A 57,671-nucleotide genomic window follows, 5' to 3' on the forward strand; every position below is an offset into this window, starting at 1 on the left:
AAGGCAAACCCGTCGAAAGGCGGGGACGCAAAGCCACGGGTCTAAAGCCAGGAGGGGTTCTGGCCATGATAGCCGGGTTGCCGAAGAGAAGGGACTTTTGGAGCCTGCTCGTTTGGCAACGCCGACGTGCAGGCTTCGTCTTTCTGAAGAGTCTCTTCGGCAGGCCGCGAAAGGGGCCTGCGGGTCAGCCGGGTTGCACGAGCCCAGCGGTTTTGCCCTGACCTGATCTGACCCAGTTTTCGAGAGCGGTTGACCACAAAGACCTCTTCACGCGGTCGTCGGGCATACTTGCACGAAAGGAGGTGTGAGTCATGTTGGCGCTGCTGAAGAGGCTCTTCTATGAGGAAGACGGACAAGGCATGGTCGAGTACGGGCTTATCATCGCCCTCGTTGCGGTAGTGCTGATCGGTGCGCTTGTGGCACTGAGAGGTGGCCTTGAGGGCATATTCTCGCGTGCGCAGAGTGCTCTTGAGGATCCAGAGTCGGCTCAATAATCTTTCGGGACGTTGATATCTAGGACGCAGCGTGTGGGCTGTCGGTTGCGCTGCGCTTGCTGTCGAGCTCTGTCGACCCCTCCGGCAGGGCTCCGTCCCCATGTATTGTCGGGGCAGGTGTGATCCGAGCACGTGGTCGCCCGACAGACCGTTCCGGGAAGACCGCTGGAAAGGGGGCACCAATGGTGGATAGGGTGAGGTTGGCCCGTTTGGCGCGCGACGAAAGCGGTCAGGGAATGGCCGAGTACGCGCTGATAATCACCCTGGTAGCTGTCGTGTTAGCCGGGGTCGTCGCACTGGTCGTCGCGAGATCGGCGGACCTGCTCGGACGAGCGATCGAAGCCATTGAATGAGTGGATGGTTGAGGCTGCGGAGGGTGGTCGATGTGGCACGGATCGTTGCGGCCCTGGCAGTCGCCGCAGCGGGAACGTGGTGGGACGTAAGAGAGCGGCGAGTGCCAAATGAGGTTGTGATCGGCGGGCTTGGCGCTGGCCTTGTGCTTGGCCTCGTTACAGGTGGTTTTCGCGGCCTCGGCCAGTCCGTGCTGGGTATACTCACCGGTACCGCCATCCTCTTCGTGCCGTTCGCCCTCGGGTGGATGGGCGCTGGCGACGTCAAGCTTCTCGCCGCCGTCGGAGCGATCCTGGGGCCTAAAGGTGCGGCGTACTCGATCTTATACGGCGCCGTGGCCGGAGGCGTCATATCTGCCGTGGTGCTCGCCAGGCGGCGCCGGCTGGGGGTTACCCTTACGGCTATCCTCGTAGGCTTCTTAGGTTTTGCTTCATATATCATCCCGGGTCTCGTCTGCCGTACCGTAAGGGTTGTGCATCCCCTCAGAGAGACCGTGCCGTTGCCCCGCTCGGGCGTGGCGATCCCTTATTCGGCCGCCATTGGAATCGGTCTCGTGATAGCGATCGTTACGCGTTTTCCGTCAGCGTTCATCTAGGGGAATCCGGCCTCGTACGGGTCTCCCTGGGTGGCTCCTAGGTGTGGCGTCGTGCCCCGTGTCGCGATTGTCGTTCGGGGGGTCGAGAGGTGGCACAGCTAAGCGTGCGCCGGGCCGCATGCAGCGCAAAGATGCAGATGAAACAGCGCAACGCGCGCCCTGCAGGACGGGCGAGCAAGGAGGAGGGAGGCGGAGCATGTCCCGCAATGAATGCTTTTCTCTTCCAAGAAGCAGCCGCGGCCAGGCCCTGGTGGAGATGGCCATCGTTCTCACCGTTCTCCTCCTCCTGCTCACCGGCATCATCGAGTTCGGGAGGGTCCTGAGCGCCCAGCTTGTCGTCTCTCATGCCTCGCGCGAGGGAGCGAGGATCGGGGTTCTCGGCAAGACCGACGCGGAGATAATAGAGCGTGTGCTTGACGCGGCGAGCGCTCTAGACGCGAGCAAGATCACGGTAAGCATCACGCCTCCCGAATCCGAGCGGCTGCGAGGCGCGGAGCTCAGGGTGGAGGTCAAATACCTCGTTGACATCGTAGTCCCTCTCCTCAGCGACATACTGACAAACCCGTATCCTGTGCGAGGCGTTACGGTCATGCGTGTGGAGTGAAGGTCAGTGCCCCCGGGGGACCGAGCGAGGAGGTGGCGAAGGCGGTGAGTCGGGTGGCGCGTGTGAGCAGAGTCCTGTCGAATGAGAAGGGGAGCGTCATAGTGTTCGTTGCGCTCGCCATGGTGGTATTGCTCGGCATCGCTGCTATTGTGGTGGACGTGGGCCTCCTGTACTTTAATAGAATCGCGCTGTCTAACGCTGCTGACGCGGCCGCGCTCGCGGGTGCGCAAGAGCTCCCGGACAATCCGGGCCAGGCGGAAGCCGAAGCCGTGAGCTACGCCGTGAAGAATGGGGCTGAAGAAACCCGTGTCGTCACCACCTTCCCGGACAGCCACAGCATAAAGGTGACGGTGTCCCGCACCGTTCCGCTGGGGTTCGCAAAGGTTTTCGGCATCGCCAGCAGCGACGTCAGCGCAAGCGCCACGGCCACGGTCGGGTCGTTGAGCGCGGTGTGGGGAGCGGCGCCGTTCGTTGTCCCGGACCAGGAGTTCGTGTACGGCCAGCCGTACACCCTTAAATACGGAGGTGGCGCGGGCGATCACGGAAACTTCGGCGGTCTCGCCCTCGGAGGGAGGGGCGCGAGCAACTACGAGGATAACATCAAGTACGGTTACCAGGGCTGGCTGCGCATGGATGAATGCCGAGAGGTTTGGCTCGAGACCGAGCCTGGCAACATGTCCGGCCCAACGGTGAGGGGGGTCACGTACAGGATATCCCAGTGCCACCACTCGCCGCCGTGTACGTTCGATCACTGTGCGAAGGACTGCCCGAGGGTCGTCGTGGTGCCGGTGGCCGACTTCAACCCGGAGGAGCTTCACGGGCGCAGCCAGGTTCGCCTTGTGGGGTTCGCCGCGTTCTTTCTTGAAGGCGTAAGCGGACCAGGCAACAAGTGCGAGGTCACGGGCAGGTTCATAAGATGGGTGGCTGATGGCGAACCTGGGGGCGCCGGGAATTACGGCGTGGTCGCCACCAGGCTGAAAGAATAGCGACGGGAAGATACAGTAGAACGTCACGGCAGGTCACGGTAGAAGCTATGTTCCCGTGATGGTCAACCTCGCCTGCGAGGTGGGCTCGCTTGGCCGAGGACGAGGGGGTGGCTAAATGAAGGGCGGTAAGTTCACGATTGCGCTCGCCCTGATACCCGGGCTCTTAGCTGCCGTCATGACCTATGTATACGTCAACAACGCGGCAAAGCCCAAACCTGTGGAGGTCAAGAACGTCCCGGTGGTGGCCGCCAAAGCGACCATACCGCCGCGCACCAAGATCACGCCGGACATGATCTATGTGAGGGAGATGCCGGAGAGCGCCATCCACGCGAGGACGGCGCGCGCGGCGGAACAAGTGGTGGGCCTCTTTACCAAGTACGAGATACTCGAGGGCGAGCCCATTATCATGGACAGGCTGTTCGGCCAGAATGAGCCCGTGGGCCTCGCGTCCTCAGTCCCGCGGGACAAGCGCGCTGTGACCATTCCGGTGAACGAGGTGGTGGGCGTGGCGGGGTTCGTGAAGCCCGGGGACCGTGTGGACGTCGTGGCCACGGTTGACGGAACGGATGAGACCGGGGACATGGCTTTCACAGTGCTCCAAGACGTGGAAGTCCTCGCCGTGGCGCAGGACACCGAGGATACAAGCCAGGGCAAGGCCAAGGTGTCGACCAGTGTCACCCTGGCAGTGACCCCCTCTGAAGCAGAGAAGCTCGCCCTCGCCGAGGACATGGGCCAACTGCGTCTGGCGCTCCGACCGGTGGTTGCCTCAACGACGAAGAGCTCCGGCATAGTCGCCCGGGATCTCCTCAAAGAGGTTAAAGGTTGGTCGCCTCCCAAATCGGCAAGCGAGAGCACCCCGCGGTCCGGTGCACCTGTGGTCTCCCCTGGGGATACATCCCAGGGACCCGCCGTGACCATAACGCGCCAGGCTCCCCCAACCCCTGTGGCGCACGGGCCGTCATCGCTTCCTTCTCAGCTTGCCGAGAAGCCGATTTCCGAGCCTGAGGTGGTGGAGGTAATCAAGGGAACGCAGAGGACCTTCGTCACCCTGAGTGACGGCGGGGAGGCGACCAAACAATGATTGGAACCCATCTGTCTCTTGGCACAAGGAGGAATAGACTTCTCGCCCTGGCGCTCATCGTCCTGGCTTCTGCCACGCTCGCCGTCGCGGCGTCCCCTGTGGCGGCGAGCGCGGCACCGGCAACACCGGGCGGGCTCGAGACCCAGACCCAGCCGGCGCAGCAGTCAGGACAAGCGCAGCAGGCGGTGCAACCGCAGCAGCCGGCCGTCGTCACTCGCAACCCGACATTCGCCGTGGTTGTAGGGGAATCGCGCATTCTCCAGGTCAATGGGCTGGTGAGGGTAGCGGTTGCTGACCCCAACATCGCCGACGTGGTGGTGGTGTCAAAGACCGAGGTCATCGTAAACGGCAAGGCTGAAGGACGAACAACCCTCCACGTTTGGGATGCGCAGGGTCGATCCAGTTACGACGTGCGCGTATGCGTCGACAACGCGGACGTCGTGCGTGAGATCGAGGAGACCATCGGGATAAGCGGCGTTAAGGCCAGGTTCGCCAGGTCGACGCTCCTCCTCGATGGGGTGGTCGAGACTGACGCCGATTCAGAGAGGGCAGAGCGCATTGCAAGGGCATATGCGGACAAAGTCCTTAATCTCCTGACTGTCAGGCGACCCACCCTTCCCCCGGAGCCTCCGGTTATCGCTGCCTCGGAGGTCCAGGCCGCTATTGGCGTGCCAGGCGTTTCAGTGCGAGTTCTGAAGGATGCCGTGATCCTGGAAGGGAACGTGGAAAATCCCCTCGACTCGGATCGCGCCGAGAAGATAGCGAGGATCTTCTCAAACCAGGTTCTGAACTTCATTGTAGTGACCCCGCCCTCTCCTAGCGACGAGGCGGTCGCAGAAGGCAAGCCGGCGCCCGCGTCGCCACCGAGCGCGCAGGGCGTTGGCGCGCCCCTCCCCCCGCAACCGCAACAAGCTGGTCCTCAGACAGCGGTGGACACGAGCGGTGGCGGAGCCGCAGGGGAGGCCGTGGCGGCAGCAGGAGCCGAAAAGGCGGAGACGCCCCGGGAGGCTAAGCCTAGCGCCGCTGGTGCCGCTGCTGAGAGGGTGGACTCCGACGCGGCGTTGCGAGATGCCATAGTGGCAGCGGTACGAGACCCGGCCGTGGAGGTCACTGTGGTCAAGGGCAAGGTGCTTCTCGAGGGGCTGGTGTCGAGCGACTACGCGAAGCTCCGGGCGGAGACAGTCGCAAGGCTCTATGCCTCCAACGTCGTCAGCATCATCCGCGTTGAGGAGCCCGAGCCAGCGCCAGTGGCATCAGTGCCACCGGCGGCTTCCACGTCAACGCCCACGGCGCTAGGGTCCGCGCCCGCGCCTGCGCCTGCACCCGAATCTGGCGCGGAGCCAGCGGCTCCCGCGACACGACCTGAACCATCGCTCGAGGATAGGGTGAGCGCGTTCATCAACTTGCCCACAGTGTCGGTGCGGTCGGTAGACGGTAAACTTCTTCTTGAAGGCACCGTGCCTTCGCAAAGTGAGCTCGAGAGGGTCGGGAAGATAGCCGCCATGTTCAGCAAGGACGTAGTGAACCTCGTCGAGATGACCGATCCTTTACAGGTGCTTCTGCAAGCGAACGTGGTCGAGGTTAACAGGGACGCCCTCAAAAACCTCGGTGTAACGTGGGGCGGAGTGAACGGCGAACGAATCGAGCCCGGGTCGTTCCTGTTCGGGGAGGTGAGCTTTCCACCTCTCCCGCCCCTGCCCACGGATGTGACCACCTGGGAGGCATGGCGGCAACTCATTCCGCACGGCAGTCCCATCGAGGAGATCTGGAGACTCAGCCCGATTAGGGCTGTGCTTGACCTCCTCGTGAACGAGAACGCCGCCAAGGTGCTCGCGGCCCCGTCGCTGCTCACCCTGAGTGGGGAACAAGCTGACTTCCTTGTGGGTGGTGAGATTCCGGTGTACGTCGGGCAGAGCGACGGCAAGATCGCATTCGAGTGGCGGCCATACGGCATCAAGCTGACCATGCTGCCGGTGGTTGACTCGAGAGGCCGGATCGCAATAGACGTCCAACCGGAGGTGTCGTCCCTTGACTGGAACAACGCCCTTGACGTGGGGGACGCCGTGATTCCCGCGCTCAAAGTAAGGCGTGCCTCGACTCACCTCATTGTCGATGACGGGGCTACCATCGCCATCGGCGGGCTCCTTCAGAACAATGACGCAAAGATCGTGAACAAGATCCCGATTCTCGGAGACATCCCCATCATCGGCTCGCTCTTCAAGAGCGAGAAGTTTGAGAGGGGAGAGTCGGAGCTCGTGATCTTGATTACAACGAAAGTGGTGAAGACAGGAGAGCCCGTTACCCGCGACATGATGCTGCAACCCACGCCACCGGTGTCTGCGGAGGAATCGTCGCCGCCTGCGTCTGCGTCCGGGGGATCCGGGAGGTGACGGCCATGCCGGAAGAGAGAATCAAGATCCTCATAGTGGACGATGTGGCCGAGACCCGTGAGAACCTCAGGAAGCTGCTGTCGTTCGGGCAGGGGTTCATCGTGGCAGGCGAGGCCGAGAACGGCAAGGAGGCGATCGCTCTAGCGAAGAGGCTCAGGCCCGATGTGATCCTCATGGACATCAACATGCCGGTGATGGGCGGCATAGAGGCGACCGAGGCGATCTCCGTGGAGGTTCCGACCACCACTGTCATCATCATATCGGTGCAGGGGGAGTCGGAGTATCTTCGAGAGGCGATGGCGGCCGGTGCACGGGACTACCTCATAAAGCCCTTTTCCAGTGACGATCTCATCAACACGATTCGACGGGCGTACGAGATGGACGCCAAGCGGCGGGCAAGGTTCGCGCCTGTGCCGATAGCCCAGCGTAAGGAGGGGAAGATCGTCGCGGTATTCAGCACGAAGGGCGGCGTGGGGAAGACCACCATAGCCACCAACCTCGCGGTCGAGCTCGCAAGCCATAGCCACAAGAACGTGGTGTTGATGGACCTGGACCTTCAGTTTGGCGACGTGGCCATCATGCTCGACACGGTTCCGATCAGGACCATTGCCGACATCGCGAAGGAAGACGAGATCGATTCGGAGCTCGTGGAGGCGTGCCTAGTCACTCACAAATCGGGGGTTAGAGTGCTCTCATCGCCATTGCGTCCGGAGCAGGCGGAGATAGTCAACGCCAAGCACGTCGAGGCCATTCTAACGCTCCTTGCCGAAGCCTACGATTTCATAGTCGTGGATATGCCGCAGGGGCTAAACGACACCACCCTTGCGGCGCTCGACGCGGCTGACAAGATCTTGCTTGTCACGACGCTCGAGCTTCCGGCCATCAAGAACGCCAGGCTATGCCTGGAGATCATGGACGCCCTGGGATACGACGAAGACAAGGTCAAGCTCGTCGTGAATCGCTCTTCGCGGGACATCGGCCTTAGCATAGACGAGACCGAGAAGACCCTGCGCAGGCCGGTGGACGTTCACATCCCGAGCGATGGCAGGGTTGTCGTGCCATCTGTCAACAAAGGCGTGCCGTTTGTGACTAGCGCCCCGTCGGCGAGGATATCGCAGACCATACGCGATCTCGCGCAGGCGATCGGCGCCGGTGACGGCGATGACGCGGTCCCGGACGCGCTGGCGGGTCGCAAGGTCGCGGCGGCAGGCGGTGGCCAGGCAGACATAGTTGCGATGGCGGCTACGGAAGGCCACAGCGCAGGCGCGAGGCGACGTCTCGGGATCTCAGGGCGGATCTTCAGCATTTTCACGGGTGGGTGAGCGTGACCCATGTCACTTCAGGCACGGTTGGAGAAAGCGCGGCAAGTGCAAAGCGTGCAACAGGTGAAGCAGGGACAGGCAAAGCCGGTGCAGGCGGGTTTGGCGCCAGTGCGGGGCGGGCAAGGACCGCTGCATGCCGCCGCTCAGGCGGAGGACAGGGTGCTCCGGGTGCTGGACTCGGCGCGATTGGACGGCGGGTCGGCGGCTGTGCAAGTCGAATCCGGGCCCGTCATGCCGCGCGAGGACCCGTACGCAGCTCTTAAAGAGAAAATCCATGAGAGGCTCGTAAAGGAGATAGACAAGGAGCTGCTCCGGAAGACCGACTCTCCGGCGGACCGACAGAAGCTGGCCAGCGAAGTGGAGGTGGTGGCGTCCAAGGTCCTCGATGAGGAACCCCTGCCTCTCATTCGCTCCGAGCGAGCACAGGTGATCTCCGAGGTCATCGACGATGTGCTCGGTCTCGGGCCCATAACCCCGCTCCTCGAAGATGACTCGGTGTCAGAGATAATGGTCAACGGCCCGAACAATGTGTATGTGGAGCGTGGCGGGAGGATAGAGCGGGCGAGAGTGTGCTTCCGCAGCGCGGACCATGTGATGCACATAATAGAAAGGATCGTGTCACCTCTTGGTCGGCGGATTGACGAGGCCAGCCCGATGGTGGACGCAAGGCTCCCGGACGGGTCCCGGGTGAACGCGATCATCCCCCCGCTGTCGCTGGTTGGTCCTTGCATCACCATCCGGAAGTTCTCGCGAGAGCCATTCACCATAGATGACTTGGTCAGGTTCGGCACTCTGACGCGGGAAATGGCTCAGTTCCTCGAGGGCTGTGTGAAGGCGAGGCTCAACATCGTGGTGTCGGGTGGGACCGGCAGCGGCAAGACGACCACCCTGAACGTGCTCTCGTCGTTTATCCCGCCGGACGAGCGGATAGTCACTATCGAGGACGCCGCGGAACTGCAGCTTCGGCAGGAGCACGTGGTGACGCTGGAGGCGCGGCCCCCGAACCTGGAGGGCAAGGGTGCCATCACCATCAGGGATCTCGTGAGGAACGCCCTGCGCATGAGGCCGGACAGGATAGTCGTAGGGGAGGTGCGGTCGGGCGAGGCGCTGGATATGCTCCAGGCCATGAACACCGGCCACGACGGATCGCTCACCACGGGTCATGCGAACTCTCCCCGCGACATGCTCGCGAGGTTGGAGACCATGGTGCTCATGGCGGGAATGGATCTGCCGCTACGGGCCATCCGAGAGCAGATCGCTTCAGCCGTCGACCTCATAGTGCATCAGGCGAGGCTGCGCGACGGCAGCCGCAAGATCACGCACCTGACCGAGGTCCAGGGCATGGAAGGCGACATCATCACGATGCAGGATATCTACGTGTTCGAGCAGACGGGCGTGGACGAGCAGGGCAGGGTGGTCGGGAGATTCAAGGCTACCGGCATTCGGCCGAAGTTCCTGGAGCGGTTCGAGTCCATGGGAATCCCGCTTCCGTCCGGAATGTTCGTGGATTTCCTGTAAGCGGGACGAGGCTTCGAGTTCATTCAGACCCACGGTCAAACCACAATCAAAGGGGAGCAAGCTATGCCTGGCCAACTGTTTGCAGCCGCTGTATCGGCGCTTGTGTTCATTTCCGTGGCGCTGTTGGCGCACGGCGTCCTTCGCGCGGTCGGCGAACGGCGCTCTGGAACATGGAGGCTCGCGCGCCTATCTGGGGCCGCGGCCAATGCGCCCGGCAGCCAGCCGCAGGCGGCCGCCGCGGCGGCTAAGAGCAGTTTGCTCGGCTCGCTGCGCCCGACCCTCGCGTTCGTGGGCAAAGCCTTCGAGAAAGGGGCGTACGCGGCGAAGGTCGAGAGGGAGCTCGCGCGCGCGGATATCCCGCTTCGCGGCTCGGAGTTCGTGGCACTCAACTTCATGCTCTTGCTGCTCGGGCTGGTCTCAGGGGTCGTTCTCACGAGAAACGCGGCTGTCGCCCTGGCGCTAGGGATCGCGGGGGGCTTCTTACCCAACGTGTATGTCAAATGGAAGCAGGGGCAACGATTGGGGAGGCTTAACACGCAGATAGCCGACGCGCTCGCCATAATGGCGAACTCATTGCGGGCGGGTTACAGTTTCCTCCAAGCCATGGATATGGTATCGAGGGAAATGTCGCCCCCCATATCCGACGAGTTCTCGGCGGCCATGAAAGAGATGAGCCTGGGCGCGCCCACAGAGGGGGCGCTCACCTCGCTGGTAGACCGGGTTGGCAGCGAGGACCTCGAGCTTGTCGTCACGGCCGTTCTCATCCAGCGGCAGGTCGGCGGCAACCTTGCGGAAGTCCTCGATAACATTGCCCACACGATCAGGGAGCGAGTGAGGATACGGGGCGAGATCAGGACTCTCACAGCGCAGGGAAGGCTGTCCGGGATCATCATCGGCGTCCTCCCGGTGGGGCTGGGGATCCTGCTGTATGCCATCAATCCCAGCTATATCACGCTGCTCTTTACCAACCCAATCGGGAGAATCATGATCGTCATGGCGGTGATTGGCGAGATCATCGGCGCGTTGGTGATTCGGAAAATCGTCACGATCGAGGTCTAGTCCGGGAGGATTGACACAAGGGGAGGGGCTGACGGGTGGCCCTTTTGGTATCGGCGCTGGTATTTGTGAGTGTGACATCGGTCACCATGTGGTCCATGGGCTTGACGCGGCGTGAGCCCACCGCGGACGAGCGGCTCAAACGGCTCGCTGTCCTCACGCGCGTGCCCAGCGAACGCGAGAAGAAGCTCGCGCGGCCGCTTGGGGAGCGGCTGTTCGGCCCGGTTCTGCAGTCCATCAACAATCTCGTGGTGTCGGTCACCCCGAAGCACATAGTCGATGCGGTCAAGAACAAGCTCGACGCTACCGGGAACCCGTGGAACATGACCCCGGGTGACTACATTCTGATGCGTGTCGTGACGCTCGCGATCCTCCCGATCGCGGCGTTCGGGCTGGCGCTTGGCCTCGGCCCGAGCACCGCCCTGCTCCTGGCCTTCGTGGTTGCGGCCCTGGGGTGGCTTGTCCCGGAGATGATGATGCAATCAAAAAGGAAGGAGCGCGAGAAGCAGATCCGGAAGTCCCTCCCCGACGTGCTCGACCTCTTGACTGTGAGCGTGGAAGCGGGGCTCGGGTTCGACGCAGCCCTGGCAAAGGTCGTTGAGAGGAAGAAGGGCCCGCTCGCTGACGAGTTCGCCTTGCTTCTGCAGGAGATCCGCATGGGCAAGTCGAGAAGGGACGCCCTGCGCGAGGTCTCGGAGCGTGTGAAGATCGACGACATCACCTCGTTCATCGCGTCCGTGATACAGGCGGACCAGCTCGGTGTGAGCATCGCTAACATCCTTCGCATTCAGTCGGCGCAAGTGCGCACGAAGCGGCGCCAGCAAGCGGAGGAGGCGGGCATGAAGGCTCCCATCAAAATGCTCTTCCCGCTCATTTTCTTCATATTCCCCACGCTTTTCGTGGTGCTCCTCGGGCCCGCGATAATCCAGGTCGCCACGACATTCATGGGTCTGTAGCTCATTCACACCGCCTGCCGTCCAGGGCGTACTCGTCCGGCAGGTGTTTGGTCTTAGTCTCAGGGCTCTGCTCGTTGATTCACTGATGGCCGCGACCGGGGTCGACGCTAGGTAGCGAGCCGCGTGGAAGGGGCGCAATGCCCCGGGATGGAGGCGGATGACGATGGTCGTCACGGCGGATGACGCCCTGCCCGAGGAGACGGGCGAAACCGCTGCGTTTTCCGTATTTACGACCGGACGGCCCGTCGAGGAGAGGGACAACCCTGGCGTGCGGTCCAGCGTCGCCGTGCTGAACATGACGCGCTCGACGGTGCTCGCAACGCGCGCGCAGCTTGCGCTCTCGGCGGCTGCCCGTGCGCGCGGGCTCCTCGGCAGGAAATCGCTTGAAGAGGGCGAGGGGCTCGTGATCCGGCCGTGCAAGGGCGTCCACAGCTTCGGGATGAAGTTCGCCATCGACGTGGCTTATGCGAATCGTGCAGGCGTCGTGGTGTGCCTGCTCGCGCCGCTCCTGCCAGGCAAGGCCGGGCCCATGGTGCGAGAGACGAGCTGGGTGGTGGAGCTTCCTGAAGGCGTGCTGGCGCGGACAGGCACCGTAATCGGTGACAGACTTCAAGTGTTTTACTGCAAGTGATGCCGTGCGAGGGTGCCCATCTCTCGCCCGATTGGCAATGCCAGAGTGACGGTGATAACTCGGCTGCAAGCATGCTACCCGGGAATGGCGTGCTCGCGGCGCACCTCCCCGGATTCGGCCCGCAGCCTGGCCAAATTCCGGGCGCCGCATCGCACAGGCGGCGCCAGTCCCAACGCTCCAAGGGGAAAACGGGTAAACTCATGGACCATGCATGGACCATGCTTAGGAGGAAAGCCTGCGTGGTGCGCGGGCGCGCGGGAGCCGGCCTATTGCGCTGAGAACGAGGCACAGTCTGGGAGGAGATCCGAGGCGGGCGGGGAAACATTCAGGGAGGGAGCTGAGAGAGGCGAATCGGTCTTGCTCGAGTCTTGGAACGAGTGGGTTTCAGTTGTGTCCAGGGAGACCCTGGTCTTTCTTACCGCAATGATGCCCGTTGTGGAGCTGCGCGGCGCGATTCCCCTCGGCATCTCGCTCGGGATGAACCCGGTGGAGGCCTGCGCCGTAGCGGTGCTCGGGAACATCGTTCCCGTTGTTCCAGTGATGCTTTTCCTGCGTTATGCAGCCGCGTGGTTACAACGCTTTCAGTCGGTCCGAAGGGCAAGCGAGTGGTTCTTCGCGCGCACACGCGCGAGAAGCGGTCTAGTCCAGAAGTACGGGCCTCTCGGTCTCGTTCTCTTCGTGGCGGTCCCATTGCCATCAACTGGGGCATGGACGGCTGCCGTCGCCGCCTTCCTCTTCGGCATCGGCATCCGCAAAGCCTTCATTGCGATCTCGCTGGGCACCGCCCTCGCGGGTCTCATCGTCACCGGCCTTACCTGCCACGTCATTCCCTGAGCGCCATCCATTGAGCATTGCCCCCTAAGCTGGCCGAGGAGCGAGTCCCCAGCCATCCCAGCCATCCCAGCCATCTTGAGTGCCCCTCCATCTGTATCTGTCGTTGCGGGTCCATGTATGCCTCCGAGTTGCGCCGCGCCCTATCCCTGCATCCTCCACACTTCTTGCCACGAGGGTTCCGCCCGCTCGGAGGGACGTGATAATCGTATCCGCGGCCCCCGATCGATCCCAGGCATACGTGACTGGGCCAAGCATACGGATTATAGGGATCGATGGGATTGATACGGCGCCCGGCGCAGGTCCGAGGAACACGATGAGCGACCCGTTTCCTGAAAACGGCGGCGTGGGGCGGCGAATCAGGAGGAGGCATGGTGCACTGTGAGGGCGTTCGAGTGGTGGCGGACGTGGCGGGAAGGCGCGCGTGCAACGGTGAGGGCTTCGAGGGCTGCGAGAGCTGGATGGAACCCGAGGGATTCGAAGTGCGCTGCGTGGTCCCGGGGGCTCGGGCGGCTGAGCGGGTTCGCGCGTTCAATAGGCGTACGTCGCCTTGGCTTCGCTGGCCTTGCGGTCATGATTGTGGTCGCCGCGGCGATGGCGGCACAAGGATCCCCAGTCCAGGCGGCCGTGCAAGAGAACGCGTCGCTTGAGGTTACTGCAACACCGTCCCGAGGCCAAGGACAGGGATACGGGGCAGAGTACGAGATGGAGCGGAGGCCGGACGTTTACGTGTTTGGCTTCATCCAGGAAGGCTCGATGATGGTCCCAGTGAGGCCGGTAGCCGAGACCTTTGGCGCCACCGTTCACTGGGTGGCAGGCCTGGGGACGCTCGTGAACGGCCATTTGGTCCGTACCGTGACGGTGCTGGGTCAGGCATACTCGCCCGCGCGAGAGCTTGCGCAAGTCCTCGGATGCTGGCTCGAGTGGAACCAGGCGGCGCGTGCGGTTACTCTGTCAAACGGGATCCAGAGACTAGTCGCCTCGGTGCCGCAAATGTCGTGGGAGGACGGGAGCGCCCTGTCGCCGGTGGCGGGCGAGTCGGGAAGCGACCTTCAGACCGTGAACGCGCCGGTCGTCACCATCATGTCCACGTCGGTCGGAGGGGCCGGCGCAGGCGGCTCCGCGGGACAGGGCCTTCAGGACGCGAAAACAGGAGCCGAGCTCGCGGTCGTCACGATCACGACTCTTCACGAGGGGCGAGGTGCTCCGCCGGGGGGAGATGCTGGCACCCACGCCGGGACGAGCGGCACCGGGGATGGTCAAGAGGCGCCTGCTCCGGCGGGCAAGATCGCTCTCACGTTTGATGACGGTCCGGACGAGGTTTACACGAAGGAGATCCTCGACGTCCTGGAAAGGCACCACGTGAAAGCCACCTTTTTCCTCATCGGCAGTCAAGCCGAGCGTCACCAGGGCGTTGTCCGCCAGATCGCCTCTGCAGGCCACGAGCTCGGGAATCACGGGTATTCGCACTCGAGGCTCACGACTCTGTCTCTCGAGGCCGCGCGACGCGAGATCGCTAGGACGCAGGAGGTTATCAAGGCCGCCACGAACATCACGCCAGCTTGGTTTCGCCCGCCCTACGGCAGCTACAACGAGGAGATCCAGCGGACGGCGAGAGCGGAAGGCGCCGCAACGGTTCTGTGGACCCTGAATCCTGATGACTGGCGGAGCCCCGGCCAGGCAGTCATCGTCCAACGGGTCGTCTCTGCCGCGAGGGACGGAGCGATCGTGCTCCTACACGTGCGAGCGCAGACCGCCCGCGCCCTACCAACGCTCATCGAGGAGCTCAGGGCGAGGGGATTCGCACTTGTGCGGTTGTCAGACATTCTCTCCCCGGGGGGTAAAGAGGAGCCACAGCGCCGCCCGGGGAGTTCAGTCGATCCTGACAAGGCCCGTTAGCGAGATCACGTCCCAAGTGTGGCGTCACAAGCCTTCGTCTTATTTCTTGATGGCGCTATGGTTGCCGGTGCTTGTGCTGGTGCTTGCGCGAGGGGGCGTGGAGAATTCGGCCGTCTCGCTCGCACGCCGAATTCAAACGAGGCGCGCGCCAGGCGCGCTGTCCCCAGAGTGCAAGGCCGGCAACGCTGAACAGGGACCCCTCCGCTGAAAAGTGGCGCGGACTTTGAGCGGAGCCTGCTAGACTTGTTCACTCACTGCTAATTCGCGCGACCGCAGCGACGGGTTCGCGGGCTTCAGCCGGGCCGAGACGGCGTAACGTGGGGAAAGCCAACGGTCTCTTGGCGAGATGCTTAGTACGCTCCTGGATGCGAGAGCCTGCCGGGAGCCAGCGGCATTCGGCTCGCTCGACAACTCGGCAGCTGAGCGGAAAACGGCATGCTGCGAGATCTCGCGAGTCCACGAGGCCTGTGAGCGTTTACTGCACCGGCGGGTGTATGTTAAAATGAGGCAGCCGAGACATTCATGACCTCGCACGGAGGACAGGCATGCCTTCGATTCAAGGCACGGTCGAGCGCATCACGTACCGCAACGAGGACAATTTCTACACGGTGGCGAGGGTCGCGTGCACGCACATGGACGCGGCAGGGCCGGAGACCCCTTCTGCACTCGGCCGGGCGCACGGGCGGGCACCGGGAGACGGCCGGCCAGGGGGCGCCCGGTGGCCCCGTCGTGCGCTCCCCGTGACCATCGTGGGCACTTTTCCTTTCATCAGCGTGGGGGAGACGCTCGCGCTCGAAGGCGAATGGGTGGAACACCCAGAGTACGGGCGGCAGTTCAAAGTCAAGAGCTACGAGTCAGTCGTCCCGGCGACGCAGAAGGGCATCGAGAAGTACCTCGGGTCCGGGCTCATCAAAGGGATCGGGCCTGTGACAGCCAAGAAGCTCGTGTCGCACTTCGGGCTCGCGACCCTTGATGTCATCGAGCATCACCCCGAGCGGCTCACGGAGGTCGAGGGTATAGGGCCTGTGAAGTCCGCCGTTATAGCCCGTGCTTTCCAGGAACAGAAGGAGATACGGAAGGTGATGTTGTTCTTGGCGGGCCATGGGGTGAGTCCCACGCTTGCCGTCAAGATATACCGGCGATACGGGGACGCGTCCGTCCAGGCGGTTCGTGAGAACCCTTACCGGCTTGCCGACGAGATCCACGGTGTCGGGTTCAAAACCGCGGACAAGATCGCCTCTCAGCTGGGGATAGAGCCGACCTCTGCCGAACGGATCGCGGCGGGCGTTCTGTACGTCTTGAACGAACTCGCTGGGGACGGCCACGTTTACTATCCCGAGGAGTCCCTCCTCGCCGAGGCGGCGAAAACCCTCGGTGTCGAGCAAGACCTGGTAGCGAGGGTACTGCCGGCGCTCGAGGAGCGCGGCGCGATAGTGCGCGACACCGTGGAAGGGGAGAAGGCGGTTTACCTCGCGTACCTGTACCGCGCCGAGACGAGCGTCGCCGAGAGGTTGATGGCGCTCGCGGGAAGGTCGCCTAAGCCGCTCACAGTTGAGTTGGACCGGCTCCTTGGAGAGCTCGAACGCCGGGATGGAGTGCGCCTCAGCGGTGAGCAACGCACCGCTGTGGAAAAGGCTGTCCGCCGTGGCGTGCTTGTGCTGACAGGGGGCCCCGGCACCGGGAAGACCACCACGGTGCGCACCATCCTCCGAATCCTCGAGTCGGCTGGGCTGCGGGTGGCTCTCGCGGCGCCCACGGGCCGTGCGGCGAAGAAGCTCGCCGAGACGACGGCACGCGAGGCAAAAACCATCCATCGGCTGCTCGGCGTGAGCTTTGGGCAGGGACAGATGTCCTTCGAACACAACGAGGGCGCGCCCATCGATGCTGACGCCATTGTTCTGGATGAGACGTCCATGGTGGACATTCAGCTGATGAGCCACTTTCTTGCGGCCGTCCGCCCGGGCACCAGGCTCGTGCTCGTGGGCGACGCGGATCAGCTGCCTTCAGTGGGGCCGGGGTCGGTGCTGCGCGACGTCATCTCCTCCGGTGCCGTGGAGGTTGTTCGCCTTACCGAGATATTCAGGCAGGCGAGGACGAGTATGATAGTCACCAACGCCCACCGCGTCAACAGGGGTGAGATGCCTCTTCTGAACAAAAACCTCGCCGAGGGGGCGAAGGCCGACTTTTTCTTGATCGCAGAGGACGATCCCGAGAAGGTCGCGGCGCTGGTGAAAGACCTCGTGACGCGGCGCCTTCCCGCGTATGTGGGGTGCGACCCCATCGATGACATTCAGGTGATGGCGCCGATGCGACGGACGGTGACAGGCGTCGAGAACCTCAACGTCCTCCTGCGGGACGCGCTCAACCCCGCCGCGGCCGGGAAACACGAGATACGCATGGGCGGGCTCGTGCTCCGTGAGGGCGACAAGGTTATGCAAATCCGCAACAACTATGACAAAATGGTATTCAACGGGGATATCGGGCGAGTTGTGAAGGTGGACGAGGAGGACCAGGAAGTCGTGGTTGCGTTCGTGGAGCCCGACGGCACGCGACGCGTCACGTACGAACAGCACGAGCTGGATGAGCTCGTGCTTTCCTACGCGATCTCGGTCCACAAGAGCCAGGGCAGCGAGTACCCTGTCGTGGTCATGCCCATCACCACTCAACACTTCATAATGCTCCAGCGAAATCTCCTCTATACTGCCATCACTCGGGCGAAGCGTCTTGTTGTGTTGGTCGGCACAGCCAAAGCCCTCGCCATCGCCGTGAAGAATAGCACCCAGGACCGGCGCTGCTCCGGGCTTGCGGAGAGGCTGCGGGCGGCCGTGCACTAGGCGATGGGCACCCGATATCTCGCGCGTCGCGTTCTCTCGCATCCGCTTGAGGCGACGTGCGGGGTTGCGGCCATGTGTCTTATTGTGGCCGGCTATCTTGGGTAATGTTGGGAATGAGAGAGATTCATCCTTCTGGGTGAAGGACGAGGGCGGTCGCCGTCGAAAAACACTAACATGTGTCTGCGGCTCGCGCCCCGTGCTCTTGTCCCCGACCTGGGGCTGGCGAGAGCCACTCCTGTAGCGTGGGCACACTATCAGCAGCGGCCTGGGGGCAATGGATATGGAAACAATCCTTCGCGAAGTCCTAGACGAGATCAGGAGCGTGAAGTCCGATGTACGCGAGCTGAAAGAGGGCCAGACCAGGCTTGAGACTCGCTTCGTAGGGCTAGAGAAAGCTCAGGCCGGGCTTGAGACGAGGTTCGCAGGTCTTGAACAAGCTCAAGCTGCGTTCCAGACGCGGCTTGGGGAGCTTGCAGAAGGTCAGGCCAAGCTTGAGACGCGCTTCGGAGAGCTCGCGCAGGGCCAAGCTAAGCTTGAGACGCGCTTCGGGGAGCTCGCGGAAGGTCAGGCTAGGTTCGAGGTGCGGGTCGCAGGGCTCGAAGAGGGGCAGGCCAGGCTTGAGACGCGTTTCGCAGGGCTGGAGAAAGCTCAGAGTAGGCTTGAGACACGTTTCGTAGGACTTGAGCAAGCTCAAGCTGGGCTTGAGGGGCGGTTCGTAAGGCTTGAGAGGGCTCAAGCCGGACTAGAGACACGGTTCATAGGGCTCGGGGAGGCCCAAACGAGGCTCGAGACCCGGTTCGCAGGGCTTGAGGAAGGCCACGCCAGGCTTGAGGCCCGGTTCGCAGGGCTCGAGGAAAGCCACGCTAGACTTGAGACGCGCTTTGCAGAATTCGGAGAAGCTCAAGCCAGGCTTGAGAACCGGGTTGGGGAGCTTGCAGAAGGCCAAGCCAGGCTCGAGACGCGCGTTGGAGGGCTGGAGGCGGGTCAGGCGAGGCTTGAGACGTGCGTTGAAGACCTCAAGGCAGGCCAGGTCCGGCTCGAGAACCGCATGGAACGGGTAGAGGCCGGGCAGCTTCGTATCGAAAGCCGACTCGAGACCGAGGTTATCGATAAGATCCGCGTTCTGTTCGACGCCTTTCAACTGCACCAGGAAAGACTCGACCGTCACGAGGAGAAGCTTGAAGCCCTTCGAAGGTGAATCTGGCCCAATGCTGCTTTCTACTACAGCAGCCCGGTTGTTAGCTCGTTCAAGATGTCGCCATGCTTTGGCCTCCCAGAGGGGGCCGCTGGTGCTGAGGCAGTCGAGAGCGGCAGCCCGGGCGGGGTGCCCGGAGGACGTGTTACGAGAAGCCCCGGTGACCAACATAGTTCGAAGTCTGAAGTCCTCTCTCCGCTGCCACAGGTTTGTTCCCGCCTGACATCTTTATCCCATTCCCAACCTAGCTAGCGCGAAACACAACCGCTTCAAGGGAAGGACGGGCGCGCGCGTCACGCAGCGCTGCCCAGCCTTGCGCTCGGATGACGGCGCCTCAAAGCAGGGCGCCTCGCGAAGATCGAGCCCGTCGTGCGAGTGGCGTAGTCTTGCTTTCCTCTCATGCACCGCCGGCGATCCAAGTGAGGGTGCGGGAGGCTATTGAACTTGCCCAGCAGCTGCCGATTTGGGCCACCTCAGCGACGGCTTTGTAGGCCTCAGTCAGGCTGAGGAGACATAATGCAGGGAAGCTCGATGGCCTCCCGCACCTCCACTTAGCGCCTTAGGGAAAAGCAAGAGGCGACCAGCGATCCCACCACACATGTCTAGTCGCCGAGACACTTGCCTCGGACAGTCGTCCGCTCACTTCAGCCGTGTGATTGTCAACGAACTTGTCCCGCGCGATGTCTACGCCCGTGGTCGTACGGGTGTTCGCACGAACAGCCAAACCACCGTCGTGCGCCCCTCGCGGCCAGCGTGGGCAGGCTTTTGCTGCCGCGTTGCCAAGCCGCTAAAGACGGCATGGGTCTTGCGACATACGCCGATTCGATCGCGGATATTCGTATGTACAAAGGCCGTCGTGGATGGTGAACACGGACTTGTGAAGAGGCGAGGAGGGCTACCAATGATGCGCCGGCCGATAGTCTTTGCGGCAGTTGCCGGGTTACTCTTGTTTGGTTTGGCTGCCATTCCTGCTCGTGGGAACTCCCTCACCGTCTATAGGCTTGATCCACCCAGCGGATGGGTTGAGCTCCCGCCGGTCAATCCATACGCCACGGCGGTGGGGGAGGGCCCGCTGCAGGGTTGGAGCAACGCGGGGTCGGTGTCCTGGCCGGTGCGGGCGACCGCGACGTTCGAGCCGGACATTGAGAAGGCTGAGCTTACCGTGGATTTCATCCCCGTCTCGCGGGACATCCGGCCCAACGAGGCTAGGCTCTTCATTGCGCCCCTCGGACAACGCCTGGAGTGGCGGGTTGTGATAACGGTGAGGAACCCAAACGACGTGGCGATGAGGGACGTGAGGGTGCGCGACGAATTCGGGCCCGCATTCCGCGTCACGCTGGCGGGGAGACCGCATGGAGACGCTCGTATCGAGGGTGGCGACCCCAGGGGCAGCCTGCGTCTCCAGGCGGACCTTGTCTGGGACATCGGCGACCTTGCGCCGGGAGAGGCGGCCAGGGCGGAGGTGACCGCGGTCACCGGCCGGGATGGCCACGGCAACCAGCAGTTCTCGCGCGAGGGAATATACTCGATTGATACCGGTGCCCGCCTCACATATACCATTGCCGGGAAACCGCAGATCCGGAACGCCGCGTCCGGGAGCGTCATCGCTCGCAAGCGGGCAGACGCGCTGCGTGGCGACGGAACACCATTCGACGTGACCCCTGCGCCTATCGCAGGTGAGGCTGCCGGTGGTGAGTCCCCCGTCGTCCCCGTAGGCCCGCTCGTCGCCGGCGGAGGCCTGCAGGTTGGCGGGGCCAGCATCGTCAGGGACAGCGGCGAGGCATCGGGCGGGGTAGGCACGCGGGACATCAGCAGGACTGACCCGCGTCTCATCGTAACGGCCGCGGCCAAGACGCCAAACATCGCCGAAGACGCGGGACAATTCGTCGTTCCATGCGGCGAGTATGCCGAGTGGGAGGTCACTGTGAGCATCTCGTGCACCGCTGACTCCCGCCTCAGAAGGTGGCAGGTGGGTCTGGAGTTCGGGCCGGAGCTTTGGGTCGAAGAGGTCCCAGGCTCCAGGGACATTGTGGCTCATCCCGACCCAGGCACGGGTCCTCCTGTCGAAATAGCGCGGGATCCCGCCAGTGGCAAGTTCAAGGTGACTTGGAATTCGTCCTGGTCCGGGGTACTGCCTTTCGGCGCGTCAGGCCAGTTCAAGCTGAAGGTGTACACTGCGGAACCAAGCGGGTATGAAAGCCCTGGGACGTTTACCTTCTGTGACAACATGACCCTAAGCTATGAGACGGTGTCCGAGTCGGGCACGGTCGCCCTGAGTCCGCCCATATTGATACAGGCTGAGGGTGGACACGCGAACGTGTCGCTCGGCGCCACCCGGCTCGATTGGCGAGTGCGGAAGGGCGGCACATACGCGGCACTCGCGACGGAAATGAGCTTCACCGGCACTGGCAAGCTTGCGATCCAGTTCGATGGCTTCGCCGATCTTGCACGCCTCGACGGCGGGGCAGCCACCATCGCGACTTGGTACGGCTTCGGCGACGATCTTGGAGCGGTGGAGTCTAGCGGCTGGATCGCAGCTTGCGACCTGAACCTGGACGCCAATTCACGTGGCCCGATAAGACTTGATCCAACAACTCCTGCCCTTCTTCGGATGTGGTCAAAGATAACCGTGGGCGAGGAAGACTCGTCATGCGAGTACGAGGACGTGGGGGTGGTCACCTTCATCGCGAGCAACAACTAGCGCGCCTCAGGTACTTCACGTAACGCAGTCGCGGGTGCTCCGCGCAACACAGGCGAGCGCGCCCGGTGCTGAGCGCGGGCGGTGCCGAGGCTAGCGCGGGGTCCCGCGAATCCTCTGGGCGGTCGGGGCGCCCGGCGCAGCGTCTCGATGCGCCGCGATGACTTGACTAGCGTGCCAGATGAGCCTTGGGCATCGGGAAGGACTAGCAAGGCTGAGCGGGGCTCGGGGTGACTCAAGAGGAAGGCCGTGGAATGCAGGTTCGCAGACTGTGGGCTGGGAATCATAACCAGGTAGGTCCAACTCCCAAGAGCGTCGGGAGACGCTTCGGAGGCTCAGAAGGCCTCAAAACACCTACAAGGAGGTTGAATCCTGAATATGAAGAGGATCATCGTGATGCTTGCGCTGATGGCCGTGCTTTCGGTACCGGCAGCGGCTCTGGCGTACAACCCGGGAGTAGCTCTGCCGAGTGGCGCCACAGAGGTTGAAGCCTTTGAATGGAACGGCACTGTGTGGTCAAGCATGTGGGTGAACGGAGCAGGCGCGCCCGCCGCGAACGCCCGGTGCTGGTCCAGCACGCCTGATAGCGGTGCTTGCAACAAGCAGAATTGGGTCATCAACATCACGAACCACGCATCGGTCGCCCAGTGGATCGATTGGTCCATTGGCGGCACGCGATGGGACTGGCGCATCAGGAAGCCCGGGACGTACGCCGCTGACTGCATAAACTTCACCATAAAGAGCAACAACGACGTCGCGGTGAACTTCGACGGGTTTGCTGACCTTGAATACCTGGAACAAAGCGCCGGGGTGAAACAGACCATCGATACCTACTACTCCTACGGTGGCTCCATTGAAGCGGCTCAGTCGAACGGCTGGATACGGGCTGCGGACCTGAACAACGCCGATTTCATATTCCCCGACGGCTCGGCTCTTCATTCAGGGCTCAACTACAAGCTCTGGAACAAGATCGTGGTCGAGAACTGCAACTCGTCCTGCGAGTACGAGGATACTGCCACCATAACGCTTACGGTCCGGAACATGAAGCACTGGATTGATCCTGAGACTGGCAACTTCAAATCCGATCAGACCTGACCACGAGCACCTCGTTCCGTAAAAACCGATTCGGTGCCTCACCGTGTCCGCTGAGGCCAGCCTGAGACGAAGCCGGCCTGAGAGAAGTCCTTCCCGGAACCCTGTATTACCTGGAAAGGTGAGCCTTGCACGACACGCGGGAAGATCAGGGGTGGCGGGTCGCCACCCCTGATCGGACCAGAGAGGAGATAAGCTCATGATGGTTCCTCATTCATCACGGTGTGACGGCCCTGATGGGTCCAGCCATGGCACGAGCAGGGCTTGCCGGATCACCCGGATCACGTCGTACGTGTTTCTTGCCTCGGTCCTCTTGTGGACGTTCGTGAGTTGCTTCGTCGGCGTGGCGCACGCTCAGGTATCCATCAGCCTGACCCCGCTCCTCATTGAGCTCACCGGAGCTCCAGGCGAAACGAAGACCTTCAACATCCTGCTCGTGAACGAGAGCAAGACGGCGACCGCGCACTTCCGAGTATTCGCCTCGGATGTGGTGCAGAAACCGAACGGCGACTATCGCGTCGTCGAGCCGGGCGAGTCAGAGTACTCGTGCGCCAAATGGATAAGGCTGTCCAAGGAAGAAGCCACATTGGGCCCAGGCGAAGCGCTTTCGGTGGACTGCAAGCTTGCGATTCCTAGAGGTACATACGGCGGGAGATTCGCGGCGGTCGTATTCGAGCTCGTGCCGGAGGAGAGGACGGGAGAAGAAGCTTTCGCATCCACCAAGTTCCTTCAGAGGTTCGCCACGGTGGTAGAACTCGCCATCCCTGCGCCGAGGGTGCGAAAAGCCGTCACCATCGCAGGATTCAGTGTGAAGGCTGCCGCGGACGACCCGAGGTATGCTGCCGCTTACGGCAAGGATGCCTTGATCCTCATAGGCGAGGTCAGGAACGAAGGCAACACACACGTGTTCGCACGCGGCTACCTGACTCTCAGAGACGGTTCCGGAAAGCGCCTGCGCCAGATCCCGCTCGGCTCGGGCCGGGGTTTGGTGCTGCCCGAGACCACCGTCAACCTTGTCTCGGTGCTCCCCTCCGGCCTCGCCCCAGGCAACTACATCGCGGACATCGCCGTGAAGTATGGCGGAACGAGGCCAGCCCTGGCAAAGGTGCCGTTCACGCTAGCTCCAAGCGGGGCCGAGGCAAGGCGCGTAGAGGGCGGGGCGAGGCTTGCCCCGTTCAACGTGCAGCCAGCCGAACTCGACCTAACCTACCCGCCCGGCGCGGTGGCCGCGCGGTCCATCGTGGTCGAGAACAAGTCCGATGTCCCCATCCATGTGGAGGGGAGAGCGTTGCCGCTCGTGTACGATGAGGAAGGCGAGTTAGTCCAGGACGAGGCCGCGCTCGCTGCCGCACCAGCCAAATGGAGCTGTGCCGGCTGGATTGAGCTGCGGCCTGCAACCATGGACATCCGACCGGGCGGCAAACAAATGGTTCGTCTCATGATCAATATCCCCAAGGACCAGGCCGGCAGCAGGTATGCGAACCTCGTATTCACCGGAACACCTGTGGAAGACCAAGGAGGCGCAAGGCAGGATGCAGCGGCAGCATCGCCGGCAGCGTCCCCGGCGTCCCCCGCATGGGCCGGGGAGGCCGGCGCCCTGGTTTTCCTGACCGTCGGCAAGCAGGCGGAGAAGCTCGCGGAACTTGGGGAACTCAAGATCGAGGACGGAGGCCCTTCTGTAGGCTGGATATTCAGCACAGCGCTCAAGAACACCGGCGCCACCCACTTGAAACCGCAGGTCACGTTCGGCATCAAGAGACATATCGTCCCCGAAAGCGTCCCGGGGATCGAGTATGTCGGTCCGGGCTCGTGGCAAGAGGTCGATTCCGTGGATCTCGGTGAGCTCGATAGCATAGTCCTCCCTGGCGGTACGAGGCTGATTCGAGCGGGTTACGCGCGTGCTCTTGAGCCTGGGAGGTACATGGTGGAGGTTACCGTAAAATACGGCGGCAAGGCGCCCCTATATGTGTCCGGGGAGTTTGAGGTGAAACAGCCGTGACAGCCGCGCCCGACTCGAGCCGCGCCCAACTTTGTCGCCAGCGGCGGCCAGGCGGCCCCTGTTTCAGGCCGTGCGATGCAAAGTGGCGGTTTAGGCGCCGGGGCGGACTCGCGGCTCTGGGCCATGAGCCCTGGAGAGTTTAGGCTGACTTGGAGGAGGGGTCACAGATGTCTGAATCAAGAGGTCTCGGGTTGAGCGGGAGAGCCCCGGCAAGGAGGCTCGGGCTTGGGCTTGTGCTGGCGCTCGCGCTGGCGATTGCTACGGTAGCCCTGCCGCAGGCGTCGATGGCGCAGGAGATCCTGGTGACCAACGTTTTCGACGGCGCCGACATCCTGAGCGTTTTGCGCGACATCTCCGCGCAGACGGGGGTCAACATCATGGCCGATGCCACGGTGCAGGGCTGGGTCACGGCGGAATTGCGCGACGTCCCCCTGGACAAGGCGCTTGAGATGATCGTTGGGCCGCTCGGCTATACCTTTGTCAAGGTGGGCGACTACTACGTCGTGGGGTCGGCAGATTCTAAGAACCCCAGTTTCCCGCTCCTCACCACCACAGAGGTGGTCAAGCTGAATTACGTCAAGGCGGAAAACGCCGCTAAACTGCTCTCGGATTTCTTTGCACCATATGTGAAGGTGGGCGCTACTGACAACGTTCTCGTAGTCACCGCCCCGGCCAGCCTGGTGCAGCGCATCAAGTCGGACATCGAGCGGATCGATCGCCCGGCACCGCAGGTCATGTTGGAGGCCGTCGTCATGGAGATATCCTCTGACAGCGGAAAGTCCTTCGGGGCTGACTGGCGCTATGAGGGCAGCGGTGGCCAGGCTGATCCGACGGTGCCTTCCTCGGGCTTCGTGGACTTCGTGTCGGGAATCTGGGGGGCCAAGTACAACGTGGCTGGCGGTCTCGAGCACATCATCGCGTCCATGAAGGTTCTCCTGGATTCTGGGAAGGCACAGATACACGCGACCCCAAGGATCGCTACGGTTGACGGCGAGCCTGCCGAGATATTCCTTGGCAAGGACCGCTATTTCGCAGTCACGACGGGCAGTAACAGCGACACGTCCACGCGGCTGGAGTCCATACGGACGGGCATTTCGCTCAAATTCACCCCGCGTGTATCGGAGACGGGCGAGATCCTCGTGAAGATCGAGCCTGAGGTAAGCGACGCGGTGGAGACCTCGGACGGCCTGCCTCTCGTGAACAGGCGTCAGGCCTCGACGTCGATCAGGGTGAAGGATGGGGAGACCATAGTCATCGGCGGCCTGAAGCTGAAATCCGAGTATGAGGTCAAGTCAAAGGTGCCGCTGCTCGGCGATATGCCGGTCCTTGGTTTGCTCTTCAGCAGCACGAGGAAGGCGTCCACCGAGACGGAGGTCGTGATCTTCATAACGCCAAGGATCATGCAATAGGACGTAGATAGGCGACTTCGGAACGGACGGATCATCACGCCGCGGTGTGCCACCGTGCTCCTCCTGAGGACCTGTGGCCCGCAGCGTGACCCTCCGGGCCGTGCCCAGTCTGACACTGGACATCGAGCGAGAGACCAGTCTCGCCCATGGGTGGTGGAAGGGCTGCTGGCTCGTGTGGTACGCGACAAGGCCGGCTCTGGGGCGTCCTTCCAGAGCCAAGGAAGGAGTGAGGCAACGTGACTGCAACGACGGCATGTCGCGGGCCCGGTCTCCGGTCCGCCGGAGCGCACGGGTCTGCGGTCACCAACGGGACGGGAGTTGGAATCAAGGCGATGAGCAGGCGGCTTGCAGCGGCATTCCTGGCGACGCTGTGCGCTATGACGCTGCTCCATGCGGTCGCATCCGCTGAAGAGTACGGCTTCGTAGAGCCATTTGGGTTTGCGGACGCCCGCTTGATGGCCATGGGATACTCGTACGTGGCGGTATGGGACGAGCCCAACCCGCTCTACTCGAATCCCGCTGCGTTCGGCCTCCGCACGGAACGACTTGCGCTCACGTTTGGGTCGGCCTGGGGAGAGGGCGCCGGGCCGACTGACTTCAAGTTCATCGCCCTCTCCGACATGGACCGCGGCGGCGGGGCGGGTGGGTTCGCGTGGGGGCACTATGAGTGGCATGACGGGGACGCCCTCTTCTCGGGCAACACGTTCAACTACTCGGTGGGGAAGTCCTTCGCCAAGTGGGGCGCGCTCGGGTTTGGCGTGCGCTACCTTCGCGGAGCGGCCGCCGATGCAGCGGCTGACGATCCTAACGGGGACTTGCGCTGGCGCGGTCTTGCCACCGACGCCGGCCTCGTGGTGAAGCACAATGCGATCTCGCTCGGAGTCGTCGCCCGGGACGTAACCAGCACGCGACTGGTCTTCGACGATGGCACCGCCGTTACCCTGCGACCGAGCTATTCTGCGGGCTTGAGCCTGAGACTCTCGGCCGGGACGGTGGTTGCCGTCGACGCTCACCGGGCTTCACGGCCCGAGGGTGGGCTTGAGACCTACACTTACACAGGTGGCTTCGAAGGGTGGCTCACGCCTCATATCGCCCTAAGGGGCGGGATCATCGTGGGAGACGGCGGGGGCCTCGATGTGAAGGCGTACACAGGCGGGATCGGCTTGCGGTTCGGCGATTTCGAGATGTCCTACGCAGTGCTCACAGGCGAAGAGCAGGGCAAGAGACAGTGCATAAGCCTTACCAGGCGCTTCTAGGCGGGGTCTTGAGTGAATAAGAACATGCGGGACTTGGGGCGCCGGTGTTGCACCCAGGGACGGCGCTTCCGCCCCAAGCGGGGCGTATCGACAAAACCCAGCCGGTCCGGCAGACGGCTGGGTTTTGTCGCGCATCGTGCAGTCACCGGCAACCCCTCCTGCAAAGCCATTGGCATTCCTGCGCCCGAGCTAGCCCTTGCCTAGGATGCCGTATCGCTTGAGCTTCTTGTACAAACCCGACCGCGATATATTGAGCATCCTGGCTGTCTTGGCCCTGTTGTTACCGGCGGCACGGAGCGCTGCCATGAGGATCGCGCTCTCGTGGGCGGCGAGGGACTCGTCGAGCCCCAGTCCTTGAGATGTCGGCGCATCCTCCACACGCGAGCCAACAGTCTCCCAGAGGTACTCCGGAATGTCTTCTGGTAGGATCTCGGTGTCTTCCGCGAAGTTGAGGGCGCGCTCGAGGACGTTCTCAAGCTCGCGAAGATTGCCGGGCCAATGATAGCTCAGAAACGCGTTCATCACCGTGGGATGAACCGACGTCACCGACGTATGGCAGACCTTGTTGAGCCTCCCCAGGAAACACTCAACAAGCTCCGGCATGTCCTGCCTCCTTTCGCGCAGCGGCGGGATGGTTATCGTGATCACGTCCAGCCGGTAATAGAGGTCTTCTCGGAATGCCCCCGATGCTACCATCTGGCGGAGATTCTTGTTGGTGGCCGCGATAAGCCTGGCATCCGCCGGTATACCGCTAGTGCCGCCCAACCTCTCTACTACGCGCTCCTGGACCACGCGCAGGAGTTTCGCCTGGAGCGTGAGGGGCATGTCACCGACCTCATCCAGGAAGAGGGTGCCTCCTGAAGCTTGTTCGAACTTCCCAGGCTTTCCGCTCTTGAGCGCGCCTGTGAACGCGCCTGCCTCGTACCCGAATAGCTCCGACTCCATCAAGGCCTCCGGGACAGCGGCGCAGTTCACCACGACGAATGGCCCGTGCGCCCGGCTTCCGGCCTCATGGATGGCTCGGGCGAAGACCTCCTTTCCAACGCCCGTCTCGCCAAGGAGGAGGACATTGGAACTGCCGCGTGCCGCACGCCGGGCGAGGATGCGGGCGGCGGCGATGCCGGGGCTGGAGCCGATTATCGCCGCGAAGGGATCGCGCTTGCTGTTCCGATCGTGTTCAGACTCTTGGCTGCTGTCTGGACCGGTGCTCCTGTCCCGGTCCTGGGGCTGGCCCGTCTCGCTGTCCCGGCGGTAGGCGCCGTCACAGCCACAGGCATAGTTGCGGTCGTGTCCCTTCCCCGGAGGATTCACATGATACATGGCAGGTAGCATGTCCTTTGACACTCCCCCTTGACTCCTTTGACGCTACAGCGAAGTGTCCTGGCAATGACGCGTTCTCGTCCCTCCTTCGACACCACCGAGCGAGGTGCATCAATCCCCGCCCCGTCTCCAGCAGGTGCCGCGCCAGCGGGCGGTATCGCGCTCGGGGACGGCGCTCCGAGCGGCGCGTGCTTCGCCGAAGTCCGGCCCGTCAGGCCAGTGGCCGGGCTTTGGCACCCCTCGTGCGATCACCGGCAACCCGTCCCAATAATCGGAAGCATTTTCGCACCTCCACTTAGTGCGCTGCAGGACGTCACTACAAGATACGCGGGCCGCCACGATACGTGCGTAGCGGAGGTTGCCAGTGTTATGCCTTGGGGACCAGCTCCCAGGGGGCGCCTGGCTTAGGGCGACCAGTAGGTTTTGGAGTCAAGCCCGCCGAGCTGGGACACCCTACGGGAGCCGTCGAGTGTTCTCGTGCCGCCGCGAGCCATACCAGGGCGGCGCGAAGCGGCACGCTTCGTGTCAATCTCCCCAGGAAGCCGGAATACCCGGCGGCGCGATCCCCTCTGCGATCGTGCCACCGGGTATTCCACGGTTTCGACTCAGTCTTAACCCAACGAGATAGGTAGGTTCCCTGGCACCGTCCTCGCCGACGCGACCTCTCGCGTTTCAGTGCTGCGGCGCCCAAGTATGTTGCCGAAAGTTCGCACTGCTTTTCGGCGGAGGGGTCCTGCCGGGGTTGCCGGTGCTGCCCTCCGGGGACGGCGCGCTTGCGGCGTGCCTCGTTCGAATTCGGCGCGCGAGATAGCCGAATTCTCCGCGCCCCGTCGTGCACGCACCGGCAACCCTAGCGCCGTCAAGAAAGGAGACGAAAACTTATGGTGCCACACTTAGATGTCTGCTTGGCAGCGTCAGGGCATCGGTTCCATGACGCGCCGGAGTCATGTGCGTACGAACGTACTGATTATTCTATATTATGCGCCGAAACCCTCTCTGCACCGCGCGGAACCGACGATCGCGTCGTGGCCTTCCCTCAGGCGCGCAACCGGCTCCCGTGTGGCGTGGCCCGTCCGGCTTTCTACACGCCATCCGGTTTTCTACACGCCGATGTCGGGTTTTGTCCTGGGCGACGCGGGAGCACCGCCTGGATCCGCTGCGGTTACGAGGTATCCCGAGTCAGCCGCATGACGGTTCATGGCACGGATGGAGGCTACGGCAGTGCGCATCGCGGGTGACGTGCGCTCTGCGACGAAGAACACGCGGGCGCAGGGGTACTCTCGTGACCTCCCGGCCCGTCCTGCCATCTGCACGAGGGTGCTCGAGTCGAATACGCGGTCGAAGTCGGCGTAGAGGACGACGACGTCGGCCATGGGCACGGTGATGCCCCTCTCCATGATCGTGGTAGTCACGAGGACGTCGATCCGTCCTTCCTTGAATTCCTCACGGAGCTGGTCGCGCTGAGGGTGGCGCGAGTGCACGAATGCGATACGCGGCGGTGTGGTGGGCAGGCTGAGTGGGCTCTGGGGCGAGGGCGGCCCACCTTTCTCCGCTGCGGCGACAGGAGAGGCAAAGGAGGCCTCCAGCATGGCGCACGCCCGTCCGGCGAGCTCGACGGTGGGCACGAAGACGAAAACGCGGTGTCCTTCGTTGAGCGAGGCTCGCAAGATGGCGGTTACCTCGGATGGAAGCTCGGATGCACGTGGGGGCCGAGGCGTGTACCCTGGCCGGCACGGCGTTGAGAACGCGCCATGTTTGTCGACCGGCGGGAGGGACGCCGTGACGATGGCTGGGACGGGAAGGGGGTGGCCGTGGTGACGGGCGGAGATCCTGGTCAGGCCAACCTCGCCCCGGTCAGCGGCGGCGAGCAGGGATTCGTCAGGGGTGGCAGTCATGTACACAGTCTTGCCGGCTGGCGCGGTGGCCCGCCTCATGGCATAGCGCAGCATCCTGTTGCCGCGGAACGGGAACGCGTCCGCCTCGTCGAGGATGACAAGGTCAAATGCCTCGTAGAACCTGAGCACCTGATGGGTTGTGGCCACCACGATGTCCGCGTCGAGGTAACGCTCTTGAGAAGCACCCCGAAGAGCAATGACGCGGACGCCTGGCAGGGCGGCGGAGATGCGCGGGGCCACCTCGGCCACGACATCGCTTCGTGGCACGGCGAACAGCACCCGGCCGCCGCATCCAAGGACACGGGCGACCGCCCCAAAGCACACCTCGGTCTTCCCCGCGCCACATACAGCGTGAACGAGACACTCGCTTCGTTCGTCCTCGGACACGAAGGCTTCCAGGAATTGCGATGAGTCTCGTTGCGCCTTCGTGAGCTCGAAAGGGAGCGCGACCTTCCAGGCCGGGGCGGGGCTCGTCTGGGGAGCGCAGCTCTCTGGGTACGCGGTGTGGTCCGAACGCTCCGCACAGTCCTGGCCTTCCAAAGCGTCTGAACGCGCCAGACGTTCTGTGTCCTCCGGGCGGTTCGAGCTCCGCGGCAGCTCTAGGTGCCGTGGCGATCTCGGACGCACCGGGGCGTAATAGAGGGGACGACACGACCTGGCCTCCCCCAAAGACGCGCACTCCATGCAGCGCAGACACTCGTCGCCCCCGCAACTTGCGCAGCTCGCCTCGCCGATCTCGCGCCCGCCACATCTTGCGCAGGTAGCAATCCCAAAGCGGTCGATGGCGACTGACGGAACGCGCCCGACGACTCCGCGCAGGACAAGCACCTGAAGGACGTCCTCGAGCGGCCCTGGAACGGGATGTCCGCGCTCTTCAAGGGCGCGCCGGATCTCGCGCTCAAACAAGATCCGCCCCTCAAGGACCTCGCTGACAACGCGAAGATCCTCCTGCGACGGCATCTCGACAGGGACATGGTGCGGAGCGGTGAGCGCGAGTGCATCTACGTACGTGGCGGCGCCGGAGCGGAACAAAGCCTCGCCCGGGCCGGAACGAGACATGGGTGGGCGGCGCGCGGCGAAGGACGACGCGCGGGTTAGGACGCCGGCGAGGCCGAGATGATGGACGGCGGTTCGGGGCCAAGGAGCATACCGCCGGTGGGCCCAGACGCCGGTTTCCCTTGCAGTCACCGCTGGTGGAGCTGGCGCCGGATGCGGTGCGGACCTCAGATTGGTGACGGCGGGGGCGGGAGCCACGATGTCCTCCGGTCGTCCCCCCGGCCTCGTCAAGATGGTATCGCACCGTGTCCTCGTGGGGCTCGCGGCCCGGAGCGCCTCGAGCTCCGCGAGGGCGATGGGCAGGGGGCCTTTGAGCACCGTCAGGCGTTCGTAGCCATCCTCGGCAAGCACGGCGAGGTCAAGAGGGGGGTAATGAGACACGCCGACGAACGGGGGATCGTCATCCCGCGACGTGCGAGCCGCGTACACGAAGTAGAGCGCGCCAACCATTCGACTCTTCTCCCTCCAATAAGTGCGTTTTCCGGCGGACGGCAAGCGCGTTTTGCGGGGGAAGGCGCGTTCCGACCGTGACGGAGGGTTCCGTGATAGAGTCTTCGCCCTGCGAGGCGTAGGACCTCCCAGAAAATGGGGTGACGTCCCTAAACCACCTTTTGGGGTGATACGTCGTGTATCACTCCCAAGTCATGCCATTTCCGTATTGTGCTGTCTTCCATGAGGAAGGTAAGATCGCGGTGTGCGGGCTCGGCGTGCAGGCGGGGATCGCAAGCCGAGGATGTGAAGGCTTGCGGCGTTTTCACCCAGTCTTTGCCTGAGACAACACAGATTGACAGCAGGGGGTACGGCGCATGGCTCGTTGGTTCAGTGGCGGAGCGTCTGGCGCGCATTGCGAGAGCACGGGTACGGCGGCGGCTGCGCGGGCCGGTATGTCGGCCTCGTACTGCGACCATGCAGGGGGGCGTGGAAGACTTGAGGACGCCGTTGCGAGATTCGTGCGGGACGTCCTGGATGTGCTGCTGCCCGAAGAGGAAGGCTGTGTCCTGTGCGGGCAGTTCCACGCGCGGGGCCTCGAAGAGATCTTCTGCACACCGATATGCGGACACTGTCTGAGCAGGATACCCTTTGTGCAGCCGCCGTACTGCCTCAAGTGCGGCCGGCCGTTGAGGGGCGCGGCTCTCGGCCGTGGCGGCGAGACCCTACAAAGCAATCAGGTCTGCCGCGACTGCGCTTCGGGCGCGAGGTTCTTCGAGGTGGCCCGGGCGGTAGGGGTGTACGACGGCGCGCTGAAAGACTTCGTCCACGCGTTCAAGTTCGGAGGGCGGCGGGAACTGGCCGAGGGCATCGGCGTCCTCATGGCGAGGGCCGTTGCGCGCGAGAAAGCGATGAGGGGTTCCGAGGTGTTGGTCCCAGTGCCGCTGCATCCGAAGCGTCTCGCTGAGCGGGGCTACAACCAGGCAGACCTGCTTGCGCGGGTAGTGGGGTCGTGCCTTGGCCTCCCTGTGAGGGCAGCGCTTGTTCGAAGCGTTCTTGCGGGAGAACAGAACAAGCTCGGGAGGCGCGAGAGGCGCGACAACATCCGCGGGGTATTCCTGGTCCCGCACCCGCTCGAGGTTGCCGGCAAGAGAGTGTTACTTATCGATGATGTGATCACAACCGGTGCCACTGCGAACGAATGCTCGCGTGCACTCCTCCGTGCGGGAGCTGCCGAGGTCCGGGTGCTCGCTTCGGCCGTGGCCCCTTTGGAGAGGGAGTGGCTGGGCCGCGCCTGAAGTGCCGCCTCAGGTTAGCGGTATCTTTACCAAGAGCCCCGAGTCCTCGCATTCTCTTCCATTGACACGGGCATATCTCCTTGTCACGTACGCAACGCAGTCTCCCGCCCCGTCCGACAGCCTGTAGCGAGCTAGTCTAGTCAGGAATGTTGCTATTGCGCCGCCTTTGCGCGGATTCACCGGCTGGTTTCCTTCCCATTCGAAGGTCTAGGTGGGGGTGCAAGAGTGCTCCCGACTTTTGGGAGGCGTTGCCGGTGATTGCACGACGGGACGTGGAGAATTCGGCTGTCTTAAGCGCCGAATTCGGACGAGGCGCGCCGCAAGCGCGCCGTCCCCGGAAGGCAACACCGGCAACCCTGGGCAGGACCCCTCCGCCGAAAAGTAGCGCGAACTTTTGGCGACATACCTGATATGGAAGGGCCATGTCAAGACCCTCCGAGCTGTTCCGTAGGATGGATTGTTAGTCGTTCACCCGGTCACATGCAAAGTACCTCTTTGGGGTTTGGGCAGTAGCGGGCGGACAGAGCGATGCGACGGCCTCTCATCTTGATATTCGCGGGTTGGATACCGTAAGACTTACACTCCGTCAGGGAGCTACCTCGGCCTAGACGCGTGCGTTCGGGCGGACCCCTTAGCACATAGGTAGTACGAGGATTCTCCCTACCGTCTCTCTGCCGCTCCGCTTACTGCTACACCTCCAAATCTATCGGAAGTCTACATGCTACCAACAAATCCTGACCGAAGCCTACGCCACTTCCCTCTTTACGCTCTCTATCACTACTTCATGCGCAATCGCCCAGACAAACCCCAACAGCTCCCGTGCCACTGCGACTACCACGACCTGTTTTGTCTTTCCCCTGCCCAGCATCTTCCTGTACTTGCGATTGAGCCGCATCTGCGCCTTCCAGGAAATTGCTCTAATCTCCTGCGATAGGCCCTCCTGGCGCTTTTTGAGCACAACCCCTACCTTCGGGGTGTGACGATAATTCCAGGCTGACTGCACTATCACCCGGCGCACGTGAGCATTGCCGCTTTTGGTGATCGACCCCCGCCGCTCTTTTGCGCCACTCGAATACTCGCTTGGCATAACACCTGCGTAGGACATGAGCTGTTTCGCATTCTCAAACCGGGTGATGTCCCCAAGCTCTGCCACCAGAGTCGCTGCTGTGATGAGATCCACCCCTCTAAGTGCCTGTAGCGCCTTTATCACCCTCTGGTCAGCAAATGCCTCAACATACGCCGCTATCTCTTGCTCGAACCGCTCTATCCTGCTCCTCGCCTCATCGACCGCATGAATGTATTCTGCTAGCACTACTTGCTGCGCCGCTTGCTCGAAACGTATGCCCTCAAGCCACCGACGGTGTTTATCAGTCCATGCCCGTATCCCTTCAGGAGCCCTTAGCTTTAACCTCAAGAGGAACTTGCTCAATTGGTGCCGCTTCCTCAAAAGATCCTGACAGGCGTCTTCCCTTGCCCTCAAAAGATCCCTCAAAGTCTCCTGACGCTCATCAGGAACCCATACCGGCGTAAGATCCCCACTTCGCAGCAGCCTTGCAAGTTTCTTAGCATCCCTCCGGTCCGTCTTGACTCGCTCACCCGGCTTCCTCGGAACCAGTGACGGCGCAACTACCATACACGAACAGCCCATCGCTATAAGCTGCCTGTAAATCCCATACCCACAAGGGCCAGCCTCATAGCAGAACCTCAGGCCCCCTGGTTCGCCCAGTTTCCTTACCAGCTTGGCTATTGCCTGAGGCGTGTTAGGGATCACCCCGAGCCCCTCCGCGTCCTTCTCATCCCTACCTGCTACCGCAACCGCGATCGAATCCTTGTGAACATCCAGCCCGACGAATGTGGTATACTTCATGGTGCCGGCCTCCTTCGCTTGTAGCTCTGTGCTGGTGGACCTTGTCTCCAGTATAACCTACGAACCGCGAATCGGGGCCGGCCCTTCCATTATGTCTAGATCGCTCAAGACGGTCGTCGTGCCCGGTCAAACTGGTAGGTACTGGGGAAGTTCAACAGTCTCACCCAGACTCACTTGGTGTGCGCCAGCCGCGAGGTTCCCTTGTATGCAACCCCGCAATGGCTCCCCCCAGGCCGAAGTCGCTAGCGGCGCGTGCGAGCTTCGATGGGGACGTGGTTAACCTCGTTGTTACATAGTGCGCGCGAGCCAACTCGCGAGGATATGCTGGTCTCGCAGCCACCCGGCAATGCCGTCCGTGATCGCCCGCGCGGCTTTCGTCTGAAACCCCTCGTCTCTAAGCAGCCTCTCCTCATCTTCGTTGGATATGAAGGCCAACTCGATAAGGGCGGCCGGCATTTTCGTGTGGCGCAGGACATAGAACCCAGCGTCCTTGACCCCTCGGTCCACAAGCCCGGTTGCGCGGACAAGGGGCACGTGTATGGCCGCTGCGAGCTTCCTGCCTGGGTCGCTCGTCCTGTAGTAGTACGCCTCCGTGCCACGGGCGCTATCGCTACCAGCGGAGTTGCAGTGAATGGACACGAACGCTGCGACTTCAGCGTTGTTGGCTCTCATCACGCGCGTTCTGAGGGGCACCGAGGCGTCTTTCGTCCTCGTGAGAATGACACCGATTCCCCCGTTCCGGAGCAGTGCTGCGACCCTCGCTGCCACGGCGAGATTGATGTCGGCCTCGCGCGTCCCGGCTCTCCCAACCGCTCCCGGATCATCCCCACCGTGCTAGTGGCCAGGGTCGAGGCACACAGCCGTCGTTCCCCTGAGCATCCGGCATCACCCCCAAAGCTCGTGTTACGTTGATGCTAGCGCGTCACATGTCTTGTGACGCCGCGGCACCCTTGTTCCAAATATCCTTGGACCCTTAGCCCGCAGTCGCGGCGATCCCGCATCGCCAACGCTAACGTATGCATGTGCCACTCGGGCTGTGACGCTTGCGGTCCGCTCCGCGTAGATTATGGAGGAGAAGTCGGGGCCAGGTGGGCGGCGCCCATCCGCTCCGTCACGAGTCATTTCGTTTCCTCGACTGGGGTCTCCGCCGGGCGCTCAGGAGGGGTGGGAAGGATGGAGAACGGGGTAACGATAGGGTACGATCTCAACGTTCATGATGCAGGACTCATCCCGCTAGTGATCGTGATCGTGCAATACCTCAAGAGGTACGTCGACAAGAGATGGGTGCCTCTTCTGCCGTTTCCGGTAAGCGCCGCGCTCTCGGCGCTCGTCGTCATCGGCTCCGCCGGCGAATGGCCGGGCTGGCCCGCGTTCCTCGCGCAGACCGCGGTGGAAACGTTGAAGGTGGCGTTCGCGGCCATGGGCTTGTTCAAGATATACTGGACCACGGTGCTCGGCAATTGATGCCGCCGCTCGGGATGGGAGACCCCGTCCGACAGCAGCCGCTTTGTTCCGGGAGACAACCATCGCTCCTGAAATTGGCGTGAGGATGGTGCCAGGACGGCTGGAGGCTGCTGTGAGCGCGGCGCGAGGAGGGGGCTGTGTCCGGCGCGGCACCGAGCGTGGCCGGGCGGAAGGCGCCGGAAAGTCATACACGCGAGAAGAGGGGGTGATGTCGTGCTGTCGCCGATTGTCAAGAAGTGGCTCCCGTGGGTGATCGCGATAATTCTCGCAGGGCTTGCCGTGTTTGCAGGAATCAAGTGGTACGAGCGTGACCGCTTGTTGCGTGAGGCCCTCAAGGCCAATGAAAAGGTGGAGCAGGCGATGAAAGACGTGGCGTCAGTGGAGGAGCAGCTGAGACTCATCAAGGAGGAGATGAAGAAGCTCGACGAAAAGCAAGCTGAGATAGATGCGAGGGTGCGAGAACGCGACAAGGTCCTCGAGGAACTCGAAAGGAGGACGCGACAATGAGGCAGCTACGACGTCTTCTGGTAATGGCGGGGGTGATCGCGCTCACGTTCGTGGCCTGTAGTGGGTCCGGCTTTGCGCAAAACTTGACGTATGCGGCGGGTCCGGCCGATGTGGCGATCGGGATCGCCACCCATCCTGGTGAAGTGCTCGCGTGCGCAGCAATTGTGGAGCAATCCGATGCAGGAGTAAACGCACAGGTAGCGGACGATACACCTGCGGTCAAAGAAGAAGGGCCGCCCGTCTCCGCGGCGTCATCCGATGAACCGGATGGTCCGGACGGCGCGAGTTCCCCTTCGACCGGCCCGGCGGGTGCGACCTCAAAACCCGGCCCAGCGCAGGGCGCCGAGGTTCCCGGGACGTACGCGGAGCTAAAGGACTTGTATCTCAAGGCGCTTCAGAGGATCGTCGAGCTGGAGACGGCGCTTCAGGACGCGCTCGACCTCGCGCGCGGCTATCGCTCGGACTGGGAGGAAGAGCGAGCCTTGGCTGAAGCCCGGAAAGCCGAGGCCGAGCAGGCGCTCGAGGCTGCCAAGACCCTCCAAGACCTCGTGAACGAGATGAAGGACATCATAAACAAGCAGCACGACATCATCATGAAGCTAACGGAAGTGAAGCCGACGTCAGTCGGTTTCACGGCCGGGGTATCCATCCAGCGGGCGGTCCTCGCACCTGACAAGGTCTCGTACGCACCCGGTTTCACCGTCGGCATCATTGTGTTTCCGTGAGGAGACCGCAGTCCTGGGCAGGTACACTAAGCAGCCGTCCATGGCGGCCAGCTGTCGCCGCCATCGAGAAGGTGAAAGTAGCAGCCGGCTGCTGGCCTACCGTGCCGGACTTCAAGCAAGCGGGGCTCGCTCGGGCGCCGTCGCCAGCAGAGCAGCGGCGGCCTCGCGCAGCGTGATGAGGCGCGCGGTTCCCCCGGCCGGCGATCGCTCGCATGTGGCCGCAAGGCACCTCAGCCGCCGCTATCCAGCTTCCTGGCGCTGGACTCTCTGACCGTGAGAGTGAGCGGAAAGAGGACGTGCCGCTCGGCAGGGGTCTGCCTCTCGATGAGCTTGATGAGGAGTTCTGCCGCCGCCTGCCCTAGGCGGTATATGGGCTGCGTGACCGTGGTAAGGGCCGGGGTTACGTACGCGCCGAGGGCTATGCCGTCGAATCCTACCACCGAAAGATCCTGCGGAACCCTGAACCCACGCTGCCTGGCGGCGCTTATTGCCCCGATAGCCATCATGTCATTTGAGGCGAAGACCGCTGTGACGCCCGGGCTTCGGTCGAGGATGTCCATCATGGCGCGGTATCCGCCGGGTTCGGTGAAATCCCCCTGTGCGACGTGCGACTCGTCATAAGGGATGCCGTGGCGCTGGAGCGCGGCGCGGTATCCCTCCAGCCGGCGGAACGTGGCGGTCTGGTCCGGCGGCCCTGCTATGCAGGCTATGTCCCTGTGGCCGAGGCTGACGAGATGGTCCACCGCTAACTCCACGCCTGCCTCGTTGTCACCGTCGACCCAGCACACATCGCTGTTGCGCCCGGGGTTGCCCAGGAAAACGAAGGGGATGTCGCGCTCCTTCAGGAAGTCCACCCGCTCGTCGGTGACCCTTGGCTCGGTGAGGATGAGCCCGTCTACTCGATGAGAGCTGACGATCTTCGTGAATGCGGTGTTGCCGGCCGGCTCATCCTGCGATGCCCTGGGGCTGGACAGCAGGATCGAAAACCCCTTGGTAATGGCATAATCCCCAATTCCCCCTACGAACTCCAGGAAGAAAGGGTCGGAGAGGGAGCGTGGCGCGAACGGGATGACCAGGCCGATGACGTTGGTTCGACGCTTTGCAAGACCGCTCGCGGCAGAGTGGGGGTGATAGTTGAGCTCACGCGCGAGCTGCTGGACCCTGGCACGCGTCTCCTTGCTTACACGCGGGTCGCCTGCGAGGGCTCTCGATACTGTTGACTTGGAGATCTTTAGCCACTGGGCAAGGTCCTGCATGGTGACAGGCACGTCGTCATCCTCCTCCGGTATGGCGCCAGCCTGGGTCGACGACGCCCGATCCGCCCCTCGATCCACCCGTCGCTCCCGGCTGCAACCGGTTGTATTCCAAACCCACTCCTTCGCGTTTGTTTCCGCAATTCCTCTTTCGCATGATCATAGCCGACTACCTCTCGCAGTGCAAGGTTGCGGAACCCTTCCCGCCACGCCATCCTACGCCCCGCCACGCTGTCCGCCCGCCGCACTGCGCGAACTCTTACCGGCTTGCCGCCGGAGGGCCTGGCGTCAAGATCCCCCAAGAGCCCGGCTGCGGAACCTCCTTGGGGCCTGCAGGCCGGCCGTGCCATCCAGTGCCGGCTCGGTGCAGGCAGGAACGGTTCCGCATATGATAGGTCCGGGTATGAGTCGGGCTGGAAGCGAGGGGGTGGCGTTGAGCCATGGACGTGAAGCGGCCGGTTGCGTTCAAACGTGGCGACTCGGGCCCGTTCATTGCCGATGCCCAGGAGATGCTTGCCAAGCTGGGATTCGACCCGGGAGGCCCTGAGGGCGTGTTTGTGTCCAAGACGGAGGACGCAGTGAGGGCTTTTCAGCGGGAATACGGGCTCGAGGTCACAGGTGTGCTGGACTGCGTGACGCTGAAGCTCCTGTATGAGGAGGTCGATCCACAGAGTTACCCATCGGTGCTGATGGAAGGACCCGTCGAGCAAGCAGGGCTGGCGGACGCGTCTCCCCCGGGCCAGTCTTCACAAGGTAGGTTTCGGTCGGGCCCGGAGGCCGCGGCAGGGGGACGGACGATAGTGATCAGCGTTGGGGAGCGTGCCCTCGGCCTCTACGATGGTGACCGTCTCGTGCGACGGTACCCGGTGGCCATCGGCAAACCCTCGACTCCGACGCCCGTCGGGACCCACAGGATCCTCGAAAAGATCATGTACCCGGGCGGTGGCCTCGGCACCCGGTGGATGGCGTTCACGTATCAGATGCACGGGATCCATGGCACCAACCACCCGGAGCTCATCGGGCAAGCGGTTTCAAACGGTTGCGTGAGAATGCACAACGAACATGTCGAGGAGCTCTATGACCTTGTGGACGTAGGCACCCCGGTCATTGTCATCGGGGGCCCGCTAAGTTCATGGCCATCCTTGGGAAAAGCCCAGCCTCCGGTGTCATCGGGGGCGGCGGACGGGCACGGACACGCATCTGAGCATGGCGGGCCTGGCAACCGACCTGAAAGCGGCCAGCTAGGTGGCACGCCGGGCGGCGAGGGGCCGTGGGGGCTCGCGAATCCGGGCTCAGCCCGCCCCAAGGATCCCCTGGGGACCTCGGGCCGCACATACGTCGTGCAGTCAGGGGACAGCCTCTGGTCCATCGCCCGGCGATTCGGCACCACAGTGGACGCGATCGCGGCCGCGAACAATCTGGTTAACCCAGACCTCATCTATCCAGGGGACGTGTTGCATCTGCCGTGACCCAGGAGGTGCGAGCGGACCAGGTCCCCGTCTCCGTCCTAGTCCCCGTGCCCGGCCCCTGGGCCGGGCACGGGACAGGGGCCAGGCACGGAGACGGTCCTCTCGCGCCGGGTCGCGCCCCACGCGTCATCCTCGCGCGGTCAGGCCTCTATCGAGCGGCTCTCATCTGTATGGTCCTCAGTCTGTTCAGAGCGGCGGCGATCTCGATGGGCCGGGCGAGAGAGTAATCACCGTGAATGAACGGGGCCACGACATCCATTCCCCGCGAGGCGACCTCCTGCTCAAGCCTCCCGATGAGCTCGGCGACGGTGGACCTGCCGTCGAGGAGGTGCGTTTCCAGATAACGGAGGGCGTCCGCGATGAACCTCGTCTGGCCCGGGTCCACGACTTGCTCCACGTTACGCAGGTCGATCTCTTCGCGGCCGAGCATGATGGCGTCGGTTCCCCGCGCCTTCGTCTTCGTGGAGCGGCGGTCGCCCGCCCTTGCAAAACCGAGCGACACCGGCACTCTGCCGGCAACGCGCAGGTGCGCGGCGCCGCCCTCGAACGCGCGGCCGGTCGGAAAGCGGGCGGCCACTTCACGTGCGCGTCCCGTCACGTCCACAGGCTTGTACTCGTCCATCATGATCACGGTGTCCGCCACGTCGAGGTAGTCCCCAGACCCGCCCAACACAAGCACGGTCGAGATCCCGTCCTCCGCGAGGCTCCGCACGCGATCGATGAACGGCGTGATGGGCTCCTTATCCTTGGTCACCAGCGCCTGCATGCGCCGATCGCGGATCATGAAGTTCGTCGCCGACGTGTCCTCATCCAGTAGCAGGACCTTTGCACCGATCTCAACGGCCTCCACAATGTTCGCGGCCTGGGACGTGCTGCCGCTGGCGTTCTCAGTGGAGAAACGCCGCGTGTCCGCGCCGAATGGAAGGTCGGCGATGAAGAAACTGATGTCGTCCTCGGTCACGGCGCGCCCATCCTCTGCCCTGATCTTCACGGCAAGGGAGGACGTCACCACCAGCTCGCGGCCGTCGCCGGGGATGTGGTTGTACACGCCGCGTTCTATGGCCCGAAGGAGCGTCGACTTACCGTGGTATCCGCCGCCCACGATGAGCGTCACGCCACGCGGGACTCCCATGCCGCGCACCGTGCCGCGGTTTGGGAGCGTGACCTCCAGCTCGAGGGAGGGCGGGGACTCGAACGGCACCACGTTGCCCCGATCGAGTGGGCGCTCGTCGACGCCGCTCCGGCGGGGGAGGATGGCTCCGTTCGCCAGGAACGCCACGATTCCGAGGTCGTCGAGGGCGTTGCGCAGAGCATCGGCGTCTTCGGCTGCCATGAGATGTTGCCGGAGGGCTGCGGTCTCGACGGCGGACATGGACGCGAACAGAAGCGCCTCCTGGACCAGCCTGGGGAGGGCGCGGCAGATGAGGTCCTCGGCCGCGCCGCCAAGGATGGTGCGCCCAGCTGCGGGGAGCCCCACCGTAAAACGCGCCTCCACAGCGTTCTCGTCGACGAGGACCGAGTTGCGCGCGAGGATCTCTTGTCCGGGCCGGGCCATGTGGATGCGGTCTCGTCCCTGTGATGCCGCGGACGCGAGCCCCGCGAGGCTGCTGAAGCGGCGGCTGAGGAAATCCCCCAACGCGACTCGGCGCGTGGGCGTCGAGAGGGCCCACGCTGGAAACCGCGCCACGCTCTGCGGGACGCGGACCCTGAACCTACTGGGCGGGGCGAACGGATCGGCTTGGACGTGGTCGACGTACAAGTCGAACCCAGGGAACTTGTACTGCCCTCGGATGTCCTGGTAGGCCTTGTAGCCGCGGTGGTCGATGCGGCGAAGGATCGATGCGAGCTCCGTGTGTGTCGAAAGAGTTTCCAAGCGAAGACCACCTCCGCCTAGATCATAGCATAATCATAGCATTACCTGCCTGCGCAGTCAGTACGCGGTAGGCCCTGCACTACCCAATCCGCTGGATGGCCGGTTGGCATTCTCGGAATCAAAAGGAGGAATTGGGGGGCGACCGTCGAATAATCCAATCGGATCCTGAAACGTTCAAGCAGACGGGGCGTTGAAAGGCATCCACATGAAATGGCCTGATCCGCGCAGATGCGTCCGGAGTCTGTGCGGACGGCAAGGGGACTGCGGTGCGGTGACTGTAACGATTAAGGACATCGCCAGGATCGTGGGGGTGTCCCCCACGGCGGTTTCGCGAGCGCTCAACGGCCACCGTGACATAGGCGAGGAGACGCGTGCGAAGATCAAGCGCGTGGCCCAGGAGCTTGGATACCGCCGCAACGCCATCGCCCGCGGCCTCGTCACCAAGAGGACCGACACGATCGGCCTCTTCGTGCTGGGAAGGGGTGCCACCGGATTTGGCGACCCGTTCGCGTATGAGGTTATCCTCGGTGTCATGGACACGGTCAGCTCTGGCGGTTACGACCTTGTGCTCTACGGTATTGGAGGCCCATCGCCCGCGAGCGGGCGTCGGCTGGGCGGGCCCTCATGCGCCGGGTCGTACGTCGGAAAGTGCAAGGAGCGGCAGGTAGACGGGGTGATTATGATGGGGCTTCGCACCGATGACCCGCAGTACCGGTCGCTCGGAGAGCTCGATGTTCCCTGCGTGCTCATCGATGTGACGCCGCCCTGTGAGGGGATAGGCTTCGTTGGGTCCGATAACGTTCTCGGGGCGAAGACCGCGACCGAGCACCTCATTTCTCTGGGTCATACGAGGATAGGCATGTTGAACGGGCACGCGTACGCCACGGTAAGCGCCGAACGGCTTGAAGGGTACAAGATCGCCCTCATGAACGCGGGGATACCGTACAACCCGGCCTTGGTCTTCGAGGGAGACTTCTCGGGTGAGAGTGGGGGGCGGGCGGCCAGGTACTTCATGGCGCTCTCGAACGATGTGCGTCCGACCGCTGTCGTAGCGGCGAGCGACGTAATGGCCATCGGACTCGTCCAGGCACTGAAGGGCATGGGGATCGCGGTTCCGCAGGACGTGTCCGTGGTCGGGTTCGACGACATCCCGAGCGCGTCCCACGTGGATCCCCCGCTCACCACAGTGCGACAGGCGCGCTATGATCTCGGCGCAACGGCGGCGAGGATGGTGCTGGAGCGCCTGGCCGACGGCAGCCGGTCTCCGAAGGCTTTCCCTCATCCCGGATTCCGGCTCGCGACGAACCTCGTCGTGAGGGGCTCTACGGCGCCGCCCCGGAGTTAGCAAGGGTGCATTGCATCAAGCCCCGTGTATCTTCCAGGGGGGCGCCTTGTTGCGTGAGTCGCACTGGCGAGGGACGTCCCGCGGAGGGTGTCCTGAGCGGTGGGCGTCCTGTCCCAAGGGGTGGAGGCGGCTGGCTGAGCCGGAGGGGCAGGTCGGGGCGTCGACGGACGGCTGGGCGGCCGGGTGCCGCGTGTGGCGCTCCGTGGCTCGTGGGCGGCGACACCGGGGACATCGCGGTTGTAGGCTGCAAGACTGCAAGGAGACATGGGGTCAAACTTTAACGTTGAAGTAGTCATGATTGTACCGGCAGTCAGTGTTGAATTGGCCGTCGGTCATGTCGGGAGATCATGTTCTCTTGGTTTGTGGCCCCTCAATGAGCTTGAGTGAGCATGGGGTGGATGGGCCGCGGACGGATGGGGGGGAAGCTGAGGAGTTGCGTATGTTGGATGAGGAATGGTGCATTGTTGAGGATAAGCTCGACATTTCCGGATTCGGCGCGCGGGAGACGGTCTGCGCTTTGGGAAACGGCTATCTTGGTGTGCGGGGCGCTCCGGAGGAGGGCCATCCATCCTCGGGCCCTGCGACGTTCATAGCGGGGGTGTTCGACGCTCCGCCGGGCGGAGTGCCCGAGCTGGTGGTGGTGCCCAATTGGTTGTGTATGCGCGTCTTCATCGACGATGAGGAGTGCACCATGGGGTCCGGGGAGTTGTTGGACTTCAGGAGGACGCTTGACATGCGTTGCGGCGTCCTGGAGCGCGTGGTGAGGTGGCGAGGACGGCGGCACGGGCGCCCTGTCCGTCTGACCTGGCGCCGGATAGTATCCATGGAGGACATCCGCCTCGCGGCGGTGAGCCTCTCCATCGAGCCCGAAGCTGGGGAAGTCGATGTGGTGGTGGGCTCTCGCATCGATGGACGTGTGTCCAATGCCAAGGCAGTGCATCTCGACCTCGTCGAGCAGGGATGGGACGGGGATGCGAACTACATCGTGACGCGTACACGCTCGTCGGGCATCATGATAACTCAAGCTCAGATTGTGGCTGCTTCCGTCGGCACGGCCTCGGCCGGCGGGCGCGCGCCGACCCGCCGCAGCGGCGTGACGGCGGAGGACACTGCGGACGGGCCGATGATCACGGTACGGCTTCGCTGTCGTTCCGGCGAGCGCGCCACCATTGAGAAGTATGTGGGCTTTGCCACGTCCATCGATGTTCCTCTGCCTGGCGACGGGCGCACGGGTGCGGCGGCTGGTCCTGACGAACGCGGCGCCCAAGGACACGCGAGTTGTGGCGGCGACACGCGCGCCGGGGACGATGGCGCGGGGAACGCGCTTGCCGCGGCGCTGAGCGCGGCTCGGCGCGGCGCGGCCTGCGGCTTCGCGGGGTTGCTCGAAAGGCACCGCAGGGTATGGCACGACATATGGGACAAGTGCGATATCGTCATCGAGGGTGACGAGTTCGCCCAACGGGCCGTGCGCTTTGCCATATTCCAAATGGTGCAGGCCGCGCCGCGCCACACGGATCGTGTGAGCATAGGAGCCCGGGGCCTATCTGGCGAGGGCTATAGAGGCCACGTCTTCTGGGACACGGAGACCTTTGTGGTACCGTTCTTCACCTTCACCTTGCCGGACGTCGCGCGCAACATCCTGGGCTACAGGTATCACACCTTGCCAGCGGCCCGGAAGAACGCCGCCGCGAAGGGCTATCGCGGCGCGATGTTCGCGTGGGAGAGCGCCGATACGGGCGAGGAAGCCACGCCTCCGTGGGGCGATCCCAATCCCGAGACAGGCGAAAGGCGGCGGATCCTCTGCGGTGACCTTGAGCATCACATCACGGCAGATGTCGCTTACGCCGTGTGGCAGTATTGCGCGGCCACGGCTGACGAGGAGTTTTTCCTGCGCCAGGGCGCGGAGATCCTTATCGAGACCGGTCGGTTCTGGGCGAGCCGCGCGTCCTACAACCCTGCCTTGCAGGCGTACGAGATCCTGCATGTCATCGGCCCCGACGAGTACCATGAGGACGTGAACAACAACTTCTACACGAACGCCATGGCACGCTGGAACATCAGGGCCGCGCTAGCCACGAACGAATACCTCAGGGCACGTCATCCTTCTGAGTGGGCCCGTCTTGTGTCCTCCACTGGGATTAGCGAAGAGGAACTTGCCCACATGGCTGACGTTGCCACGCGGCTTGTGTGCGGCCGCACCGTTGCGGCTTTCGATGCCGGCCCGGCTGAGGCGGTCCAAGGCGCATCTTCAGGGTGCGCTGCAGATTCATGCACGCTTCCACCACCGGGGGTACCTGTGATAGAGCAGTTCGACGGCTTCCACGACCTCGCTGACGTGGAGATTCAGACGGGCGAGGGGACGTTCCGGCCTATGGAGGCCGTCATCGGTCCCGAGAGGCTGGCCGGGTCAAAGGTCGTCAAACAACCGGACGTGCTCATGGCGCTCTACCTTTTGGGAGACGGTATCGTGGCGGACTTCGGCCTTGCTGTCGAGCCCTTGGCGGGCGAGTGCGAGTCGACGCGGGACCGGGAGACCGGCTCGCAGGGCATCGTTAGCCCATCCTGGGCGAGGCTCCAGCGGTGGGGATCCAGGTTCTGGGCTAAGGTCGCTCGAGCGAACTGGGACTACTACGAGCCGCGGACCGACCACGGCTCGTCCCTGAGCTGCGCAATTCATTCCACCCTCGCAAGCAGCCTGGGCCTCGGTGAGCAGTCGTGGCGCTATTTCCTGCGCGCTGTGCGGATCGACCTTGAGGACTCCATGGGCAATGCTGTCAACGGGGTCCACATGGCGACCCAGGGAGGCGTATGGCAAGCCGTGGTGAACGGCTTCGCGGGCATTCATGCGGACGTAAGCGTCCCGCACGAAAGAGGACCACATGCTCACGCGTCTGGATTGGCTCTGTCTCCTGAAGATGTGACGGACCTTGCCCCGTGGGCGTGCGGCTCGCTCAGGGTTGAGCCGCGGTTGCCCCGTCACTGGAGACGACTGTCAGTCCCGTTCGTGTGGCGCGGCACCAAGGTGCGAATGGAGCTGAGAGGCTTGGCTAACGCAGGTGACGCAAGGGATCGGGGCTGAGCGATCGGGAGGGGTCCGGAGGCCGCGGGGCTGGCGGGATTCGGGGCTCTCACCTCGAACGATGCAGGATGGCAGGCTTCGCCAAGGCTGCCGGTACCGGGTGGCTCGGTGGCGAGACATGCAGAGGGGACGGAGCCTGGTGGAAAAGGAGGTGACGCAGGCGGTCACGTCACGGGCGGTCAGAGGGTAAGTCAGAGGGTGAAGGGAAGCCTGTAAACTTGGGTTCACCGGCTCCTGTTAGCTCAAAGGAGGGATAATGACAGAATGAAGAGGTTCGCGGGTGTAGTATTGTGTGCTGTGCTGCTCATGGCGTTGGTCGGAGGAGCCTCGGCGGCCAACAAGGTCACGCTCGTGCTTTCCGGGTGGCAAGCGTCGCCTGAGGAACAGCAGCTCGTGGAAGATGCCCTGAAGGTGTTCGCTCAGAAGTACCCTAACATAGAGGTCAAGTACGAGCCCATCGTTGAGGATTTCCCCACGAAGATCAAGACCATGCTCGCTGCCCGCAACGCTCCGGACGTCTTCTACGTGGACATCTTTTGGGCCCAGCCGCTCATGGAGCGCGGCATGTTGCTCGCTCTCGATCCGTACATGGCGAAGACTGGCACGAGACGGTCTGACTTCGCCGAGACCCTCCTAAACGGCTTCACTTACAATGGAAAGACTTACGGCATCCCGAAGGACTTCAACACGCTCGGCTTGTTCTACAACAAGAAGATGTTCGACGAGGCCAAGATACCATACCCAACGCCCGACTGGACATGGGATGACCTGCGTAATGCTGCGAAAAAACTCACGAAGATAGTGGGTGATCCGGCGAAGGACCGTTACGGAATCTGCCTGCCGGTGGACGCTGCACGCTTTGGCCCGTTCCTCGTGCAGAGCGGCGCCCAGTTTGTGGATAAAACGGGTCGCAAGTGCCTGTTCGCCTCGCCCGAGGGGATAAGGGCGCTTGACTTCTACACGAGTTTCAAGGTGAAGGACAAGTCCGCAGTGATACCCTCAGAGGTCGGCGCGGGCTGGGGCGGCGACGCCTTCGGAAAGGAGCGCGTTGCCATGGTGCTCGAGGGAGGTTGGCTCATTCCATACCTGGACAACAACTTCGCTGACGTCAGGTACGGCGTGTGCGAGCTTCCCAAGGGACCGGCCGGACGGGGCAACATATACTTCACGGTGTCATACAGCGTCGCGGCGAGCTGCAAGTATCCCGACGAAGCGTGGCTGCTCGTAGAACACCTGACCGGTTACGAGAACCAGAAGAAGGTCCTCGAGACCGGCTTTGCCCTGCCAACCAGGGTCGCTCTGGGCGACCATCCGTTCTTCAAGGACAACCCGAACATGGCTGCGATTTTCAAGGGGTATTCCTACTCGATCCCGTGGCAATTCGGCGAGCATGGGGACAAGGTCATGAATGTGCTGAATTCCGCGATTGAGAAGGTGTACCTGAAGAACGAGTCACCCGAGAAGGCGATGAAGGATGCAGCGCAGGAGATCGACGAGATCCTTTCGGAGTAATCGTCCGTAGCGCCCAGCTGCCGCCGCCATCGGCGCCGTCGAGAGGATGAAAACGTCACCCGACTGCCGTTTTCAAAGCAGTCGTCAATGCCAGCCTGCCGCTGGCACCAGCGATGAAAACGGCAACGACCGCCTATACTCGGGATAGGACTGTGCATCACCCCTCTGAGCAGGGCCTCGAGGTTCTGGTGCGTACCCCGGCCGGGTCGGCCGTGACCACCAATGGTCGTGGTCGCCCGCCCGGCCGGGCATAGCCCGTGGCCGACCGCTTAGTATGGGGGCGGGTGACTTTCTGTGACGCGTATCCTTGACGGGGTGGTGAGAACGATGAGTGCCTCGCCCGGTCCAAGGGCTGGCACCGCGTGGTCGCATCTCGCGGCCGTCCTCAGGAAGGAAAGAGTATCCGAGGCCATAACCGGGTACCTGTTTGTGTTGCCATTTCTTGCGGCGGTAGGAACATTCGTTTTCCTGGCCGCAGTATATGCCTTTTACCTAAGCTTTCATAAGTACGACCTCTTTACTCCCCCGGAGTTCGTAGGCCTTGCCAACTACCGAAGGCTTCTCACCGACAGGAACTTCCGAATAGCCCTCCGGAACGTCGCTGTGTACACCGCCGGCGTAGTGCCGACCCAAACGATCGTGGCGATAGCCCTCGCGGTGCTGGCGAACCAGAAACTCAGGCTCCGCGGGTTTTTCCGCTCGGCGTACTACGTCCCGTGCATTACGTCTTCCGTTGCGAGCTCCCTCATCTTCATGTGGCTCTACTACAAGCAAGGCATCATCAACTACATCCTGTCGCTCCTGGGCCTTCCGTCCAATATAGACTGGCTGGGGAACCCATCTACCGCTCTCCCCGCCATCATGACGCTGGTTGTCTGGACGACCTCCGCGTACTTCATGGTGGTGTTCCTCGCGGCGTTACAGGACATCCCAACGAGTGTGTCCGAGGCGGCGAAGATCGATGGCGCGACTTCTTGGCAGAGTTTCCGGTACGTGACGCTCCCATTGCTTCGCCCGAGCATATTCCTGGTAGTCGTGCTCGGGACAATCGGGTGCATGCAAGTGTTTGACCAGGTGTACATCATGACGCGGGGCGGACCGCTCAAATCAACGATGTCCATCGTCTACCTGGTGTACACGGAGGCATTCGGCGACCTCAGGTTCGGTTACGGGGCCGCCATGGCGTTCGCCCTTTTCGCGGTGATATTCGTGCTCACTCTCATTCAGAGGAAGTTCCTCGACGTCAGGATAGAGTACTAGCGGCGCGTCAAGATAGACTTCTAACGGGCGCACGCGCCAAAGATGGCGCGCACGCCCCTAGAGTCTGGCGAGCGATCTTGCATGTGGAGGAGGTGTAAGGAGATGGCGACGCGATATGACGCGGGGCGCGGCGATGGGATGGTGACGCGACGCGGCGCGGCGCGCGGCGAGGTTCTCGCGGGGTCGTTCCACGTTCGGGCCCGCCAGATGCGTAGATGGCGCGCGTTTGCGGGCAAAGTGAAGGTCGTTGGGGTCTATGTTGTCGCGATGCTTGTCGCCGTCGTTACCTTGGCACCATTCGCCTTCACCATATCCGCATCGTTCAAAACCCTTTCCGAGGTCCTTGATTGGCCCCCGTCATTCATTCCTTCAAGGTTCACCTTGGACAACTACAGAGCGGTATGGACGATCTCACCCCTATTCCCGAGATGGCTCTTGAACAGCGCGCTTGCGTCCGGGATCACGGTATTGACGAACGTGTTCTTCTGTTCACTTGCCGGCTACGCATTCGCGCGCCTGCGCTTCCCAGGGCGGGACGCGATATTCATGGCGACCCTCGGCACCCTCATGATTCCCAGCCAGATCACGCTCATCCCGCGCTATATCATCGTTCACCGCCTGGGGCTCATTGACTCTCTTGCCGGCCTTGTCCTACCAGACGTGGCGCGTGTCTTTGGCGTGTTTCTGATGGTCCAATTCATACGAGCCATTCCGAAGGAACTCGAAGAGGCTGCGAAGATCGACGGGTGCTCGCGGTTCGCCACGTACGTCCACGTCGTGTTGCCGCTCTGCAGGCCCGTGATCGCGGCGCTTGCTATCTTTACGTTCCAAGGGACGTGGAACGACTTTACCTGGCCCCTTGTGGTGTTGAATTCTCCTGAGAATTTCACCCTCGCTCTCGGCCTGAATTACCTTCGCGGGCAGTATTACACCTTCTGGCACCTGGTGCTGACAGGGTCGCTCTTCAACATCGTTCCGATGCTTATCATCTTCCTCGTCTTCCAGCGGTATTTCGTACAAGGCATCACCATGTCAGGGCTCCGAAGCTAAGGGGGAGGGGAGGGGGAGGGGGCCAAGGGCAGCAGCCTGCACGGGACGACCACCCCAGGAACGCCTAGGAATGCCGAACCGAATGCGGGAGAGGCGAACTCCGGTCGCTCGCTTCAGGCCGCCCCGTCCCTCAGTCTGTGTGTGGTGGGCGCCATCTATGAGCCCGCCCCCGGTACGAGCCTGTGGTGTGAGCCTGCGGTGCTAGCCTGCGGCGCTTCGAAAGGACACGAGCCTGCCGGGCGCCAGCGCCGTCTCGCCTAGCGTTCGGCGGCGTCCTCCCCTTGACCGCTGGCCTGGATTCCCCCCGCCTCGACTCGGATGACGCTGGAGACCTCCTTGACCACCGGGAGCGTCCGGATGGACGCCAATGCGGAACGCAAATTCATCTCCTTCACGAAGTGTGTTATGAAGACGAGTCCAACCACGGGTGAGCCGGTTCCCTTTTGAATCACTGATTCAAGGCTCACGTGGTTGTCTCCGAAGGCCTTTGCGATCATCGCCAGCACGCCTGGCCTGTCCACGACCTGCAGCCGGATATAGTAGCGGGTTTCGATGTCCTCCATTCGTTTCACGTTGAGTCGGCCGCCCCAGGGCTTAAAGACCTCAGGGCGGTAGTGGCGGCCATTGTGGGAGAGCCCCCGCGCCACGTCCATGATGTCGGCTATCACGGCGCTCGCCGTCGGACCCGCGCCAGCTCCTCTTCCATAGAACATGAGACTGCCGACTGCATTCCCGCGCACGAATATCGCATTGAACGAATCACTGACAGATGCGAGCGGGTGCCAAGTCGGAACGAAGGTGGGATGGACCCTCACCTGAAGACCCTCGCCGTCCAGCTTCGCGATGGCGAGCAACTTGATCTCGTATCCGAGCTCTCTCGCATACTGGATGTCAGTCTTGGAGACTCTGCCGATGCCCTCGGTGTAAACCTGCGCCGGATCTACCTCAACGCCGAAGCCCACCGACGCGAGGATCGCGAGTTTGTAGGCGGCGTCCAACCCATCTACGTCCGACGAGGGATCGCGCTCGGCGTACCCTTTTTGCTGGGCATCAGCAAGCGCCTCTTCGAACTCCCAGCCCTCGCGGGCCATCCTGGTAAGGATGTAGTTCGTCGTGCCGTTGACGATACCGCTGATCTCGCTTATGCGGTTGGAGGCGAGACACTCGTCGAGCGCTTTGATAATGGGAATTCCCGCAGCTACGCTGCCTTCAAACCGAAAGGCAACGCGTGTGCGTTCCGCCATCTCCCATATCTCGCCCCCGTGTTTAGCGACAAGCTCTTTATTGGCGGTGACAACGTGTTTGCCCCTGGCCAGGGCGGACAACACATACTCCCTGGCCGGATTCACGCCCCCCATGACCTCCACCACGACGTCGATCTCGTCGTCTTCGAGAACCTCGCGGGCCTCTGTGGTCAGCATGTGGGGCTCAAGTCGCACAGAGCGTGGTTTGGCGACATCATTGACCAGGACCTTCTTGACCACTATGGGCACCCCGAGCTTCCTTGCGATGTCGTCATGGTTCTCGGCCAGCACCCGCACCACGCCGCCCCCGACGGTCCCGCATCCGAGCACTCCTATCCTGACTGCGTGCATTTGGTTCATCGTGATACCTCCCTGTGCGGCCTTGGGAAGGGAAGGCGGCTCTTCCCTGGAACCAGCATACATTTTCTCTAATGTAAAGCACTTTCTTAGCGGCGTCAACAAGGAGTTGTCGAGCGACAGCCAAGTAGGAGGCGTGCTACGCGTGTGGATGCGGTACATGAAGCCGGGGTGGCACGTGTGAGGCAGGAAGTCACGCGGGGTGGGAGAGAGGAGGCCGGTGGGTACGCAAGTTGCGCGCAGGGCTGCCCGCCTTGCCCTTCGGACACGGCGCGCCATGCAGGGAGTCGGTGACGCCGGGACAGGTGACGGACATCAGTCGACCGTCCGCAAGCGTGGCAAAGGGAATTCATCAGGAGAGACCCCTGGCGGACGGCACTCGTCCCCGGCATAGGTGAGGTGTGCGGAACGCATCACGGGGGACGCGTGATGTAGGCAATGGATAGAAGAGGAAGGGTGACCCACATGACCGATTGGCTCCGGACGCGTGACGCCCGGAACGAGAAGAGCGTGAGAGTTGGCGTGGGTCACCCGTCCCTCTGCGAATGTGACGTGGGGAATAGTAACGTCCCGCACGAGTGGTGCATGTCACTCGACCGCCCTTGGGAGTGACACAAAGACCACATGTGTCCAGCCACTTGGCAACCAAGCTGCATTCTCACGAAACGCGGTGCGAGCTTACCCAAAGATGCTGTCCACTCTGCTGTATCTGCTGCGGCCTGCCCGCCACGGCTTACTCATCAGCAACTATGGTGATCTCGAACACGTGCCTCGCGGGGTCGAACCCGCATGCCTCGACGGTTCCCGACACGGGACACACGACACGGCCGCCGAAATCGGGCGCGACCCCAAGGTCCTGGCCCCGGCGAACGCGATCGCCGGGGCGTACCCGTGTTCCCCCAGTGGCTTCGACGGCCACGGTCACGACACGCGAGCCTTCCTCGCACTGCCGGCCGTGCTGCTGTTTCGAACCTTCCCCGTCCGGAGACATGCCACCATGCTCCTTTCACGTTCCGCGCGGCCTGCCCGGGGCGGAAGTATGAAGACACACATGCCTCGCGTGCAGCGCAAGTGCGGACGTGCGTTGGTTGGCCTCCCTATGTGCCCCTGCGAGTCGCCTACTTGCCAACCGTCCCAGGAAACTCGACTCCTGCTGCGGCGGCGACTTTGCCTGCGATCTCAGTATTGTCGATGACCCCGGAGAACGCACCGGCACCGGGTCCAAAGGCGTACAGAGGCACAGGGTTTCCGGTGTGGCCTCCTGTCTCGCTCTTGAGCTGGACCTGCGGCGAGACGATGCCCATGTTGAGCCGCGCGGCGATCACCGCTCCTATCGCATATCCGACTTGATACGAAGCTCGCCCGCTCATGGATTGGACAAGCCGGATCTCGTCGTCACTGAGGTCCTTTATGCCTGCGAACTCCTCGAATACCCTGGCGATGCTCTCCGGCGAGAACTTGCCGTCGGCGCCGGTCTCCAGCTTCAACGCCATGAACTCTGGCGATACCTTGATAGTGCCCAGGGATTCATAGTCGAGCGGTTCGGTGGCTGAGAACCCCATCGTATCATGGTCTGCGGTCACTATCACAAGGGTGTCACCGGACTCCTTCGCGAACTCGTGCACGAGCTCTACAGCTTTGGCGAAATCGGCTATCTCTGCGACCACGCCGGGAACGTCGCCCGCGTGCGCAGCATGGTCAATGCGCGAGCCCTCGATCATGAGGAAGAACCCGTCACTCGCTGTCTTGAGTACCTCAAGGGCCTTCGCGGTCATGTCGGCGAGTGAAGGTTCCTGGGTCCCGAGGTAAACGCGGTCTTTCTGGTAGTTCATGTACGAGGGGTGGAAAAGGCCGAGCACCTTTGCCCCGCCGCCGGCTGGCACGGCCGAGAGCTCATCTTTCGTAGTCACGACGGCATACCCCTTGGCCGCAGCCTCAGCCATGATGTCGCGGCCGTCCTTACGCTTTCCGTCACCCTTGCCCGAAGGCAGGTATTGGTCTCGCCCGCCCCCGAGCAGAACGTCTATCCCAGAATCAAAGAGCTGTGCTGCGATCTCCTGGGAGCCGCCGCGGGTGCCCCAATGTGCGCCGAAAGCCGCGGGGGTCGCGTCGTAGATCGTGTTGGTGACAACGAGTCCCGTGGCTTTACCCGCTGCCCGCATGGCTTCCAGGATGGTTGGAACCACGGTGCCGTCAGGCAGGACGGATATCATCCCGTTATTCGTTTTGTGCCCCGTGGCTATTGCTGTCGCTGCTGCGGCGGAGTCCGTCACTGTGTTATTGAGGGAGTGCGTTGTCACTATGGCGACGTTCGGGAACGTTTCGAAAGGAAACCGACCGTCCGGGCCCAGAAGCGCGTTTCTTGAGACCTGAAGCGCACCAAAACCCATTCCATCGCCGATGCACAGGATGACGTTCTTCGCCTGAGACGCGTTGGCACCCGGTTCCCCGGAGGCAGCAAACACCACCGACCCAAACAACGCGACGAGAGCGACGGTAACCAGCACCTTGAGAAAACCGCTTCTTCTCACACCAACACACCTCCAGCCGTCTAGTTGGATTGTCATAAGTCCGCGCTGCCTTTCGGCGCGCAAGCCCTGGCCGGAGTTGCCGGGCTCACCATCCATGGACCGGGCGTTTGCCCTGCAACGTGTGTTGTTGAAGACTGGCAGATGGGGGAGCTAGATCCTCCACGTCCGGTCGTGGAATCACCCGCGACCCCAGTGCGCTCGGGAACAGAGACGAAGACTTCGCGGGCACCGCGCTTGGTCCGCGCGAGGATGGCCCGCCATGCGCTGCATGTCCCCGGACTCGCGCACCGAACGCCAGCAGCCGGACATTATCTATTCTGCGCGGGCGGCTCTTCCCCTGCCGACGCGGACCCTGGTTTTGGACGATCGTCATACTGATCCACGTACAGCTCGCCCTTTGTGTTGAGCATCGCAAGCATTACATCGCCGGGCTCGAGGCCCATGAGCGCGAGCTTGCCTCGCAGCCAGCCCTCCGATAATCTGTTCTTGTCGAGGTTCGCCGAGATGATTTGTCCCTGGAGGATCAGTACCGACCCGAGTCCCTCGTAGGTTGTGGGGATACCGAGGTCTGCTGGGGTGAGCGGCCTTTTCTGCGATTTCGGAAGCACGCTCAGCCTGCCGCTTGGTTCGAGGACAGCGAACTCGACGTCGGCGATGTCGAAGATGCTCTTGAGACGGAGGCGCGCCATGAGCTCGTCAAGAGTGATGTTGACCCGTCGGAGGTTGCACTCAAGAACCTTGCCGTTCTCAATGAGGGTGACGGATGAGCCCACGAGGAGTCTGCGCACAGCTCTCCACCGCACTGCGGCGGCTGACGTGAGGTACGCTAGGCACGCGAACGTCATCATGGCGACGAACGTGTTGAGAACGTTGAGCTCGGTGTTGTAAGCCAGCGCCGCGGCCATCGACCCTAGGGCGATCCGGGCGGCGAGGGTAAGATGGGACGTCGGCCATATGGTGTGGCGCCCGGAGATGTGGGTTGCCACCAGAAGCCTGAAGAACGCAATAGCCGAGCGGGCGATCGATACGAGGACGGGCTGCTGCACGGTGACCTCCGGAAGCGGACGGGTTCTCTGCTCTGGCACGCTCCGTACAGTCTTATAGTCTCTGGGAAACAGCCGGGCCTATGCGCGAGCTCTGTATGAGCGCAACAGAGCACCGCGTCACGAATAACCCGGCCTCATGGATCGTCGAAAACTAACGGAGGACGTCAGCTGGCTTCGAGTCAGCTTCGAACGCGAGTTCGGGTTGAGCCCAGGCTGCCTCGCCTCCGCGCTCGCCTCCGCGGGTGGGCGGACGCGCAGGATCCTAGAGGAGAGGGGAGATGCGAATGGACCAGGCAGGCGGCGTGGCCGTCAAAGTTCGCGACCTCGTGGTGCAGTATGGCTCTGTCGTGGCCGTGGACGGCCTGTCGTTCGAGGTCAGGCGCGGCGAGGTATACGGGCTCCTGGGGCCGAACGGCGCTGGCAAGAGCAGCACCATCAAGACTCTCGTGGGGCTCGTGGAGCCGAGATCAGGAGAGGTGAGCGTCTTCGGGCACCCCCGCAGTGACGAGATGACCGTGAAGGGCTTGATCGGCTACGTGCCCGAGGACGTCCTCCTGTTCGATTCCTTGACACCGCGAGAGTTCCTAGAGTTCATAGCGTCCGTGCGGCGGCTGCCGGCCGCCGAGGCGAACGGCAGGGTGGAACAGATGGTCAAAGCGTTCCGGCTCGAATCGCACTTCGACAGCCCCATTGCTACGCTCTCGCTCGGAACGAAACAGAAGGTTGCCGTTATGGCGGCGCTCTTGCATGATCCGCCGCTCCTCATCTTGGACGAGCCGCTCAACGGGCTGGACGCGCGCACCTCCCGCATTCTCAAAGAGCTCGTAAGCTTGCACGCGCGCAAGGGCGGCGCGGCCATCTTCTGCACGCACATCATGGAGGTGGCGGAGCGCTTGTGCACGCGGGTGGGCATAGTGAACCACGGCCGGATGGTCGGTGAGGGAACCATCGATGAGCTGCGGGCGCTCGTTCATGCGGACGAGTCGCTCGAGAACATCTTTCTCAAGGTGACGGCAGAGGAGGCCGGCATCGACGAAACCATAAGGGCGCTCGAAGGCGAGGGAAACGGTTGAGGACGGAACAAGAAGTCTCGCATGCCTCAAGGCGTCTTGCTGATCTGTGGCGCATATCGGGCCTTGTGTACAGGGAGGCGATGTTCCAGAGCCTTTACGTGCTGAAGCGTGGGGGTCAGCTTCCTGAGACCAAAGCACCAGGCGACTTCAGGCGCTTCATGACCCAGGGCGCCATTGTGATGAAAGTCTTTCTGTGCATCTTCCTCGCAGGCACCGCAGTGGGTGCGGTCTTGGCGGTTGAAAAAGCCTCGTTCCCCGGGGTGACCCCCGCTGTGGCCATGGCCGTTGTTGTAGGTATCTTCGTGCTCTCTGTCATGTTCATTATCACCGTAATGGCCATTGACGTGGTAACGGGGTTCGTCGCCGCAAAGGCCGTGCAAACGCTCGTAGCCCTCCCCATGTCGCGACGCGAGGTGGCCACCACGGCCCTTCTGGGCTTTCTCCGGATCTTTGACGCCCCGCTGGTCACGGGCGTCGTTGCGTTTGCTGTCGCGCACGCCGTTCTGACACGTTCTGTTTTAGGGGCCATGGCATATGCCGTGGGTGTGGCGACCGCAGAAGCCTTTGCGGTAGTCCTTGCGCTTTCGCTAGCAGAGCTTTTTTATGCGAGGGTGTTCAACCGCGCGGGGTCCGGTCTCCAAAGCGCGGCGAGGGCATTGTACCTTCTTGTGTCCATTATGCCCGGGGTCGGGATGTACCTTCTATTCAGCTATCAGGCTTCCGCAGGCAAGGCGGTGCTCTCCGCTGTGGCTGCCCACCCGGGGCTTGGGGTCGCGCTAATGTTCATTTACCCTGTGTCCTTCGGCTTCGTGGTCGCGGTT

41 protein-coding genes, 2 pseudogenes and 1 riboswitch (1 of these 44 running past the window's edge) are annotated in these 57,671 nt (G+C 62.8%); of the genes and pseudogenes, 33 read left to right on the forward strand and 10 right to left on the reverse strand.

From position 1 onward, the window contains the following. Window positions 1–85: riboswitch (cyclic di-GMP riboswitch) on the forward strand. This riboswitch is flagged as partial in the annotation. Between the two features lie 226 nt (window positions 86–311). The 21 genes from GX515_01705 to GX515_01805 all read left to right on the forward strand — a co-directional run bounded on the left by GX515_01705 (window position 312) and on the right by GX515_01805 (window position 27,197). Further along, the gene (locus GX515_01705) at window positions 312–494 is read left to right on the forward strand and encodes a Flp family type IVb pilin (GenBank protein ID HHY31727.1); all 183 of its coding nucleotides are present in this window, start codon (window positions 312–314) and stop codon (window positions 492–494) included. A 185-nt stretch (window positions 495–679) separates the two neighbouring features. Beyond that, window positions 680–847, forward strand: a complete 168-nt coding sequence (locus tag GX515_01710; protein HHY31728.1) for a hypothetical protein — start codon at window positions 680–682, stop codon at window positions 845–847. A 32-nt stretch (window positions 848–879) separates the two neighbouring features. Next, window positions 880–1,440 (forward strand): hypothetical protein, encoded by a 561-nt coding sequence (locus GX515_01715; GenBank protein ID HHY31729.1) that lies wholly within the window; start codon window positions 880–882, stop codon window positions 1,438–1,440. 196 nt (window positions 1,441–1,636) lie between these two features. Continuing rightward, complete coding sequence (locus tag GX515_01720) at window positions 1,637–2,044, forward strand: pilus assembly protein (protein HHY31730.1); 408 nt, start codon at window positions 1,637–1,639, stop codon at window positions 2,042–2,044. Between the two features lie 44 nt (window positions 2,045–2,088). Next, complete coding sequence (locus GX515_01725) at window positions 2,089–3,030, forward strand: hypothetical protein (protein ID HHY31731.1); 942 nt, start codon at window positions 2,089–2,091, stop codon at window positions 3,028–3,030. 115 nt (window positions 3,031–3,145) lie between these two features. After that, the gene (gene cpaB / locus GX515_01730; protein HHY31732.1) at window positions 3,146–4,111 is read left to right on the forward strand and encodes a Flp pilus assembly protein CpaB; all 966 of its coding nucleotides are present in this window, start codon (window positions 3,146–3,148) and stop codon (window positions 4,109–4,111) included. Then, on the forward strand, window positions 4,108–6,501 hold the full coding sequence (locus GX515_01735; GenBank protein HHY31733.1) for a BON domain-containing protein: 2,394 nt from the start codon (window positions 4,108–4,110) through the stop codon (window positions 6,499–6,501). The genes cpaB and GX515_01735 overlap by 4 nt, the downstream gene beginning before the upstream one ends. Before the next feature lie 5 nt (window positions 6,502–6,506). Beyond that, a complete protein-coding gene (locus GX515_01740; protein HHY31734.1) occupies window positions 6,507–7,823 on the forward strand; it encodes a response regulator in 1,317 nt (438 codons plus the stop codon). A 9-nt stretch (window positions 7,824–7,832) separates the two neighbouring features. Next, the gene (locus tag GX515_01745) at window positions 7,833–9,341 is read left to right on the forward strand and encodes a CpaF family protein (protein ID HHY31735.1); all 1,509 of its coding nucleotides are present in this window, start codon (window positions 7,833–7,835) and stop codon (window positions 9,339–9,341) included. A 63-nt stretch (window positions 9,342–9,404) separates the two neighbouring features. Next, window positions 9,405–10,400, forward strand: a complete 996-nt coding sequence (locus tag GX515_01750) for a secretion system protein (GenBank protein HHY31736.1) — start codon at window positions 9,405–9,407, stop codon at window positions 10,398–10,400. A 35-nt stretch (window positions 10,401–10,435) separates the two neighbouring features. Continuing rightward, entirely contained in the window at window positions 10,436–11,353 is a 918-nt protein-coding gene (locus tag GX515_01755) for a type II secretion system F family protein (protein ID HHY31737.1), read from the forward strand. Window positions 11,354–11,516: 163 nt separating this feature from the next. Next, on the forward strand, window positions 11,517–11,984 hold the full coding sequence (locus GX515_01760; protein HHY31738.1) for a DUF192 domain-containing protein: 468 nt from the start codon (window positions 11,517–11,519) through the stop codon (window positions 11,982–11,984). Window positions 11,985–12,407: 423 nt separating this feature from the next. Then, entirely contained in the window at window positions 12,408–12,818 is a 411-nt protein-coding gene (locus GX515_01765) for a small multi-drug export protein (protein HHY31739.1), read from the forward strand. Between the two features lie 378 nt (window positions 12,819–13,196). After that, window positions 13,197–14,714: a polysaccharide deacetylase family protein gene (locus GX515_01770; protein ID HHY31740.1), complete on the forward strand. Its 1,518-nt coding sequence runs from the start codon at window positions 13,197–13,199 to the stop codon at window positions 14,712–14,714. 545 nt (window positions 14,715–15,259) lie between these two features. After that, complete coding sequence (locus tag GX515_01775; protein HHY31741.1) at window positions 15,260–17,548, forward strand: ATP-dependent RecD-like DNA helicase; 2,289 nt, start codon at window positions 15,260–15,262, stop codon at window positions 17,546–17,548. A 280-nt stretch (window positions 17,549–17,828) separates the two neighbouring features. After that, a complete protein-coding gene (locus tag GX515_01780) occupies window positions 17,829–18,746 on the forward strand; it encodes a hypothetical protein (GenBank protein HHY31742.1) in 918 nt (305 codons plus the stop codon). Window positions 18,747–19,644: 898 nt separating this feature from the next. Beyond that, window positions 19,645–21,444: a hypothetical protein gene (locus GX515_01785; GenBank protein HHY31743.1), complete on the forward strand. Its 1,800-nt coding sequence runs from the start codon at window positions 19,645–19,647 to the stop codon at window positions 21,442–21,444. Between the two features lie 375 nt (window positions 21,445–21,819). After that, complete coding sequence (locus tag GX515_01790; protein ID HHY31744.1) at window positions 21,820–22,536, forward strand: hypothetical protein; 717 nt, start codon at window positions 21,820–21,822, stop codon at window positions 22,534–22,536. Between the two features lie 196 nt (window positions 22,537–22,732). Further along, a complete protein-coding gene (locus GX515_01795) occupies window positions 22,733–24,532 on the forward strand; it encodes a hypothetical protein (GenBank protein ID HHY31745.1) in 1,800 nt (599 codons plus the stop codon). A 167-nt stretch (window positions 24,533–24,699) separates the two neighbouring features. Continuing rightward, on the forward strand, window positions 24,700–25,941 hold the full coding sequence (locus tag GX515_01800; GenBank protein ID HHY31746.1) for a hypothetical protein: 1,242 nt from the start codon (window positions 24,700–24,702) through the stop codon (window positions 25,939–25,941). A gap of 236 nt (window positions 25,942–26,177) precedes the next feature. After that, window positions 26,178–27,197 (forward strand): hypothetical protein, encoded by a 1,020-nt coding sequence (locus GX515_01805; protein HHY31747.1) that lies wholly within the window; start codon window positions 26,178–26,180, stop codon window positions 27,195–27,197. Between the two features lie 189 nt (window positions 27,198–27,386). Here the strand turns inward: GX515_01805 and GX515_01810 are convergent, their stop codons facing one another. After that, entirely contained in the window at window positions 27,387–28,541 is a 1,155-nt protein-coding gene (locus GX515_01810) for a sigma 54-interacting transcriptional regulator (GenBank protein ID HHY31748.1), read from the reverse strand. A 1,076-nt stretch (window positions 28,542–29,617) separates the two neighbouring features. Then, entirely contained in the window at window positions 29,618–31,918 is a 2,301-nt protein-coding gene (locus GX515_01815; GenBank protein ID HHY31749.1) for a DEAD/DEAH box helicase family protein, read from the reverse strand. A gap of 356 nt (window positions 31,919–32,274) precedes the next feature. Between GX515_01815 and GX515_01820 the strand changes: the two genes are divergently transcribed. Beyond that, window positions 32,275–33,195, forward strand: a complete 921-nt coding sequence (locus GX515_01820; GenBank protein ID HHY31750.1) for a ComF family protein — start codon at window positions 32,275–32,277, stop codon at window positions 33,193–33,195. Between the two features lie 745 nt (window positions 33,196–33,940). On the opposite strand, the gene GX515_01825 is transcribed toward GX515_01820, so the two are convergent. Then, the gene (locus GX515_01825; protein ID HHY31751.1) at window positions 33,941–35,062 is read right to left on the reverse strand and encodes an IS110 family transposase; all 1,122 of its coding nucleotides are present in this window, start codon (window positions 35,060–35,062) and stop codon (window positions 33,941–33,943) included. A 288-nt stretch (window positions 35,063–35,350) separates the two neighbouring features. After that, a pseudogene (locus tag GX515_01830) lies at window positions 35,351–35,893 on the reverse strand (N-acetylmuramoyl-L-alanine amidase). Window positions 35,894–36,235: 342 nt separating this feature from the next. On the opposite strand from GX515_01830, the gene GX515_01835 reads away from it, so the two are divergent. The 3 genes from GX515_01835 (at window position 36,236) to GX515_01845 (ending at window position 37,758) form a co-directional block, all read left to right on the forward strand. Beyond that, window positions 36,236–36,526, forward strand: a complete 291-nt coding sequence (locus GX515_01835) for a hypothetical protein (protein ID HHY31752.1) — start codon at window positions 36,236–36,238, stop codon at window positions 36,524–36,526. Between the two features lie 213 nt (window positions 36,527–36,739). Next, complete coding sequence (locus GX515_01840; GenBank protein ID HHY31753.1) at window positions 36,740–37,033, forward strand: hypothetical protein; 294 nt, start codon at window positions 36,740–36,742, stop codon at window positions 37,031–37,033. Continuing rightward, window positions 37,030–37,758, forward strand: a complete 729-nt coding sequence (locus tag GX515_01845) for a hypothetical protein (GenBank protein HHY31754.1) — start codon at window positions 37,030–37,032, stop codon at window positions 37,756–37,758. The genes GX515_01840 and GX515_01845 overlap by 4 nt, the downstream gene beginning before the upstream one ends. A gap of 230 nt (window positions 37,759–37,988) precedes the next feature. Here GX515_01845 and GX515_01850 read toward each other — a convergent pair whose 3' ends face one another. Beyond that, window positions 37,989–39,026 carry a LacI family transcriptional regulator gene (locus tag GX515_01850; GenBank protein HHY31755.1) on the reverse strand — a complete coding sequence of 346 codons (1,038 nt, stop codon included), beginning with the start codon at window positions 39,024–39,026 and terminating at the stop codon, window positions 37,989–37,991. Between the two features lie 425 nt (window positions 39,027–39,451). On the opposite strand from GX515_01850, the pseudogene GX515_01855 reads away from it, so the two are divergent. Further along, window positions 39,452–40,123: pseudogene (locus tag GX515_01855) on the forward strand (murein L,D-transpeptidase). A gap of 505 nt (window positions 40,124–40,628) precedes the next feature. Here the strand turns inward: GX515_01855 and GX515_01860 are convergent. Beyond that, window positions 40,629–42,353 (reverse strand): ABC-ATPase domain-containing protein, encoded by a 1,725-nt coding sequence (locus GX515_01860; protein HHY31756.1) that lies wholly within the window; start codon window positions 42,351–42,353, stop codon window positions 40,629–40,631. Window positions 42,354–42,624: 271 nt separating this feature from the next. Here GX515_01860 and GX515_01865 point away from each other — a divergent pair, with 271 nt between their 5' ends. The 5 genes from GX515_01865 to GX515_01885 all read left to right on the forward strand — a co-directional run bounded on the left by GX515_01865 (window position 42,625) and on the right by GX515_01885 (window position 50,599). Beyond that, a complete protein-coding gene (locus GX515_01865) occupies window positions 42,625–43,698 on the forward strand; it encodes a LacI family transcriptional regulator (GenBank protein ID HHY31757.1) in 1,074 nt (357 codons plus the stop codon). Window positions 43,699–44,137: 439 nt separating this feature from the next. Further along, the gene (locus tag GX515_01870; protein ID HHY31758.1) at window positions 44,138–46,777 is read left to right on the forward strand and encodes a glycoside hydrolase family 65 protein; all 2,640 of its coding nucleotides are present in this window, start codon (window positions 44,138–44,140) and stop codon (window positions 46,775–46,777) included. A gap of 264 nt (window positions 46,778–47,041) precedes the next feature. After that, window positions 47,042–48,289, forward strand: coding sequence for an ABC transporter substrate-binding protein (locus GX515_01875; GenBank protein ID HHY31759.1), 1,248 nt, complete (start codon window positions 47,042–47,044; stop codon window positions 48,287–48,289). Between the two features lie 294 nt (window positions 48,290–48,583). After that, the gene (locus GX515_01880) at window positions 48,584–49,549 is read left to right on the forward strand and encodes a sugar ABC transporter permease (protein ID HHY31760.1); all 966 of its coding nucleotides are present in this window, start codon (window positions 48,584–48,586) and stop codon (window positions 49,547–49,549) included. Window positions 49,550–49,651: 102 nt separating this feature from the next. Then, on the forward strand, window positions 49,652–50,599 hold the full coding sequence (locus GX515_01885; protein HHY31761.1) for a carbohydrate ABC transporter permease: 948 nt from the start codon (window positions 49,652–49,654) through the stop codon (window positions 50,597–50,599). 257 nt (window positions 50,600–50,856) lie between these two features. On the opposite strand, the gene GX515_01890 is transcribed toward GX515_01885, so the two are convergent. The 4 genes from GX515_01890 to GX515_01905 all read right to left on the reverse strand — a co-directional run bounded on the left by GX515_01890 (window position 50,857) and on the right by GX515_01905 (window position 55,816). Beyond that, window positions 50,857–52,194, reverse strand: a complete 1,338-nt coding sequence (locus GX515_01890; GenBank protein HHY31762.1) for a homoserine dehydrogenase — start codon at window positions 52,192–52,194, stop codon at window positions 50,857–50,859. Window positions 52,195–52,933: 739 nt separating this feature from the next. Beyond that, the gene (locus GX515_01895) at window positions 52,934–53,191 is read right to left on the reverse strand and encodes a hypothetical protein (GenBank protein HHY31763.1); all 258 of its coding nucleotides are present in this window, start codon (window positions 53,189–53,191) and stop codon (window positions 52,934–52,936) included. A gap of 127 nt (window positions 53,192–53,318) precedes the next feature. Further along, window positions 53,319–54,731, reverse strand: coding sequence for an alkaline phosphatase (locus tag GX515_01900; GenBank protein ID HHY31764.1), 1,413 nt, complete (start codon window positions 54,729–54,731; stop codon window positions 53,319–53,321). A gap of 308 nt (window positions 54,732–55,039) precedes the next feature. After that, window positions 55,040–55,816, reverse strand: a complete 777-nt coding sequence (locus GX515_01905; GenBank protein HHY31765.1) for a DUF421 domain-containing protein — start codon at window positions 55,814–55,816, stop codon at window positions 55,040–55,042. A gap of 245 nt (window positions 55,817–56,061) precedes the next feature. Here GX515_01905 and GX515_01910 point away from each other — a divergent pair, with 245 nt between their 5' ends. Continuing rightward, entirely contained in the window at window positions 56,062–56,850 is a 789-nt protein-coding gene (locus tag GX515_01910) for an ABC transporter ATP-binding protein (protein HHY31766.1), read from the forward strand. Next, on the forward strand, window positions 56,847–57,671 hold the beginning of the coding sequence (locus GX515_01915) for a hypothetical protein (protein HHY31767.1). 960 nt of this gene lie beyond the right edge of the window; only the first 825 of its 1,785 coding nucleotides appear in the window; the start codon lies at window positions 56,847–56,849; its stop codon lies beyond the right edge, outside the window. Before GX515_01910 ends, GX515_01915 begins: the two co-directional genes overlap by 4 nt.

The sequence above is a fragment of the Bacillota bacterium genome, from assembly GCA_012842395.1.
GTDB lineage: Bacteria > Bacillota > SHA-98 > UBA4971 > UBA4971 > UBA6256.

What these genes read in the sequence shown, in the direction of transcription:
- GX515_01705 (HHY31727.1), top strand. Translation starts at nt 312, where the DNA reads ATGTTGGCGCTGCTGAAGAGGCTCTTCTATGAGGAAGACGGACAAGGC.
- GX515_01720 (HHY31730.1), top strand. Translation starts at nt 1,637, where the DNA reads ATGTCCCGCAATGAATGCTTTTCTCTTCCAAGAAGCAGCCGCGGCCAG.
- cpaB (HHY31732.1), top strand. Translation starts at nt 3,146, where the DNA reads ATGAAGGGCGGTAAGTTCACGATTGCGCTCGCCCTGATACCCGGGCTC.
- GX515_01735 (HHY31733.1), top strand. Translation starts at nt 4,108, where the DNA reads ATGATTGGAACCCATCTGTCTCTTGGCACAAGGAGGAATAGACTTCTC.
- GX515_01740 (HHY31734.1), top strand. Translation starts at nt 6,507, where the DNA reads ATGCCGGAAGAGAGAATCAAGATCCTCATAGTGGACGATGTGGCCGAG.
- GX515_01745 (HHY31735.1), top strand. Translation starts at nt 7,833, where the DNA reads ATGTCACTTCAGGCACGGTTGGAGAAAGCGCGGCAAGTGCAAAGCGTG.
- GX515_01750 (HHY31736.1), top strand. Translation starts at nt 9,405, where the DNA reads ATGCCTGGCCAACTGTTTGCAGCCGCTGTATCGGCGCTTGTGTTCATT.
- GX515_01760 (HHY31738.1), top strand. Translation starts at nt 11,517, where the DNA reads ATGGTCGTCACGGCGGATGACGCCCTGCCCGAGGAGACGGGCGAAACC.
- GX515_01765 (HHY31739.1), top strand. Translation starts at nt 12,408, where the DNA reads ATGATGCCCGTTGTGGAGCTGCGCGGCGCGATTCCCCTCGGCATCTCG.
- GX515_01775 (HHY31741.1), top strand. Translation starts at nt 15,260, where the DNA reads ATGCCTTCGATTCAAGGCACGGTCGAGCGCATCACGTACCGCAACGAG.
- GX515_01780 (HHY31742.1), top strand. Translation starts at nt 17,829, where the DNA reads ATGGAAACAATCCTTCGCGAAGTCCTAGACGAGATCAGGAGCGTGAAG.
- GX515_01785 (HHY31743.1), top strand. Translation starts at nt 19,645, where the DNA reads ATGATGCGCCGGCCGATAGTCTTTGCGGCAGTTGCCGGGTTACTCTTG.
- GX515_01790 (HHY31744.1), top strand. Translation starts at nt 21,820, where the DNA reads ATGAAGAGGATCATCGTGATGCTTGCGCTGATGGCCGTGCTTTCGGTA.
- GX515_01795 (HHY31745.1), top strand. Translation starts at nt 22,733, where the DNA reads ATGATGGTTCCTCATTCATCACGGTGTGACGGCCCTGATGGGTCCAGC.
- GX515_01800 (HHY31746.1), top strand. Translation starts at nt 24,700, where the DNA reads ATGTCTGAATCAAGAGGTCTCGGGTTGAGCGGGAGAGCCCCGGCAAGG.
- GX515_01815 (HHY31749.1), bottom strand. Translation starts at nt 31,918, where the DNA reads ATGGTTGGCGCGCTCTACTTCGTGTACGCGGCTCGCACGTCGCGGGAT.
- GX515_01820 (HHY31750.1), top strand. Translation starts at nt 32,275, where the DNA reads ATGGCTCGTTGGTTCAGTGGCGGAGCGTCTGGCGCGCATTGCGAGAGC.
- GX515_01825 (HHY31751.1), bottom strand. Translation starts at nt 35,062, where the DNA reads ATGAAGTATACCACATTCGTCGGGCTGGATGTTCACAAGGATTCGATC.
- GX515_01835 (HHY31752.1), top strand. Translation starts at nt 36,236, where the DNA reads ATGGAGAACGGGGTAACGATAGGGTACGATCTCAACGTTCATGATGCA.
- GX515_01845 (HHY31754.1), top strand. Translation starts at nt 37,030, where the DNA reads ATGAGGCAGCTACGACGTCTTCTGGTAATGGCGGGGGTGATCGCGCTC.
- GX515_01870 (HHY31758.1), top strand. Translation starts at nt 44,138, where the DNA reads ATGTTGGATGAGGAATGGTGCATTGTTGAGGATAAGCTCGACATTTCC.
- GX515_01875 (HHY31759.1), top strand. Translation starts at nt 47,042, where the DNA reads ATGAAGAGGTTCGCGGGTGTAGTATTGTGTGCTGTGCTGCTCATGGCG.
- GX515_01885 (HHY31761.1), top strand. Translation starts at nt 49,652, where the DNA reads ATGGCGACGCGATATGACGCGGGGCGCGGCGATGGGATGGTGACGCGA.
- GX515_01890 (HHY31762.1), bottom strand. Translation starts at nt 52,194, where the DNA reads ATGCACGCAGTCAGGATAGGAGTGCTCGGATGCGGGACCGTCGGGGGC.
- GX515_01895 (HHY31763.1), bottom strand. Translation starts at nt 53,191, where the DNA reads ATGTCTCCGGACGGGGAAGGTTCGAAACAGCAGCACGGCCGGCAGTGC.
- GX515_01910 (HHY31766.1), top strand. Translation starts at nt 56,062, where the DNA reads ATGGACCAGGCAGGCGGCGTGGCCGTCAAAGTTCGCGACCTCGTGGTG.